Below are 56,546 nucleotides of genomic sequence, written 5' to 3' on the forward strand. Positions count from 1 at the left end.
ACCAGACTCTATCGAAGAACCGCGATGACCGCCCCGCTGTGGATAACCGGCCCGCCTACGCCAGCCATGGGAAGGCGCTGCGGCGGGCCGCTTCCCCACAGCTACACCACGCTTCGGGACACGACCAGGCACCGAGAAAACCCCCAGATCGGGCGCCGTCTCGAGGATCTTCTTCACCCACCCCTCGGCCCGGCCATAGAGGGCTTCGTAATCCGTGGCGACGGACAGGAAGGGGTTGTCGTTCGCGTTCTCCGACTGGCTGCCGTACGAGCTTTGCTTGAGCGCCCAATCGTTCAACACCGAATCGCTGGGTTTGGCGAAGCCGCCGCCGACGGTGTTCCGACGGCGCGACCTCCAATCGGTCGCTTTCGCCTTGTCGGCGAACCGATAGACAAGGACATGTCCGGGCTTGGCGGGGTCGAGCGTGTATCGCTCCCCGGTGGCGTTCGCGGTCGAGAAGGTCTTGGGGCTTGGCATGGGGCCGCTCCTGATCGGATTCCGTTGGACGGGCGCGATGCGCCTCGCCTTCTGGAGAACGACCCACCGTCCATCGCCGTGAATTCGGACGGCCCTGAGATAAGAGGGGCGCCGCACCCTGTGCCTTCCATCGGCCCGCCATATTTTGGACCCCGCCATATTTTGGACATGGCCCGATGTTTCGGTAACGAACCGGCATGCCGGACCGCGACAGACGGCGCGGCCGAGCCTATATCCTGACGATGTTCCGGCGGCGGTTTCTCCTCCCGCCCGGTGCCTGACCTGACGGGAGAGCGGCATGAGCGACAGCAAGGACGGGTTCCGGTTCCCCCTGCGCAAGGAGGCACCACCCGCGCCCGCGCCACGGGAACCCCGCCTCCGCATGGGGCAGGCCCGCGCCGCCCTGCTCTGGGAACGGCTGTGGCCGGCGCTCTGGGCGCCCATCACCATCGCCGGGGCCTTCCTCGCGCTGGCCCTGCTGAACGTCTTCCTGCTGTTGCCGGGCTGGCTGCACGCCCTGGTCCTGCTGCTCTTCGTCGCCGCCATCGGCTGGACGGGGTGGCGCGGGCTGCGCGCCTTCCGCCTGCCGGACGAGAATGCCGCCCGCCGCCGGCTGGAGCGCGACAGCGGCCTGCCCCACCGCCCCCTCCACGCACTGCGCGACACGCCCGCCGGCAACGACCCCGTCGCGGCGGAGCTGTGGCGCCTGCACCAGGAGCGGGTGCGCGCCGCCATGCGACGGCTGCGCGTCGCCATGCCGCTGTCCGACGGCCTTGCCGCCCAGGACCGCTACGCCCTGCGCGCGCTGGTGGCGCTGGTGCTGGTCGCCGCCGGCGGCGCGACCTGGGGTGACTGGAAGCCGCGTCTTGTCGCCGCCATCACCCCGCATTTCGGTGGACCGGCGACGGCGACGGTCGCGACGCTCGACCTCTGGGTGACGCCGCCGGAATACACCGGCCTGCCGCCGGTCTTCCTGAAATCGGCCAACCCCGCCCACACGCCGAGCCTCGCCGACCCCGTGCCGGTCCCCAAGGGCAGCCTCGTGCTGGCCCGCGTCAGCGGCGGTGGCGGCACCCCGTCGCTTGAAGCCGGCAGCAGGACCACCGCTTTCGAAGCGGTGGACTCCGCGACCTTCCAGATTCAGCAGCCGATCGAAGACGGCACCCGCATCGCCGTGACCCAGGGGTCCAGCGTGTTGGGCGGCTGGAACGTGCGGATCATCCCGGACAACCCGCCGACCATCGCCTACGCCAGTCCCCCGGCCAAGGGGGAGCGCGGCGCGCTGCGGCTGGACTACACCGCGCAGGACGACTACGGGCTCGCCGAGGCCAAGGCCGTCGTGCGGCTGGCCCTGCCGGAGGGCGAGGCCCCGGCGCTCGACCGCAGCCCGCTGGAGCTGCCGCTGGCCCTGCCCGGGGTCCGCCCGCGCGAGGCGCGCAACGCCGGCTTCCACGACCTGACCGCCCATCCCTGGGCCGGGCTGAACGTCACCCTCCGCCTGACCGCCCTCGACGGCGCCGGCCAGACCGGCAGCACGGAGGACGTGGCGATGGTCCTGCCGGAGCGCGTCTTCAACCACCCGGTCGCCCGCGCCATCGTGGAGGAGCGCAAGAAGCTGACCCTGCGACCCCAGCAGCTCCGCATCGAGGTGGCGCGCGCGCTCGCCGATATCTCGTCCAGACCCAGCCAGTTCGGCGGCGATCTGGTGGCCTTCCTGGCGATGCGCACCGCGGTGAACCGCCTGCTGCTCGACGAGGAAGCGGCCTCCGTCCCCGCCGTCCAGCAGCTTCTGTGGGAAACCGCGCTGCGCATCGAGGACGGCGGCCTGTCGCTGGCCGAGCGCGACCTGCGCGACGCCGAGAGCCGTCTTGCCGAGGCGCTGGAACGCGGCGCCGACGACCAGGAGCTGAAGAGGCTGATGGACGAGCTTCAGGCGGCGCTTGACAAGTTCCTCGACGCCATGGAGCAGCAGATGCGCGAGGCGCTGGAGCGCGGCGAGCAAATCCCTATGGTGCCGCCGGAAATGGCCGACCAGATGATGGACCGCCAGGACCTTCAGCGCATGATGGAGCAGATGCGGCAGATGGCCGAGACCGGCGCCCGCGACGCGGCGCGGCAGATGCTGTCCCAGCTCCAGCAGATGATGGAGAACATGCGCAGCGGCGCCATGGCCCAGATGCAGCAGCAGGGCCAGAACGAGACGGCGCAGATGATGCGCGAGCTTCAGGAGCTGACGCAGCGGCAGCAGCAGCTGCTCGACCAGACCTTCCGCCAGTCGCAGGAGCAGATGGGCCGGCAGGACGGGCAGCAGGGCCAGCAGCAGGGACCGCGCAACCGCCAGGGCCGGCCGCAACAGGGGCAGCAAGGGCAGCAGGGTCCGTCCGGCAGCCCGCTGATGCAGCAACAGGCCGAACAGCAGGAGGCGCTGCGCCGCCAGCTCGGCGAGCTGATGCGCCGCATGGGCGAACAGCAGGGCGGCGAGATTCCCCGCCCGCTGGGCCGCGCCGAACGGGCGATGCGCGATGCGGGCCAAGCGCTCCAGCAGGGGCAGCCCGGCTCCGCCGTGCCGCCGCAAACCCAGGCGATGGACGAGCTTCAGCAGGGCATGCAGGCGATGGCCGAGCAGATGATGCAGCAGATGATGGGCCAGCAGGGTCCGGCGATGAGCGGGCAGCAGCCCGGTCAGGCGCAGCAGCGCCAGGGCCAGGGGCGCAACCGCGACCCGCTGGGCCGCCGCCCCTCCGGCTTCGGCAACTACGACAACGAGGACGTGAAGATCCCCGAGGAAGCCGAACTCCAGCGCGCCCGCGAAATCCTCGACGAGCTGCGCCGCCGCTCCGGCCAGTACGGCCGCCCGCAGATGGAGCGCGAGTACATCGACCGGCTGCTGAAGCAGTTCTGACCGTCTGCTGAAGCAGTTTTAAGGCCGGGGGACCGGGCGGCTTTACCGGAGGGCGGCGCTGGTGCAGTATCCGCCGCGCAAGGCGCCGCCGCTTGCCCTTCCGGCACGGACGCCCCCGGACACAACGAACGTTTCCTCATGGTCGCGGTCCTTTCGAACCACGGGTCGGGCGGGCTTGCCCCGCAGCGCCCGGAACTGACGCTCGGCAGCAAGTTCCGCATGATCAACTGGGGGCTGGTGCTCCTGGTCTGCATCATCACGTCGGTCGGGGTGGCCCTTCTCTACTCGGCCGCCGGCGGCAACTGGAGACCCTGGGCGCAGCCGCAGCTCGTGCGCGCCATCCCCGGCCTCGTCCTGATGCTGATGATCGCGCTGGTCGACGTGCGGCATCTCATGAAGTCGGCCTACGCCATCTTCCTGATCGTGCTCTGCCTGCTGGTGGCCGTGGAACTGATGGGCCGCATCGGCATGGGCGCCCAGCGCTGGATCGACCTGGGATTCTTCCAGCTCCAACCGTCGGAGCTGATGAAGCCGGCGCTGACCCTGGCGCTGGCCCGCTACTTCCACGGCATCTCGCTGGACCAGATCGGCCGCCCGCTGCTGCTGATCCCGCCCTTGCTTCTGGTCTTCATCCCGGTGGCCCTGGTGCTGATGCAGCCGAATTTGGGCACCTCGCTCTTGCTGATCATGGGCAGCGGAGCCGTCTTCTTCGCCGCGGGTGTGCGGATCTGGAAGTTCCTGTTGGTCATCGGCGGGGGGCTGGCGGTGATTCCCGTCGCCTGGGAATTCCTGCACGATTACCAAAAGCAGCGCGTCTACACCTTCCTCGATCCGGAGACCGACCCGCTCGGCGCCGGCTACAACATCCTCCAGTCGAAGATCGCCCTGGGATCGGGCGGCCTGTTCGGCAAGGGCTTCATGTCCGGCTCGCAGAGCCAATTGATGTTCCTGCCGGAGAAGCACACCGACTTCATCTTCGTGGTGCTGGCGGAAGAGTTCGGCATGGTCGGCGCGCTGATCCTGCTGGCGCTGTACCTGATGCTGTTCATCTACGGCGTGGTCATCGCGCTGAGCTGCCGCAGCCAGTTCGCCCGGCTGGTGGCGGTCGGCATGACCGCGCAATTCTTCCTCTACGTGATGGTCAACGTGTCGATGGTCACCGGCCTGATTCCGGTGGTGGGCATCCCGCTGCCGCTGGTGTCCTACGGCGGGTCGGCGATGATGACGCTGATGATCGGCGTGGGTTTGCTGCTCAGCATGTCGGTCCACCGCGAGGTCCGTATCCCGAAGAGCGGCATCACCGAGTTGTGATACCGCTCTTCGGAGCGCTTCCTCAGCCCTCCGAAACCTCGCCGTTCTCCTGGATCATCACCTTGTCGATGCGCCGGCCGTCCATGTCGACGACCTCGAACCGCAGGCCGTTCCAGTGGAAATGCTCCGCGGCGGTGGGCACATGGCCCAACCGGTCGAGCATGAAGCCGGCGATGGTGTGATAGTCGCCCTCGCCCTTCAAGCCCTTCACGCCGACCAGCGACTCCACCTCCTCCACCGGGGTCATGCCATCCACCAGCCAGGAGCCGTCCTCGCGCTGGACCGCGAAGCCGTCGCCTTCCTGCCCCTGCTCGGGCATCTCGCCGGCGATGGCCTCCATGATGTCGGTGACGGTGGCGATGCCCTCGACGCTGCCATACTCGTCCACCACCACGGCCATATGGATGCTGGCCTGCTTGAACAGCTCCAGAAGCCGCAGGACGGGGGTGCCGTCATGGACGATCAGCGGCTCCACCATGGCCTCGCGCAGGTCGAAGCTGCGTCCCTGGAGCGCCTGGTTGAGCAGCGCCTTGCTGGACACGATGCCCTGCACCTCGTCCACGTCGCCGCGGCAGACCAGGAAGCGGGAATAGCCGCTGGCCTGGATCTCCTTGGCGATGGCGTCGGGCGGGTCGTCGAGGTCGATCCACACGAGATCCGGGCGCGGCGTCATGATCGACCGCGCGGTGCGGTCGGACAGCCGGAACACGCCCTCGATCATCTGCCGCTCGGCGGGCTCGAAGACGCCGGTCTGGGTGCCCTCCTTGATGAGGCTCTTGACCTCCTCCTCGGTGACGGTCTGCTCGCGCGCGGTGGGCAAGCGCAGCAGCTTCATCAAGCCCTCGGTCGAGACGCCAAGCAGCCAGACCAGTGGCATGGCGACGCGCGACAGGACGCTCATCGGGCCGGCCACGCCGGCGGCGATGCGCTCCGCGTTCACCAGCGCCATGCGCTTGGGCACCAGCTCGCCGACGATCAGCGACAGGTAGGTGATCGCGGCGACGACCAGCGCGAAGCCGACCTGCTGCCCGTAGGGGGCGATCCAGGCGACGTTGGCGTCGAGGACCGTGCCCAGCCGGTCGGCCAGGGTCGCACCGCCGTAGGCACCGGCGATGATGCCGATCAGCGTGATGCCGACCTGCACGGTGGAGAGGAAATTGCCGGGGTCCTCCGACAGTTTCAGCGCGGCGCGGGCGCCCTTGCTGCGTGTTTCCTCGGCCATCTGCTGAAGCCGCGCGCGTCGCGACGACACCAGCGCCATTTCCGACATCGCGAAAAAGGCGTTCAGCAGGATCAGCAATATGATGACCAGTACTTCCCAAATCATGGCGTCGAGCCCGCGGGCGCTCCCTTTTATGAAGACAGTTTGTCGAAGATCAGAATGCCGGCCTGCCCGAAACCGAACAGGATGGCGGCGACGATGAGGATGGCGATCAGCCCGGCGATCAGGCCGGCGACGACGAAGGCCCCATCCTTCTCGATCAGCCCCAGCGCGATCAGCGCGATGGCCAGCGCCGGGGGCTGGTTGCCGAAGACGATGGGGAGGGCCAGGATTCCGGCCAGGATCATCACGGCCACGCCGAGCAGCCGTTCCGCCGTGGGGGCGGTCATCGCCGGAAAGCGTGGGCGCAGATGCCGCTCCAGCCGGTCGACGTGCGGCTTCGCCTTCGCGATCACCCGCAAAAAGGCGTCCCGGTCGAGCGTGAGGGCGGCCAGCCGGCGCGGCAGCCAGGGGCGGTCGCGCCCGGCGGCGATCTGGGCGCCGATCAGCAGCATCGGCAGGCCCGTCGCCGTGGACAGGCCCGGCACCGGCAGGATGTTCGGAATGGACAGGATCAGAAGCAGGGCGCCGAAGGCGCGGTCGCCCAGAATTCCCACGAGGTCACCCAGCGCGATCCGCGCGCCATGGTCGTGGTTCAGGAAATCGTCCAGCACCGCCGAAGCGGGGTTCACCGGCGGGAAGCCGGTGGGCGCGGCATCGCCGCGGTCAACGCCCTCCGGAGCCTGACGGTCCGGGGACGTGTCGGGAGGTCGGCCGTCGCTCACGGCGCTCCCCACGGAGGCCGCCCGAAACGGCGGAAGGGTAAACCCATGGACCTTTCGCGTCGCAACATCGTAGGGGGTCCTTTTACAGCATCGACGGCCGACGCGCCAGCCCATCCGTGGAATGTGCCGTTTCTCAAGGGGATGATGCCACCAATGGCAGCTCCACGGTGAAGGTCGAGCCGCGCCCCGGCGCCGAATCGGCGGTGATGCGGCCGCCATGCCCCTCCGCGATGGACCGGCAGATGTACAGGCCGAGGCCGACCGTCCCTTCCCCTTCCGTGCCCAGCCGGCCGGTGCGGGTGAAGGGCTGGAACAGCTGCGCCAGCTCGGCCGGAGGAATGCCCCGCCCGTCGTCGGACACGCGGATGCGCGCCCAGCCGCCGCCTTCGCTCGGGGCCTCGCCCAGGGCGACGCCGACTCGCCCGCCACGGTCGGAGTATTTGATGGCGTTCGACAGAAGGTTGTTGAGAAGCTGGTCCAGCTTGGCCGGGTCGATGTCGGCCAAGGGCAACGGATGTTCGGGCACGGACAGCTCGATGGTGATGGATTTGCCCTCGGCCAACACGCGGTTCATCGAGACGTTCCGACTCACCAGCGCCGCCAGATCGGATGGTCGCCGCGCCAGCCGCAGCCGCCCCGCCTGAAGCGCCGCCAGGGACAGCGCATCCTCCACCATGTGGCGCATGGACAGGCTGGTTTCCCGGATGCGCTCCAGGCAGGCGCGCTCCGTCGCATCCAGCCGCCCGTCCAACCGCTGCACCAACAACTCCGCGAAGCCGGCGACGACCTGAAGCGGCGTGCGCAGATCGTGGGCCAGCATGCCCATCAGCCGGTTCTTCTGCTCGTTGCTGGCGGCCAGTTCGGCGTTGGCCTTGGCGAGCGCCCGCTGGGCGTTGGCGAGGTCGTTGTTGAGAAGGGTCATCTCGTCGAACAGCGCATCCGCGCTGGGAAGATCCGGCTTCGCAACCGCCGACCCGAGGGGGGCGAGGCGCCGGGCCAGCCGCGGATTGAGCGCGTCCAGCGCGTCCATCAAGGCCGGGAGCCCGCCGGGAGCCCGCGCCACGGCCAACACCATGCCCTCCGCGTCGCTGAGCCCGCTGACATGGAGCACCCCGCCGGGGTCGAGTCGGCTGGGCACGGGATGGTCGAGCGTCCGGCCCGACTTCCGCAGGCCGCTGAACAGATCCAGCGCGCCCGCCACCGCGTCCGGGCCGAACAAGGCCGGAAAGGGCGTGCCGGGCTTTCCCGTCAATCCCGGCAGTCCGGCGCCCAACCGGTGCAAGGCGCGCAGCCGCCCGTCGTGGTCGCAGGTCAGGACCAGCCCGTCCATGTCCCCTCCTTCACGCCACGCTCATCAGGCAACACCGGCGGCGCGGTCCGGGGCTGCGGGACCGATCAGCCGCTCCGCGATGGCGACGGCCTCCTGCGCGCCGGGGGCGAAGGCATCGGCGCCGACCGTCCGCCACAAATCCGGAACGAGGTTGAAGGGGTAGCCGCCGACCAGCACCTGCGGCGGCCGCTCCCATGGCGCGGCGCGCACCGCGGCGATGAGGGCGGCGACCCGCCCGACATGGGCAGTGATGGTGGCCGACACCGCCAGAACCTGGGCGTTCCGCTCCCGCAGCGCGTGGATGATGCTGGTCGCGGGCGTGTTGGCGCCGAGATAATGGCTGTCCCAGCCGGCCATCTCGAAGAAGTCGGCGACCATGCGGATGCCGATTTCGTGCTGCTCCCCGCTGACGCAGGTGGCGACCATGGACAGGCCGCGCCGCTCGGCGGCGAAGATCGTCGGGTAGAGCTGGCCCATGATCGCCTGGGTGGCGGCGGTGGCGAAATGCTCGTGCGCCACGGTGATCGCCCGGGTCTGCCACAGCCGCCCGATCTCGCGCAGGGCCGGTTGGAACACATGCAGGTAAAGGTCCGGCACCGTCGCCCCGATGGCCGTGGCCTCCGTCACCAGCGCCGCCGCCCGGCGCCGGTCACCGGCCAGCAGCGCGTCCATATAGGAGCGCGCGAGCGCGCCGAGCGGCGCGTCCGGCCGGACGAAGGGAGGCGCCTCCCGCGGCAGGCCGGGCAGCGCCGACAGCCCCTCCCCCACGCAGGCGTGCGTGCGCGTCGCCGTGGCGGGATCGACCCGGGCGGCCACCACGTCGCGGAGGATCTCCAGGCTTTCACCCAGCTCCTCGTCCGGAATGCCGATTCCGGCGAAGAGGATCTTGACCCAGGCCACATACTCGCGGAACAGCGCCGGGCTGTCGCTCGCCACCGCCTCCGCCAGATACAGAAGGTGGAAGCCGACATCCTCGACGCACCGCTCCCGGCCGGCCTCGCCGTAGCGGGCATAGAGCGCCGGCCAGCGCTCGAACTGGATGGCGACGACGGCGCGCGCCAACTCCTCGCGGCGGTCCACGATGGGATTCGAGGCGATCCGCAGCGGAGCTGGGATGGGCCGGACGGTCCCCGGCATGGCACGGCGTCTCCGCTCAGATGGGTCTTCGGAAGGAAGGTGTCCCCTCCCATCCGTTCCCGCAACGCCTGACTGCGCCAAATAATTACTGCGCCGAATAACTCGGTTTCCGTCCGACCACTCGTTATGATTGGGAAAGCTCTCTCAGCGGCCTTTCTGAAGGACGAAGGTCAGCCTCTTCACGAGGTCGGCCTTCGACACCGGCTTCACCAGATAGCCGGAGATGCCGTAGGCGATGGCCCGCTTGACGGTGTCCGCCTCGCGGTGGGCGGTCAGCACGATCACCGGAAGATCGGCCAGCGGATTGCCCGTGGCCGTCCGCAGGGCGTGCAGCAGGTCCAGCCCGCTCATCCGCGGCATTTCCAGGTCGCAGATGGCGAGGTCCACCTTTTCCGGGTGATCGCGCAGGATGGCCAGCGCCGACACGCCATCCGACGCTTCCCACACCTGGCGGACCTTCAAATCCTGCAGCAGGCGGCTCATCAGCCGGCGGGTGAAATCGTCGTCTTCGATCAGCAGGACGCGCAGATCATTGATGCTGCGGTTCAGCACCCCATCCTTCGCAGGTTCGTTCAGCATCGGCGCGGCCACCCTTATCCGTGTCGTTGCATTGGAAAAATGCAGGCATACGTTACATCCCCGCCGGCGACCGGAAAAGTCTGTAAATGATGCAAAATTCGTAATTCTTGCAACTTTAGGGACGGATGCGCGGCGGACCGTTGCGGTCGATGGTGGCCCTCCGCCGGGGTGCGTTGTCCGCACCATCCGCGATCTGCTAAACCCGTTCCGGCCAACGATCAGGCCACTGGGTGGGGTCGACGGCTGGGGCAAGCCCTTGGAAGCGGCCCCGCACCCGGCCCGCGGTTTTGGAACAGTCATCAAACCATGCAACTCGATCTTCTCAAAAGGCCGGACGGACGCACCGCCATCCTGATGCCGTCCGGCTTCGTCCTCGATCTGCTGACGCCGGACGCCACGGATATGCCCATCGAGGACATCGCCCAATGCCTGTCCTCCCAGCCGCGCTGGGGCGGCGCCGCCCGGCCCTGGTATTCGGTCGCCGAGCATTCGGTGATGGTGTCGCGTCTGGTGCCGCCGCCCCTGGCCTACTCGGCGCTGATGCACGACTGCGAGGAGTTCCTCGGCGACTGGCCGTCGCCGGTCAAGGTGATGCTGGACCGCGACTACGTCAAACAGCGGCTTCATCCGGTCAAGGACGCGCTCCGCCGCTGGTTCGGCTTCGATGACGAGGCGCCAGCCATCAAGCAGGCCGACCTCGTCTGCATGGCGACGGAACTGCGCGACCTCTTGCCCCCCGCCTGGCTGGATTGGGGGCATCTGCCGCCTCCCCACCCGGACAGGATCGTCCCGGTCGGTCCGGACCGGGCCTACGCGCTCTTTCTGAGCCGCTACGAGGAATTAAAACACCTTGCTCAGCCCCACATGGTCAAATCCCACAAGGCCAAACCCGCCAAAGCCGCGCGGAGCAAGCGCACGACGCCACAGCCTTAGCCTTCAAGCCGAAACCCGCGCCGATGGGATCGTACGCGTCCCCGTACGTCTCATCGATCTTCCGGTCATCAGTACGGGGCGTACGGGTACGGTTGCGCCGCCGGATCGCAACGGAGTCCGGCAAGTATCATACAGTAACCTACCTGCCCTGCGCTTCCGGACGCTCCAAACTGGAGCGGGACGCAATTTCGGGGACAGGCGCATGACGGCGATTGATCAGACGGCGATCCACCACGGTCCGGGAGAGGCGTAGCCATGGCCGTTCCCGCGATCCAGGCGGCGCTGGTCGGCGCCTATGTGCTGCGCCAGCGGTTCAAGGGCAACCGGCGCTTCCCGCTGGTGCTGATGATGGAGCCGCTGTTCCGCTGCAACCTCGCCTGCGCCGGCTGCGGCAAGATCGACTATCCCGACCCGATCCTGCGCCGTCGCCTGTCGGTGGAGGAAGCCCTGGAGGCGGTGGACGAATGCGGCGCCCCGGTGGTTTCCATCGCCGGGGGCGAGCCGCTGCTGCACCCCGAGATCCACACCATCGCCGCCGGCATCGTGGCGCGGCGCAAGTTCGTCTATCTCTGCACCAACGCCCTGCTGATGGAGAAGCGACTCGACCGCTTCACCCCCAGCCCCTTCTTCACCTGGTCGGTCCATCTCGACGGTGGGCGGGAGGAGCATGACAAGGCGGTCTGCCAGCCGGGCGTCTACGACCGCGCCGTCGCGGCGATCCGCGCCGCCAAGGCGCGCGGCTTCCGCGTCAACATCAACTGCACCCTGTTCGACGGGGCGGAGCCGGAGAAGGTCGCCGCCTTCTTCGACGAGGCCATGGCCGCCGGCATCGACGCCGTCACCGTGTCGCCCGGCTACGCCTACGAGCGCGCCCCGGACCAGGAGCATTTCCTGAACCGCCGCAAGACCAAGGAGCTGTTCCGCGACGTCTTCGCGCGGGGGCGGGGCCGCAAATGGCGCTTCTCGCAATCGTCCCTGTTCCTGGACTTCCTGGCTGGCAACCGCAGCTACCGCTGCTCGCCATGGGGCAACCCGACGCGCAACGTCTTCGGTTGGCAGCGCCCCTGCTACCTGCTGGGCGAGGGCTACGCCCCGACCTTCAAGGCGCTGATGGAGGAAACGGACTGGGACGCCTACGGCACCGGCAATTACGAGAAATGCGCCGACTGCATGGTCCACAGCGGCTATGAGCCGACCGCGGTGGAGGACACGCTGCGCAATCCCCTGTCGGCGCTGGCGGTCAGCCTGCGCGGGCCGCGCACGGAGGGACCGATGGCGCCGGAGATCCCGCTGGACCGTCAGCGCCCGGCGGAGGAGGTCTTCTCACGCCACGTCGCGGACACGCTCCGCCGGATCGAGGCCGAACGGACCGCCGCCGAGTGAATTCGCCGGAATGGCTTGGGTGGCCCCGCGCAGTGATGCCAGGGCGCGGCCCAGGTCCCAGGCCAGCCGGCCCAGCGCGACGACGTCGCGGGGGTCGGCGATCAGCCGTGCCAGCACGGCGCCGGGGGCGATGCGCCCGGATCCATCCAGCCCGGCCAACGCCGCCGCGGGCAGTGCCCGCCACGCCGGGTCGGCGACCGCGCGCAGCACGGCGAAGGGCCGCCCCCAGGCTTGACAGGCCCGCGCGACGGCAAGGCTCTCCAGATCGACCGCCGCGGCGCCGGTCAGCGCCCTCAGCCGCGCCTTGTCCCCGACCGTCGCCGCGGGCATGCGGGCGCCGGCCACCAACGCGGAGCGCGCCTGCGGCAAGGCGCCGTGCAGGCGATCCCACCAGGACTGGCAAACCTCGAAGACAGCGCCGTCCTCATCGACGACGGCTGTCGCCAGAACCAGTGAACCGGGCCTCAGGTCGGGCGCCAAGCCGCCCGCGATGCCGAAGCTGACGACCCCGCAAGCCCCGCTCTCCAGCAACCGATGCGCCGCCACCGCGGCGGCGGCGCCCCCCGTGGCGCAGGCGACGGGCAGCCCGCTGCGCCGGGCCAGACGGGCTTCAAGCGCCATGCCGGTGAGGATCGCGGCGGCCATCACGCCTCCCTAAGGCGAAATCCAGTAACGCAGAGTCAAAGCCGTTTCCACGCCATTCTCCCCCACCGTTACCGCGGCGTCGCGGAAGTTCGGCGGCGCCAGGGACACCGGGGCGTCATTGCCGAAGCCGAAGCCCTCCCACGGCAAGCCGAGAAGGTTGCGGTCCAACTGCCTGTTGCCGTTCTCGTCGTGGTAGACGCGCAACGCGTAGATCCCCGGCGGCACGTCGGGCACGGCGACGCGCACCGAACCCTCCGCCGCCGGGGCGGTGACCCGGAAGGCGCAACGCCCCGCCGGATAGGCCGCCTCCTCGCAGACGGCGAGGACGATCTGCCCGTCGCCGTTGCGCACGCCCTGAACGGTCACGGTCAGAACCGCGGCAAGAAGCGCCGCCACCCTCACACTCTCAAGGCCCGGTAGCGGGCCAGCGCCCACAGCGGGAAGCTCGCCGCGTAGCCGTGGTACTTCAGGTAAAAGACGCGCGGGAAGCCCACGGCGGTGAAGGGCTCCTCGCTCCACAGCCCTTCGGCGTCACGGGCCGACAGCAGATACTCGACGCCGCGGTCCACCGCCGGATGGTTGCCCTTGCCCGCCGCCATCAGCCCGAGCAGCGCCCAGGCGGTCTGCGACGCGGTGGAGACCGGCCCCTCGCCACGCGGGTTGCCGTCCCAGTAGCTGGCCCCGTCCTCGCCCCAGCCGCCGTCCGCGCGCTGGTGCGCCAGCAGCCACTGGGCGGCGCGCTGCACCGCCGGTGCGGCGTGCGGCACCCCGGCGGCGTTCAGCGCCTCCAGCGCCGACCAGGTGCCGTAGACGTAGTTGGTGCCCCAGCGCCCGAACCAGGCGCCGTCGCTCTCCTGTTCGCGCTCCAGGAACGTCAGGCCGCGGCGGGTCGGCACGGTGTCGCGTCCCTCGCCCAGCCGGGCCAGCATCATGACGCAGCGGGCCGTCACGTCGGAGGTCGGCGGGTCGAGCAAGGCACCGTGGTCGGCGAAGGGGATGTGGTTGAGGAAATCGTGCTGGTTCTCGGCGTCGAAAGCGCCCCAGCCGCCGTTGCGGCTCTGCATGCCGACGATCCAGTCCCGCGCGCGGCGGATCGGTTCGCCATAGCGTTCGGTGTCCAGCCGTTGCAGGGCCATCACCACCATGGCGGTGTCGTCGGTGTCGGGGTAATGGGCGTTGTTGTACTGAAAGGCCCAGCCGCCCGAGGCCAGCCCCGGCCGCTGCCACGCCCAATCGCCCTCGACATCGAGGATCTGGCGGTCGATCAGCCAGTCCGCCCCGCGCCGCGCCGCGGCGCGGGCCCGCGGACTTCCGGTCTCCAGCAGGGCGTTGCAGATGATCGCGGTGTCCCAGACCGGCGACAGGCAGGGCTGGCAATAGACCCGCCCCGGCTGGCGCACCACCAGCCCGCGCAGCGCGCGGCGCGCCGTCGCCGCGTCGGGATGGTCGGGCGGCATGCCCAGGCAGTGGAACATCAGCACGGCGTTGACCATCGCCGGGAAGATGGCGCCCAGCCCGTCCTCCCCGTTCAACCGCTCCGTCACGAAGCGCACGGCGCGGTCGATGGCCGTCTGGCGCCCGTTGGCGGGCAGGCGCGGCTCCACCGCGTGCAGCGCCGCGTCGAGCGCCCGGAACAGCGTGGCCCAGCCGCCGCGGCTGTTGTTGCTGTGCCAGTTGCGCACCTCTTCCGGCGGTTCGGTGAACAGCTCCGCGATGCCGATGCCGCGCGGGTTGCGGGCGCGCAGCCGGTGCGCCATGACGACCAGCAGCGGCACCACCACCGTCCGCGACCAGTAGGAGATGCGGGAGATGTGGAAGGGCGACCAGGGCGGCAGGTTCATCACCTCCACCGGCATCGCTGGCACCGCCCGCCAGGGAATTTGCCCGAACTGGGCCAGCAGGATGCGGGTGAAGACGTTGCAGCGCGCCGCCCCGCCGCGCGCCAGGATCGCCTCGCGGGCGCGGCGCATGTGCGGCGCGTCGGGGCTGTCGCCGGCGGCCTTCAGCGCGAAATAGGCCTTCACGCTGCAACTGATGTCCATGGCGCCGCCGAAGAACAGCGGCCAACCGCCGTCCTTGCCCTGCCGCCCGCGGATGAAGGCCGCAAGGCCGGCTTCCAGCTCCGGATCGATCTCGTCCAGGATGTGGTGCAGCAGCAGATATTCGGACGGGATGGTGGCGTCGGCCTCCAGTTCGAACACCCAATGGCCGTCGGCCTGCTGGCGGCGGATCAGGGCGTCCGTGGCCTCGGCCACGGCGTCGCTCACGGCCTTGGCCACGGCCTTGGCCGACGGCTCGGCCCGTTGGACCCGCAAGGTTGTGCTTGCGTTGTGGTCTTGCATCGGCGCTCCCGCTTTGCCCCGGTGTTCCCCATGGTGGAGGTATCAGGGTAATGAGGTGCCGCGCTTCGCTCCCTAGTTGGAAGTAACATACAGTAGCGTACGTTGGGTGCCAAAGGTTGTCCTGGCAGACTGCGTACACTTCCAAGGGAGACGTACAGCGTGACAGAAAGGCAAGGTGTCCTGGACCGGATGGCGGACCTCGGCCGCGCCATGATCGGGGGCCTGGGCGCCCTGTCCTGCCGAAGGCCGCGGGTGACGCTGGCGGTCGGGGTGCTGTTGTCCGTCCTGGCCGGCTGGTATTCCGCCGAAAACCTGACGATGAGCACCAGCACGTCGGACATGATCGCGCCGGACACCGCTTTCCGCCAGCACACGGAAGAGTACCGGCAGGCCTTCCCCTTCGCCGACGACCAGATCGTCGTGGTGGTGGACAGCCCGTCCCCCGACCAGTCGGACGCCGCCGCCGTACGTCTGGCGGAGCGCATGTCCACCCGCAGCGACGTGCTGTCGGCGGTGGAGGTGCCCTCCGCCGATCCGTACTTCCGCCGGTACGGCCTGCTTTTTCTCAACACGGAAAAATTGCAGGATCTCGCCACCCGGCTGGCCGGCGCGCAGGCGGCGCTGGGCGCGCTGAACGCCGCGCCGAACCTTCAGGGGCTGGCCGATCTGCTGGACCTGATCCTCACCCACGCGGACGAGGGCGCGCCGGCCACCCCCGCCGAATTGCTGAACCGGCTGGCGGTCAGCGCCGCGACGGTGGCGGACGGGCATCCGGTGCCGCTGTCCTGGACCGGGCTGGTGCAGGCCGCGGAGGAGGAGGACCGGGCGGCCAACCGCCGCTTCGTCCTGGCCCGGCCCATTCTGGACAACAGCTCCTTCGGGCGCGGGCGCCCCGCCGTTACCGCAGTGCACGATGCCATCGATGCGGTGACGGCGGAGCCGGTCGGCCAGGGGGTCGAGATGCGGGTCACCGGCGCCGTGCCGCTGCGCCAGACGGAACTGGACACCGTCGCCAACAGCGCCGGCCTCGCCACCATCCTGTCCTTCATCCTGGTCTCGGCGGTCCTGATCGCCGGGATGCGGTCGGGGCGGCTGATCGCCTGCATCATGGTGGTCCTGCTGCTCGGCCTGACGTTGAGCGCGGGTGCGGCGGCGTTGACCGTGGGGCGGCTGAACCTGATTTCCGTCACCTGCGCGGTGATGTTCTTCGGGCTGGGCGACGATTACGGCGGGCATCTCGGCCTGCGCTACCAGGAGGAGCTTCGCCGCGGCCTGCCGCCGCTGGCCGCCGCCATCGAGGCGGTGCGGGCGGTCGGGCCGGCGCTGGTGCTCAGCACCCTGTGCGCCATCATCGGCTTCCTGTCCTTCGTCCCGACCGCCTATCTGGGGCTGGCGGAGTTCGGCATCATCTCCGCCGTCGGCATGGTGGTGGCCCTGCTCATCAGCCTGACCCTTCTGCCCGCCCTGATCGTCCTGCTGCGTCCCGGCCCCGGCGTCCCCGCGCCGGAGCGCGAGGACCGCGGCTTCGCCGGCTGGGTCACCCGTCACCACCGTGCCATCCTCGCCCTGGCCGGAGCCAGCGTCATCCTGTCCATGGCGGCGCTGCCCCTGGTGCGGCTGGACGTCAACCCGCTGAACCTGCAGGACGAGCGGACGGAGGCCGTCGCCACCTACCGCGATCTGGCCGTCACCCCGCGCACCTCTCCCTATTCCGTCAACGTCCTGACACCGGACCTCGCGGCGGCGCAGGCTCTGGCCGACCGGCTGCGCCCCCTGCCGGAATCGGGCGGCGTGCGAACCTTCGCCAGCTTCATCCCCAAGGACCAGGAGGCCAAGCTGCCGATCCTGGCGGACATGTCGCTGCTGCTCGGCCCCAGCCTCACCGCGCCAGCCACCTCGGCCGCGCTGGACCAGGGCGGGCTGGAGCGCGCCTTCACCACGCTGAAGACGGTTCTGGAGGGTTATCGGACGGACAAGCGCGACGGACCGCCCGAGTTGCGCGCCGCCGTGCAGCGCCTCGACGGCGCGCTGGCCCGCATCCAGCCGGGGCAGCTCGCCACGCTCGACGCCGCGCTGACCGGGGGCGTGCCGCCGCTGCTCGACCGGCTGCGCGAGGGCATGGCGGTGGAGCAGCCGGTCACCGCCGACGACGTCCCGGACAGCTTGAAGGCCCGCTGGATCGCCGCGGACGGGCGCGCCCGCGTCGAGGTGCTGCCCACCCACGACATTTCCGACAGCCGCGAAATGGCCGATTTCGCCGACGCGGTGCTGGCCGTGGCACCCAACGCCACCGGCGCCCCGGTCACGGTGACGGAGGCGGCACGGGTCGTCGGCTCCTCCTTCCTGGAGGCGACAGCGCTGACGCTGGTGATGATGGTGCTGCTGCTGGTCGCCGTGCAGCGCTCGGTGACCGGGATGGTGCTGATCCTGGCGCCGCTGGTCCTGGCCGCCCTGTGGACGATGGCGACCGCCGGTCTGCTGGACATCCCCTTCAACTTCGCCAACGTGATCGTCATCCCGCTGCTGTTCGCGCTCGGCGTGTCGAGCAGCATCCACATGGTCTCGCGCGGGCAGGATCTGGTGCGGGAAGGGGCGTCGGACAGCGATTTCGGCATCGAGCTGCTGGTGACCAGCACGCCGCGCGCCGTCCTGGTCAGCACGCTGACCACCAGCACCGCCTTCGCCACGCTGGCGCTGTCCAGCCACCGCGGCCTGTCCAGCATGGGGGTGCTGCTGGCGGTGTCGATCACCTACACGATCATCTCGTCGCTGGTGGTCCTGCCGGCGCTGATGATCCTGTGGCACCGCTGGCGACTTCGCCGCAGACCAGCAGTCCCGGCGCGGTGACCGACCCGACGATCAGCCGCCCGTTCCAGGACAGGGCGACCGTGGCGGCGGAAAAGCGCCGCCCGTCCTCGTCCAGCAGGATCTCCGTTCCGGCAGGGCCGACCGCCGCGACGCGGGTCGGTGCCGCCGCCCCGCCCGGCCAGCCGTAACGGTGCAGCGCCAGCCGGACCGGCGAGGGATGCAGGGCCACCAGCAGGCGGCCGTCCGGGGCCATCGTCAGGTTGTCCGGCCCACCGGGCACGGCGATGCGCCGCGGCGGGGCCTGCGGGTCGGACAGGGGGTAGACGAGCAGCGCCTCCTCCCGCGTGGCGGCGACGGTCAGGCGGTCATGGCTGGGGTCGGGAAGCAGGCCGTTGGCGAAGCCGATCCCGTCGACCAGGACGCGGGCGTGGTCGTTTTCCACCAGACCGACGAAGCCGTGGCGCCCGCCGAGGACGTTGTCCTGGATCACCGCGCCCCAGCCGCAGCCGCCGTGGCTGCTGGTGAACAGGAAACGCTCACCATTGAGGAAAGCGACGTCGTTGGCCCGACAGAGCAATGGACCGGCGGTGGTGTCTTGGTGGGTTAGGGTGGCGCCGTCCAGGCGGTAGCGCTCGACCGTGGCCGATCCGTCCTCCTGGCGGCTGATGGCGAGCAGGGAGCGCGCGCCGTCCGGTTCCACGCGCAGATCGATGCCCGCCGGGCGCAGGCCGGTGGCGAGAGGGATGGCGGCGACGGCCGGTGCGTCGAGGGATCGCAAGTTCAGCAGATAGAGCCCGCCCATGGTTCCGGCCCGGCGGTCGTAGGCGGACAGCACCGCCTGATTGCGCGCGGCGTCGAGCGCCATGTCCTCAATGCCGGTGACGGGGAGGCCGTTCGCGGTGACGGAGACGGTGCGGCAGTCGGCGTGGGCGGGGTGGGTGAGGAGGGCGAGGAGAAGCAAGCTGGGGGCAAGACTTTGCAACGCCTCACGCCCCTCACGCCACACCGGCCCCCCAGCGCGCGACGAAGGGCGCCCATTCGCGGTCCACCCGCTCCCGCCCCTCGTCGGACAGGCGGTGGCGGTTCTTCGCGTAATTGCTCACCGCCCCCAGATACGCCTCGAACTTCGGCCGCGCCGCCGCGTAACCCGGCAACTCCAGCGTTTGGTACAGCCGCTCCACCTCCTCCAGCGGCGCGCGCTCAAAGCGCTCGAACGGCACCTCGGCGAAGCGGTTCGCCGGCAGGTCCGCCGTGTCGTCGAGCAGCGCCTGCATGATGCGTGGATAGTGGTCCAGCACAACCCGCTCGACGTCGATGTGCCCGTGCGGCTGGAGCGCCAGCCGCGCCAGCAGCGTCCGGTAGAAGCCCACCGTGGACACGAACACCGCCCGCGGGTCGCGGTGGATGTGGATGAAGCGCGCGTCGGGCCAGATCTCCCGCATCATGGCGACCCGCGCGCTGTAGACCGGGTTCTTCAGCAGGATGCAGCGCCCGCCCTGGGCGATCGACACCTTCTCCAGGAAATAGAGGAAGCGGCGCTTCCAGGCCTCCCGCTCCGCCGCCGTGCAACCGTCGAAATACAGGCCGCGCCGCAGGTTCTCGTCGAACCGTTCCGGAAAATAGAGGCCATGGTAGAAGGAGATCGGCGACATGTTCGCCAGCGCGATCTCGTCCTCCTGCGGGCTGTCGGCCTTGACCGGCACGTTGTCGATGTAGCGCCGCTCCGGCAGGGCGCGGGCGAGCAGCGGCCGCAGGACCGAGCCCAGCCCGAGCATGTCCCAGGGCAGGCCGACCGCGAAGGGGTCGATGATGCCGAATTGCGGGTCACGGCTCAGCACGTTGTAGAGGTGGGTGGTGCCGCTGCGCCAATGGCCGAGGATGAAAACCGGCGGCGGCAGTCCGGCGGTCTTCCGGCGCCGCGCCGCCACCCACCCGGCCTCCGCCAACGAGAAGGGCGCGCGCCCGAGGGCCGAGCCCAACGCCGCCAGCGCCGTCGGCCAGCCGCGCCCCCGCGGCCCGCCGTTGCGCGCCAGCACGGTCAGCAGGGTGATGGCGTCGCAGCCATACAGCGGATGGTCCGGGATCGGTGCCCAGCCGCTTGCCCTTTTCGCCGGTCCACCCATCCGGACACCTCCCTTCGACAGCATCGCGCAGGAGGATAGACCGGCCCGGACGCTGTTACATCCCACACGGACGGTTGAATCCGCCTGCCCCGAACGGGCAGATTTCCACGACCAATGCAGGAGCATGGGAACGCCGCGATGATTGGTTCTTTCTCACGCCGGACATGGATGCGCGCCGCGCTCGCGCTGGCCGTCCTGGCGGCCGGCCTGCTGCCGGTTCCCGCCGTGGCCCAGCAAGCCGGCACCACGCCGGGCGCCCGCGCCACGGTGGCCCGGCTGAACGAGGCCATCCTGTCCCTGATGCAAGGGGCGGCGGGACGGGAGCCGGCGCGGGCGCGGCTTCAGCGCTTCCTGCCGGTGATGCTGGACACCTTCGATCTGGAGGCCGCTCTGCGGGTCGCCGCCGCCCCCTATTTCGACCAGTCCGCCGAGCCGGAGAAGCGGCAGGCGCTGGACGCCTTCGCCCGGCGCAGCGCCGCCCAGTATGTCGACCGTTTCGACAGCTACGACGGCCAGCGGCTCGACATCGTCGGCGAGCGGCCGGCCCCGCGCGGGATGCTGCTGGTCGACACCGATCTGGTGCGCGCGGGCAAGGCGCCGGTGCGGCTGAGCTACCTGCTGCGTCCGGAAGGCGACCGCTGGCGCATCCTCGACGTGCTGGCGAAGGGCACGGTCAGCCAGCTCGCCACCCAGCGCTCGGAGTTCCAGAGCACGCTGCGCGGCGGCGGGCTGGCCGCCCTGACCCGTGACCTGAACAGCAACGCCGACCGCATCCTCGGCGGGGCGTAGGCGCATGGGCATCACCCTCGTCACCGGGGGCAGCGGCTTCATCGGCGGGCATCTGGTGGCGGCGCTGGCGGCGCGGGGCGAGCGGGTGCGCATCCTCGACCTTCAGGAGCCGCCGGACGGCCTGCCGCCGGGCGTGGAGTTCCGGCAAGGCTCCATCCTCGACGAGTCGGCGATGGCCGGCGCGCTGGAGGGGGTGGCGCGGGTCCATCACCTCGCCGCCGTCGCCACGCTGTGGGACCGTGACCCGACCGTCTTCGACCGGGTGAACCGGCAGGGCACGCGGGTGGTTCTTGACGCGGCGGCGCGGGCGCCGGGATTGCGGCGTTTCGTCCATTGCTCGACCGAGGCCGTGATGATCGGCCACCCGCCGCCCCGCCGGCTAGACGAGCGCGCCGATCCGGGGCTGGAGGCGCTGGCCGGCCCCTACTGCCGGTCCAAGTATCTGGCCGAGAAGGACGCGCTGGCCGCGGCGGCGCAAGGGCTGCCGGTGGTGGTGGTGAACCCGACGGCGCCCATCGGCCCCGGCGACCGGCTGCCCACCCCGCCGAACGCCATGCTGCGCCTGTTCCGGCGCGGCGGGCCGCGGCTGATCCTCGATTGCGTGCTGAACCTCGTGGACGTGCGCGACGTGGCGCAGGGGATGATCCTGGCGGCGGAGCGCGGGCGGTTGGGGGAGCGCTACATTCTGGGGGGAGAGGACATCGGGTTGGGCGATCTGGCGGGGCGGATCGACCGGCTGTGCGGCAGGGTGCCGCTTCGCCGCCATCCCGTGCCGCCGGCTTTGGCGTTGGCGGCCGCACGGGTGGAGGAATGGCTGTCGGACCATGTGACGCGCCGCCCACCCACCGCATCGGTGACGGGCGTCCGGCTGGCGCTGGGCGGTGCCGGCTTCGACAGCGGCAAGGCGATGCGGGAGCTGGGCTACACGGTCAGGCCGCTGGAGGCGAGTTTGAGGGCGGCGTTGGAATAGCGGCTTGCCCCCACCCTTCCCACGGCTTCGCCGCGGGCCCCTAACCCTCCCCCGCTGCGCAGGAGAGGGAGATTGTTCCCTCCCCTGCGCAGCGGGGGAGGGTTAGGGAGGGGGCTCGTGAGGTGGAATTACGGTCAGTCCTCGTGGCAACAACCCCCTCCACCCTCCTCCAGATCCCGCAGGATCGGGCAATCCGGCCGCTCGTCGCCGTGGCAGGCGTGCGCCAGATGCGTCAGCGTGTCGCTCATCGCGCGCAGCTCGGCGATCTTGGCCTCCAGCTCCGCCACATGGTCGAGCGCCACGCGCTTCACCTCGGCGCTGGAACGGCTGCGGTCCTGCCACAGCCCGACCAGGATCTGGATGCGCTCGATGCTGAAGCCCAGCGTCCGCGCCCGCTTGACGAAACGCAGGACATTCACGTCGCTGGACGAATAGACGCGGTAGCCCGCCGCCGTCCGCCCGGCCTCGGGGATCAGGCCGATGGACTCGTAGTAGCGGATCAGCTTGGCGTTGACGCCGGACGCCTTCGCCGCGTCGCCGATGGTCATGCCGCCGGCGTTCATGGCTTCCACCCCCGCAGCGACAGGGCGTTCAGGACGACGCTGACCGAACTCAGCGCCATCGCCGCCCCGGCCAGCACCGGGCTGAGCAGGCCCGACGCCGCCAGCGGGATGCCGACCAGATTGTAGATGAAGGCCCAGAACAGTCCCTGGCGGATCTTGGAATAGGTGCGGCGCGACACGTCGATGGAACCGGCGACCAGGGCCGGATCGCCTCGCATCAGCGTGACCCCGGCGGTGTGCATCGCCACGTCGGTGCCGGTCGCCATGGCGATGCCGACGTCGGCGGCGGCCAGCGCCGGGGCGTCGTTGATGCCGTCGCCGACCATGCCCACCACCTTGCCCTCCGCCTTCAGCGTCGCCACTACGTCGGCCTTGCCATCCGGCAGCACCTCGGCGAAGACGCGGTCGATGCCCAGGTCGGCGGCCACCGCGCGGGCGGCGCCGGCACCGTCGCCGGTGACCATCACCGTCTCCACCCCCTGCGCCTTCAGGGAGCGGACGGCGACGCGGGCGCTCTCCTTCACCGTGTCGCCGAAGGCGACGAGGCCCAGACCGCGCCGCTCCGGCGCCGTTTCGGCCAGCCAGGACACAGTGCGCCCCGCAGCTTCCAGCGCCGCCGCCCGCGACTCCAGGCCTGCGTCGGACAGGCCGCTTTCCGTGATCAGCCGCCTGCTGCCCAGCAGAAGGGCGCGGCCCTCCACCGTCGCCGACACGCCGCGCCCGGCCAGCGCCTTGAAGCCCTCCGGAGTCGTGGCCGCTATACCCTGTTCCGCCGCACGGTCGCGGACGGCGCGGGCCAGCGGGTGCTCGCTGCCGGACTGGAGCGCCGCGGCCAGCCGCAGCAACTCCGCGTCGTCGAAGCCATCCGCGGGCACCAGATCGGTGACACGGGGCTTGCCCTCGGTCAGCGTGCCGGTCTTGTCGAAGGCCACGGCGGTGATGGCGTGGGCGCGCTCCAGCGCCTCCGCGTCCTTGATCAGGATGCCGTGACGCGCCGCCGCCCCGGTGCCGACCATGATGGCGGTCGGCGTGGCGAGGCCCAGCGCGCAGGGGCAGGCGATGACCAGGACCGACACCGCCGTGATGATCGCCGTCTCCGCGTTCCCGGTGCCGATCCACCAGCCGGCCAGCGTCACCACGGCGATGCCCAGCACCACCGGCACGAAGACCGCCGCCACCCTGTCGACCAGCCGCTGGATCGGCGCCTTGGACGCCTGGGCGCCCTCGACCATGCGGACGATTTTGGCGAGCATCGTCTCGGCGCCCACCGCCACCGTCTCGACCAGCAGCAGCCCGTCCACGTTGATCGAGCCGCCGGTGACGCGGGAGCCCGGCGCCTTCTCCACCGGCAGGCTCTCGCCGGTCAGCATGGATTCGTCCACGCTGCCCGTCCCCTCCACCACGCGTCCGTCCACGGGGATGCGCTCACCGGGGCGGACCGCCACACGGTCGCCGACGCGCACCTGGGCGATGGGCAGTTCCGTCTCGACGCCGTCGCGGCGGACGCGGGCGGTGTCGGGGCGAAGCTGCATTAGCGCGCGGATCGCCGCCGCCGTCCGGCCCTTGGCGCGGGCCTCCAGCCACTTGCCGAGCAGCACGAAGGTGATCAGCACCGCCGACGCCTCGAAATAGAGGTGCGGCGTGTGGCCCGGATGCGCCGTCAGCATCATGTAGACGCTGAGCCCCCAGGCCGCCGAGGTGCCGAGCGCCACCAGCAGGTCCATGTTGCCGGACCCGGCGCGCGCCGCCATGAAACCGGCCCGGTAGAAGCGCCAGCCCAGCCAGAACTGCACCGGCGTCGCCAGCAGGAACTGCGCCCAGGGCGGCAGCATCAGATTCAACCCCAGCAGGTCCCCCGCCATGCCGAGAACCAGCGGCGCCGACAGGGCGGCGGCGATCAGCACATGGTGGAGGTCCCGGCGGTCGCGCTCCCGCGCCGGGTCCTCAGCCGCCGCTACGGACTCGGCCTCGGCGACGGGGGCGGCGGTGAAGCCGGTCATCTCGACGGCCTCGGCCAGCCGGCCAGCGTCCACCGTCCCGGCATAGGCGGTGACGTGTGCCCGCTCCGTCGCCAAGTTGACGGCGGCGGATTCCACCCCCGGCACGCGCAGCAGCGCCTTTTCGACGCGGGCGACGCAGGAGGCGCAGGTCATTCCTCCAACCGTCAGGTCGAACGCCTGCCTCTGCGGTTCGAAGCCGACGTTTTCGATGGCCTCCGCCACCGCCCGCGGATCGGGATCGCCCGCGAAGGCGACCCGCGCCCGCTCGGTGGCGAGGTTGACCGACACATTGGTGACGCCCGGCAGACGCGACAGCGCCTTTTCCACCCGCCCCACGCAGGAGGCGCAGGTCATGCCGGAAATGCCGATGTCGAGGTCGGTGGTGGCGGACATGATCGTCCTTTCTTCGTCGTCAACCGGCACCCTCCGATAAGGCTTCCAATGACTGGAAGATCAAGGGCGCCTATTGCACCAGCCTTGGCTGTCATCCCCTCTCCCGCCCCGGGAGAGGGTGCCCGCGAAGCGGGCTCTCGCGCTGGCTGAAAGCCAGCGCTGACGCGGCAGGCGGACCTTCGGTCCGCCGAGAGCGGGGTGAGGGTCGTTCGAGGATCGAGGCGCTGGCCCTTTGCCGATACCCTCATCCTTCCCACGCCTTCCCTCTCCCGGGACGGGAGAGGGGAATTGGAGCTTCCATCACGCGGCCGGAAGCCCTTCGGCTTCAAAACCAGCCTTGTCCAGGGCCGTCCGCAAGGCGTCGGCGCTGGGAGTCCCGCTGACGCGGACGTCCTTCGAGTCCAAGTCGATCTGCACATCCTCGACCCCGGCGACGGCGCCGAGCGCGCGGCGGACGGAGGTGGCACAACCGCCGCAGGTCATGCCGGGAACCTTGAACGCAACCATGACGAACTCCTTCCCAGAAGGTGGTGTTGCCGTCAGCTTCGGCCTTCCAACGATTGGAAGGTCAAGAGGAAATTCGCTGCTTCCCATCACTGCCCCATCACTGCCCCATCACTGCCCCCATCACTGCCGTGGTACCGCCGGAACCAACCGCTCCGCTCGCGCATTCATGGGCCATGGACATCACCCGCCAGCGCAGCTTTCTCCATGACGAAGCTCAATTCGCCCGCGCTTTGGCCCGCGCGTCGGCGGGGGCGATCATCTTCGCCCTGCCCTTGCTGATGACCATGGAGATGTGGGAGTTGGGCTTCTACATGGACCGCCTCCGGCTGGCCCTGTTCATTCTGGTGACCCTGCCGGTGCTGTTCGGCCTGTCCTATTTCGCCGGGTTCGAGGAAACCTTCTGCTGGCAGGACGACCTGATCGACGCGCTGTCGGCCTTCGCCGTCGGCTTCCTGATGTCGGCGGTGCTGCTGACCGTCTTCGCCATCGTGCGTCTGGACCAGCCGTTGCCGGAGATCATCGGCAAGATCGCGCTCCAGTCCGTGCCGGCCAGCATCGGCGCCATGCTGGCGCGCAAGCAGCTCGGCCAGCGGGACGACGCCGACAAAGAGCGGCGCATCCGCTCCAGCTATCCGGGGGAACTGTTCCTGATGGGGGCGGGCGCGCTGTTCGTCGGCTTCAACGTCGCCCCGACCGAGGAGATGATCCTGATCTCCTACAAGATGTCGCCCTGGCACGCGGTGGCGCTGGCGGTGCTGTCGCTGGGGCTGCTGCACATCTTCGTCTACACGGTCGGCTTCGCCGGGCAGGAGAGCGCCGGGGACGACGGGTTCCTGTCCGTCTTCCTGCGCTTCTCGGTCGCCGGCTACGGCATCGCCCTGCTCATCAGCCTCTATCTGCTGTGGACCTTCGAGCGGATCGCCGGGCTGTCGATGATGGAGCTGGTGACCGCCACGGTGGTTCTGGGCTTCCCCAGCGCGCTGGGCGCCGCCACCGCCCGCCTGATCGTGTGACGGGAGGGACACCGATGGCCGACATCCGGGAAAACGACATCGAATCCAGGGACGAGGACGGCAGCGCGTCGGTGTCGCGGCTGGCCTGGATCTCGTCGGGGCTGGGGCTCTTGCTGTTCCTGGGGTCGGTCGGGGTGCTGGGTTATGAGGGCATCACCCGCGGCAACGGCCCCCCGGTGATCACTGCCATGGTGGAGGAGGTGGTTCCCGCCGGCCCGCGCTGGCTCGCCCACATCCGGGTCACCAACGACGGCGGCAAGACCGGCGCGAAGGTCCAGGTGGAGGGTCAGTTGATGGCAGGCGACGAGGCGCTCGAAACCGTGGCGGCCGAGTTCGACTATGTGCCCGCCGGCTCCGAACAGAAGGGCGGGCTGTTCTTCGACCGCGACCCGCGGGCGCACGCGCTGCGGCTGCGCGTGCTGGGCTACGTGGAGCCCTGAACCAAGCGGGCCCCGGCCTGTTGTCCTGGAACCGGAAACAGAGGACACCGACCCCGCGATGACCCGCCTGACCATCGACGAGGCGCAGCAGCGCATCCGCCTTTTCCTGACCGGCGACATGGTGGAAGCGCTGCGCGCCGTGGACTATGAATCGCCGCCGCTGGCCGACCGGCCGTCCGGCCTGACGCTGGAGGCGGCACGGCGGGCCGCGGTGCGCTTCAGCCACGTCGAGGGGGCGTCCGACTGCCTGTACCGCGTGGACGCCTTCGAGGAATCGCTGGTGATGCGGCTGCAATTGAACGTCCGCCGCTTCGTGGCGATCTATCAGGTGCCGGTCGCTGATCCGGTGGCCAGCGCCACCATCTCCCCGCATTTCGAGCGTTGGGCCATCGGCGCCGGCCACGCCGGCTGGACCATCGGCTGGCGCGACGGCGCCGACCCCTGGCAGCCCGACCGCCGCGTGGTGGAGACCTACTGCTACGCCATGCTGCCGGAGGACTTCCTCGACAACCCGCTGGAGCAGCTCTACTGGCGGACGGATCTCGTGCAGATGACCCGCGCCTTCATGCTGGAGGCCCGCCGCATGGGCATCCGCCTCGCTGCACCGCAGGGGATGTGAAGATTCCCGAGATACCCTCTCCCGCCCCGGGAGAGGGAGGGACCCGCCGCGCGAGCGGCGGGAGGGGGAGGGTACCGCCGAGAATTAGTGCATCAATCCTCGCACGACCCTCACCCGGCTCTCAGCGGATGCCATTGGCATCCGCCTGACGCCGTCAGCGCTGGCCTTCGGCCAGTGCGAGAGGCCCTCCGGGCCACCCTCTCCCGGGGCGGGAGAGGGGTTCATGCCTCACGCCAGATCGAACAGCAGGACCTCGGCGCTGACCACGCCATCCAGCGTCAGGGATTCCTCCTTGCTGATCGCGGCGCCGTCACCTTCCTTCAGGACCGTGCCGTTCAGCCGGACCTGACCGCGGGCGACCTGCACCCAGGCGTGGCGGCCCGGACGCAGCTCGTGGGTCACGCTGTCGCCCTCGTCCAGAAGCGTGACGTAGAGGTCCACGTCCTGGTGGATGGTCACGCTGCCGTCGCGCCCGTCCTGGGAGCCGACGAGCCGCAGGCGGCCCTGCTTCTCTTCCCGCTCGAAGGCCTTCTGCTCATAGCCGGGGACCATCCCCTCCTCGTTGGGCAGGATCCAGATCTGCAGGAAGTGCGCCGGGTCCTTCTTCGACGCGTTGTACTCGCTGTGCCGGATGCCCGACCCCGCGCTCATCCGCTGCACCTCGCCGGGGCGGATGACCGAGCTGGTGCCCAGCGTGTCCTTGTGCTCCAGCGCGCCGTCCAGGACGTAGGACACGATCTCCATGTCGGCGTGCCCATGGGTGGGAAAGCCGGCGCCGGGGATCACGCGGTCGTCGTTGATGACGCGCAGCGCGCGGAAGCCCATATGGGCCGGGTCGTAGTAATGGCCGAACGAGAAGCTGTGCTTGCTGTTCAGCCAGCCCATGTTGACGGCACCCCGTTCGTCGCGGTTGCGGATCGTGATCATCTCTGCTCCTCCTCGTCTTGTGCGAGGCCCTGTGGCCCCTCGTCTGGAGAGGAATGTGCTCCCGTTTCCGCGAAACAACAATTGCCGGAGTTGCGGCTTATCTGTTCCATGAGACGCAACAAACAGCTATGATGCCGGCTCCCCTCAACCAGCGTCGCCGACCGCCATCATGCCCGCCATCATACCCGATGTTTCGCCCCTCCTCCTCGCCATGGACCTGACCGGGATCTTCATCTTCGGTCTGACGGGAGGGACGCTGGCCGTGCGGCACCGTCTGGACATCTTCGGCGTGATGGTGCTGGCGCTGGTGACGGCGCTGGCCGGCGGCGTGCTGCGCGACCTGCTGATCGGGGCGATCCCGCCGGCCACCATGCAGGACGAACGGTACCTGATCACGGCGCTGGCCTCGGGCCTGTTCGCCTTCTTCTTCCACCCCTTCATCAACCGGCTGGTCAAGCCGGTGATGGTGCTGGACGCGGCCGGACTGGGCATCTTCGCGGTGGCCGGCTGCGGCAAGGCGCTGGCCTATGGGCTGGGCCCGCTGCCCGCGGTCCTGCTGGGCGTGCTGACCGCCTGCGGCGGCGGGCTGGTGCGCGACGTGCTGGTGGCCGAGGTGCCGCGCGTGCTGCGCGAGGAGATCTACGCGGTGGCCGCCCTGCTGGGTGCGGCGATCGTCATCGCCGGGGCCATGCTGGACCTGCCGAAGGCGCCGGTCGCCATCGCCGGGGCGGCGGCGGCCTTCCTGCTGCGGGTGGTCAGCGTGCTGCGCGGCTGGAGCGCGCCGCGCGCGCCCGGTTCGTAATATTCGCGGTGAACAACCTCAGGCTTCGGCTGTTGAAACGCGCATGAGCACATCCGTGACCGACAACCCGGCCATGAGCCGGTTCGAACTGGACGTGAACGGCCAGACGGTCTTCGCGACCTACCGCCGCCGCGGCTCCATCCTGCACATCCCCTATGTGGAGGCGCCGCCGTCCCTGCGCGGCACCGGGGCCGCCGGGCGGCTGCTGGAGGGGGTGATGGCCATCGCCCGCGCCGAGGGGCTGACCATCGTCCCGATCTGCGGCTACGCCGCCAACTGGATGCACCGCCACCGCGAGCATCACGACCTGCTGGCGCGTTGACCCCCGTCAGAGTCCCAAATAAGCCTGCTTCACCGCGGGGTCTGCCAGCAATTCCTCGCCCGTGCCGGCCAGCACGACGCGCCCGTTCTCCAGCACATAGGCGCGTTGTGCCAACTTCAGCGAGGCGGCGACGTTCTGCTCCACCAGGATGATCGTCATGCCCTCGGCGGCCAGCGCGCGGATGGTGCGGAACAGCTCCTGCACCATGGTCGGGGACAGGCCGAGCGACGGCTCGTCGAACATGATCAGGTCGGGCTTGCCCATCAGGCAGCGCCCGATGGCCAGCATCTGCTGCTCGCCGCCCGACAGGGTGCCGGCGGCCTGCTCCAGCCGCTCGTTCAGGCGGGGGAAGAGGGTCAGCACGCGTTCGAACGTGTCCTTCGCCCCGGCGCGGGCGCGCGGGATGACGGCGCCCATCTCCAGATTCTCGCGGATGCTGAGCGTCGGGAAGATCTGCCGCCCTTCCGCCACCTGCCCGATGCCAAGGTCGCAGACGACGTGGCTGGGCAGTCCGGCGATGTCCTTGCCGCGGAAGCGGATGATGCCGCGGGCCGGCTTCAGGATGCCGGAGATGGTGCGGATCAGCGAGGTCTTGCCGGCCCCGTTGGCGCCGACGATGGCGGTCGTCGTGCCCTCCGCCACCGCGATGGACACGCCGTCGAGCGCCTGGGCGTCGCCGTAGAAGAGGTCGAGGTCGGATACGGTCAGCATGGCGTCTTGCGTCGTGGCGGCCTGGGGAGAAGGGCCGCCACCTTAGCGCAGGCGCCGCCGGAACCGAACGGCTTTTACTTCAGGAAGAACAGGACGCTCATCGCCAAGCCCACGGCGATGATCCCCGCGCGCAGGATGCGCGAGGGGACCTTGCGCCCGACCCGCGCCCCGACATAGCCGCCGGCCACCGCCGCCACGGTCATCAGCGCGGCGTAGGACCACTCCACCGCCCCGCCGACCGCGTAGGCGGCGACCGCGATGGCCGTCAGCACGGCGGAGAACAGGTTCTTCAGCGCGTTCATGGCGTTCAGGTTGGTCATCCCGAACAGGCTCAGCTGGGCCAGCAGCAGGATGCCGAGGCCGCCGTTGAAATAGCCGCCATAGACCGACACAACGAACAGCGTGGCGAGCATCGCCCCCGTTCCGTGCAGCCCCACCGCCCGCAGCTGGGCCGCCAGCATGCCGCCGAAGGCGAACAGCGCGGTGGCGACCAGCAGCAGCCAGGGCACGATGCTGCGGAACACCGAATCCGGGGTCACCAGCAGCAGTGCCGCCCCGATCAGCCCGCCGGTCAGGCTGACCACCGACAGCGTGACCAGCCCGACCCCGCCCACCGGCTCCAGGTCGTGGCGGTAGCCGTAGACGCCGCTGGCGTAGCCGGGCAGCAGCGCCACCGTGCCGGTGGCGTTCGCCGCCACCGGCGGAACCCCGGCGTAGATCAGAGCGGGAAGAGTGAGGAAGCTGCCGCCACCGGCGACCGCGTTCATCGCCCCGGCCAGGAAGGCCGCGGCGAGCAGGAGCAGGGATGTCGTCACCATCGTTCGGGTCGTTGTCTTTTCTTGTTGTTTTTCGTCCCTCTCCCGCCTCGGGAGAGGGTGGCGCCGAAGGCGCCTTTCGCGCTGGCTGAAAGCCAGCGCTGACGGCGACAGGCGGATGCCCATGGCATCCGCTGAGAGCCGGGTGAGGGTCACACGAGGATCAATACCGTATTCTCGGCCGTACCCTCACCCTCCCGCCGCTGTGCGGCGGGTCCCTCCCTCTCCCGGGACGGGAGAGGGGTTTGGAACGTTACCCCCGCCCCCTCAACTCACGGCGAATGATCTTGCCCGTGGTCGTCATCGGCAGGCTGTCCACGAACTCCACGGCACGCGGGTATTCGTGGGCGGCCAGCCGCGTCTTCACATGGGCCTGGATCTCCGCCGCCAGTGCGTCGCTGGGGCGCACGCCGTCCTGGAGGACGATGAAGGCTTTCACGATCTCGGTGCGCAAGGGGTCGGGCACGCCGACCACGGCGGCCATGCGGACGGCGGGGTGGCCGATCAGGCAGTCCTCGATCTCGCCGGGACCGATGCGGTAGCCCGCCGAGGTGATGACGTCGTCGTCCCGCCCGACGAAGCGGATGTAGCCGTCCGCGTCCAGCTCGCCCTGGTCGCCGGTGACCAACCAGTCGCCGATGAACTTCGCGGCGGTGGCCTCCGGGTTGTTCCAGTATTGCAGGAACATCACCGGGTCCGGGCGGTGCACAGCGATCAGGCCGATCTCACCGGGAGGAAGGCGGTCGCCCCGACCGTCGATCACCGCCACGTCGTGGCCGGGCGCCGGGCGGCCCATAACGCCGGGCTTGGGCGGCATGACCATGGCGCAGGAGGACACGATCATGTTGCACTCGGTCTGGCCATAGAACTCGTTGATGGTCAGCCCGAAGGTCTGGCGGCCCCAGTCGAGAAGCTCCGCCCCCAAGGTCTCGCCGCCGCTGGCGACGGAGCGCATGCTGTAGGTCCAGCGCGTCTGCGGGTCCTTGACCGCGCGCATCATCTTCAGCGCGGTCGGCGGCAGGAAGGCGTTGCGCACCTGGAAATCGGCGATCAGGCGGAAGGCCTCCTCGGCGTCGAACTTCTCGAAGCGGTGGGAGACCACGGTCACGCCATGGTGCCAGGCGGGCATCAGCACGTCGAGCAGGCCGCCGATCCACGCCCAGTCCGCCGGGGTCCAGATGCGGTCGCCCGGCTGGGGGAACAGGTCGTGGGAAATCTCCACCCCCGGCAGATGGCCGAGCAGCACCCGGTGCGCGTGCAGCGCGCCCTTGGGCTGGCCGGTGGTGCCGGACGTGTAGATGATCACCGCCGGGTCGTCCGCCGCCGTGTCCACCGGGGTGAAGTCCTCCGACGCCGCATCGACCAGCGCGTGCCAGTCCAACTCGCCCTCCCCGGCCTCGTCGATGCGCAGAACGAGTTTCAGTTCGGGCAGGCGGTCGCGGATTTGGGCGATCTTGGCCGCGCCCACGGCGTCGGTCACCACCGCCCGCGCCCCGCAGTTGCCGAGCCGGTATTCCAGCGCCTCCACCCCGAACAGCGAGAAGAGGGGGACGGCGACACCGCCCATCTTGTAGACGGCGACGTGGCTGACCGCGGTCTCCGGCGCCTGGGGCAGCAGGATGCCCACCCGGTCGCCGCGCGCCACCCCATGGGCGGCCAGCGCGTTGGCGAGGCGGTTCGACAGGCGGCGGATGTCGGCGAAGCTGTAGGTCTCCACCGCGCCGTCGCGGCGCTTGTGGATGAGGGCGGTGCGCTCAGGATCGCACGCCGCCCACTTGTCGCAGACGTCCACGCCGATGTTGTAACGCTCCGGCACCGACCAGACGAAACGGTCGCGCAGGCCCTCGTAGCTGTCCGCTTCCGGCAGCATGCTTTTCCTCCCGACAGGTTCTTGCCGGCCGCTTGACCGCGGCCATTTGGTTTCATCATAGGGGCAACGGCGGCGGTCCGTCACGCGGACGGAATAGTTTGCGGGGCTGCCATGTTCATCGACACAGGGTTCATGAACACAGGTTCCGTTCCGTGGGGTTCGAGATGAAGGCCAAGGGGATCGTTGCGGTTGTTCTGTCCGTGGGCCTGCTGGCCGGCTGCGCCAGCCCCTATGGCTATGGCCCCGGTTACGGCGCCTATGGGAGCGGCTACGCCCCCGGCTATGGCAACAAGGCGACGGCGGGGACGCTGCTCGGCGGCGTGGCCGGCGGCCTCGCCGGGTCGCGCTTCGGCGGCGGCACGGGCAAGCTGGTGGCGGTCGGCATCGGCACGCTGCTCGGCGCCGCGCTTGGCAACGCCGCGGGCCAGTCGATGGACCGCGCCGACCTGATGTACGCGCAGCAGGCGGCGGGACAGGCCTACATGGCGCCGACCGGTGCGACCGTGCAGTGGAACAACCCGCAGACCGGCAACTGGGGGAGCTACACCCCGACCCGCGACGGCACCGGCCCTTATGGCGAGTTGTGCCGGGAGTTCCAGACCAGCATCGTGGTCGGCGGGCAGCTTCAGCAGGGCTACGGCACCGCCTGCCGCCAAGCGGACGGAAGCTGGCGCATGGTGAGCTGAGGCGGCCCCTTCGACCATGCGCCTTCAACCAAGCGGGGAAATGCTCTAGACAGTCGGGCATGGCGACGATCAAGGACGTGCTGGCCGCGGCGCTGGCCCACCATCAGGCCGGCCGGCTGGCGCAGGCCGCCGCCGGCTATCAGGCCGTCCTCGACACGCTGCCCGACCATCCCGACGCGCTGCACCTGCTGGGCGTCGTCTACCTCCAGGCCGGACAACCGGCGGAGGCCGAGCCGCGCATCCGCGCCGCCATCCGCGCCGATGCGACCGTCGCCGACTATCACGACAACCTCGGCAGCGCCCTGCGCGCCCTGGACCGGGCCGCGGAGGCGGCGGAAGCCCACCGCGCGGCAATCCACCGGCGCCCGGCCTTCGCGCAGGCCCACTACAACCTCGGCAACGCACTCGACACGCTGGGCCGGCTGGAGGAGGCCGCGGACGCCTACCGGCAGGCCGCCGCGCTGCGCCCCGGCTACGCGCGGGCGCGCTTCAACCTCGGCAACACGCTGACGGCGCTCGGCCGGCCGGACGAAGCGGACGATGCCTTCCGCGCCGCCCTGGCCGACGATCCCGGATTTGGGGAGGCGCACGCCAACCGCGCCTCGCTGATGTTGCAACGCGGCCGGGCGGTGGAAGCGCAGGGAGCCTTGCACCGCGCCCTGGCGCTGCGCCCCGACCACGCCACGGCGCTCGCCAACCTGTCCGCCGCCTTGCTGGCCATCGACGCCCCCGCCGACGCCGAGCGGGCGGCCCGCCGCGCCGAATCCGCGCGCCCGGACTTCGCGGCGGCCGCGCTGCGCCGGGGCGACGCGCTGCAAAAGCGCAACCGTCTGGCCGGGGCCGGCCGCGCCTACGCCCGTGCCGCCGCCCTGTGCCCCGACTTGGCGGAGGCCTACGCGAACCTCGCGCTGGTGCGCCAGACGCAGGGCGACCTGGACGGCGCGGCGGCCGGCTACCGCCGCGCGCTGGCATTGCGGCCTGATCTTGCGGAGGTACGCTCCAACCTCGCCTATCTGGAGCTGTTCCGGCCCGGCGTGACGCTGGCCCGCGTGCTGGAGGCGCACCGCGGCTGGGACGCCGTGCACGGCGCGCCGTTGCGGTCCGAGTGGGCGCCGCACGCGCCAATGGTACGAGACGACGCCCGTCCGCTGCGCGTCGGCATCCTGTCCGGCGACTTCCGCCGCCACCCGGCGGGCCAGTTCGCCGTACGGGCGGTGGAGGCACTGCCGGAGTTCGGCGTCGAGCTGACCCTTTACGCCAACCAGATGGAGGCGGACGACCTCACCGACCGCTTCCGCGCCGCCACGGCGCGCTGGGTGCCGGTCGCCGACCGGACCGACGCTGAACTTGCAACATTGATCCGGAACGACCGGTTGGACGCGCTGATCGACCTCGCCGGGCACAACGCCCGTGGGCGGTTGGGCGTCTTCGCGCGCAAGCCGGCACCGGTGCAGGTCGCTTGGTCCGGCTACATGGCGACCACCGGGCTCGCCGCCATGGACGCGCTGGTCGCTGACGCCCATCACGTGCCGGAGGGGGCGGAGCGCTTCTACAGCGAGCGCATCCTGCGCATGCCCGGCGCCTTCATCGCCTACGACCCGCCGCCGGACGCGCCGGAGCCCGGCCCGCCGCCCTGCCTGACCGGCCAACCGGTCACCTTCGGCGTCTTCAACATCCTGACCAAGCTGACCGACGAGGTCCTCGCCACCTGGGCCGCCCTGCTCGCCCGTATCCCCGAGTCGCGCCTGCTGCTGAAGACCAAGGCGCTGTCCTGCCCCGAAACCGCCGCCCAATGGCGCGGACGGCTGGCCGCGGCGGGCATCGCGCCGGAGCGGCTGATCCTGGCCGGGGCGACCGCCAGCCGCGAGCATATGGGCTGGTGCGCCCGCGTCGACGTGGCGCTGGACCCCTTCCCCTTCGCCGGCAGCACGACGACGCTGGAGACGCTGTGGATGGGCGTACCGGTCGTCACCCTGCCCGGCGAGACCTTCTCCAGCCGCCACTCCCTGGCTTTCCTGAGCGTGGCGGGAGTCGAAGGCTGCGTCGCCCGCGACCCGGCGGACTATGTGGACCTCGCCGCCGGCTGGGCGGCCAACACGGATCGGTTGGCGACGCTGCGCCGGACCCTGCGCACGCGCATGACGGCCGGGCCGCTTTGCGACGGGCGGAGCCTGGCCGAGGCGTTGGCGACGTCACTGCGGGATTTGACGAGAGGCGGCTAGCCTTTCCGGATAGGACAGCCCCAAATCCAAAATTAGGGGTTGTTTGGACACTAATTTTTCGTCACATGTTGTATATCAGATTCATCAAGGGTCGTGACGCCCAGGGGGTCCTGGATGCTGAACCTTTCGGCTGTCCGCACGGCCATCGAGGACGTGGAGCAAGCCATCGCCGCGATGCTGGCACCGGAAGCGCTGACCGCCAAGACGGTCGCCGCCAACCGGCGGGCTCTGGCGCGCCTCTACACCGCCTATGCCCAGGGCGTTCTCAAGCGGCACGGCATCGCCGTGGATCTTGACGACATCTGCGGGCAATGCTGCCGGGACTGCCCGGATGGACGCTGCGCCCGGCTTCCCTGTTGACTCACTTTTCCCCGATGAAGCGGACCCAGGGGAAGTCCAGAACGTCGAACCAGCGCACCCGCAGGCTTTCCTCCTGCCGCTGCAGTGCATCGAGCACCGCGAAGGGCGCTGCCTGATCCAGCATCCAGAAGCCGCGCCTCTCCCGCAAAAAGGCCCCGATGTAGGCCGCGGTCAGCGCCAGAAACGCCCGCCCCCGCGGGGTCGGCTGGAACGCCGCGAAGCAGACGGTGATCTCGCGTGTCGGGCCGCGCCAGCGGGCATCGCGCAGCAGCCCGGTGTCGGCCCTCTCCAGCGATGCCGCCAGCGTATCCAGGCTCCCGGCCAGCGTGCAATCGGCGTCCAGATGCAGCAGGGGCCGCCCCCAGCGCGTCATGAGCTGGTGCCAGCGCAGGAAGCGGATGCAGGCGTAGTAGGTGGTGCGGCGATGGTCGTCCCAGCCCGTGAAGTCCACCTCTTCCCGGCTGGTGCCCAGCGGCAGGCGCTCCCGCCGCCGGGCGAGGTCGGCCAGGGTCTCCGGCGAGGGGTTCACCACATGGACATGGACCGCCACGCTCCCTGCTTGCGCCTCCACCGAGTCGAGCAGACCCGTGGCGAAGCGCCGGTAATAGCCGTCGTCGCAGGACACCGCCAGCAGCGGTCCGCTCCCCGCCGGCGGCTCGGCCAGCAGTTCCAGCGGGGGGAAGGCGCCGAGCAGGGTATCGGCGTCGGGGAGGCCGTCCAGCGCCCACCGCCCGGCCCGCACCATCGACCACAGGCGCAGCTCGAAATCCGCCGTCACCTCCGCCGCCGTGAAGCGCCGGGCGATGCGCCGCATGAAGCGACTGGCGAGATCCGTCCGCCCCCGACGGTAGAAGCGGTAGGCGACCACGGCCGCCGCCCGCGTGTCGCGTGGGTTCCGGCGCAGGACCGTCAGGGCGGTGCGGGCGGCGCGGTCCAGCAGCCATGGCGGCGCCTGCCCGGCCTGGACGAGCGCCAGCGCCGCCCCGAGCAGCGCGTCCGCCGCCGCCCCGTGCTGCGGGTCGGCGGCCAGGGCGTAAGCCAGGGCGCCGACGGCGCGCTCCACCAATTCCGGGTCGAGGCGCCGGGCGTGCGACAGCGGACGGTCCAGCCCGGCGTCGGCCAGCGCGCTCACCGCGGCGTTGTGCAGCGCGTCGGGATGGGCGGGCGCCAGGGCCACCGCCTGCCGGCGCAGCCGTGCCGCGTCCTTCGGCCGGCCCAGCGCGGACAGGGCGTTGGCACAGTTGATGCGGGCCTCAGCGAAGTCCGGGCGCCGGGCCAGCGCCTGGGCGAAGGCCGCCGCGGCACCCGCCGCGTCCCCGCGCTCCAGCCGCAAGGAGCCCAGCGTGAAGGCGGCCTGGACATCCGTGGGGTCGAGCGCCGCCGTGCGGGCGAAGGCGCGCGCCGCTTCGTCGGGCTGCCCCGCCGCGCGCAGGGTCCGCGCCAGATTGCCGAGGAAATCGGCGTCGCCGGGCAGCAGCGCCACGGCGCGGCGCAGCAGCGGCAGGGCCGCGCCCGGGCGACCGCTCTGGCTTTCCAGGACGCCCAGCAGGTGAAGCGCGTCGGGATGGCCCGGCTGGCTGCGCAGGATGCTATGATAAAGGGGCCGGGCCGCGTCCAGCCGGCCCGCCTGATGGTGGCCGACCGCGGCGGCCAGGGCATCCCGAAGTGTCACCATGACGCCTGTCTACACGCGCCGCCGGGCTGGAGTCCATGCGGTGCAGCGGTTCGGGGGCGTCGCCCGTTGTTTAAGGAGAGACCATGGCCGACCGGCCGCTCGTCAGCGTCATCACACCAAGCTGGGGACGGGAGGACGTCCTGCCGCTGTGCCATGCCCGCGTCCTGTCGCAGACCGTCCCCGACATCGAATGGCTGGTGTTCGACGACAGCCCGCGCCCGTCCGCCTATCTCCAGCCGCTCGCCGGACCGCGGCTGAAGTATTTCTATGCGCCGCGCCGCCACGCCATCGGGGAGAAGCGCAACATCCTGGCCGAGCACGCGCGCGGCGAGATCATCGTCCATTTCGACGACGACGACTTCTACGCGCCCCACTATGTGGAGCGGCTGCTCGGCTGGTTGGAGGCGGGCCACGACGCGGTCACCCTGTCCGGCTGGTTCCTGCATAGCGCGGTGCACGGCACCTTCGGCTATTGGGACACGGCGCGCGGCGGCTCTCATCACCGTTGGGGCCGGACGACCCGCAGCTATGTGGAAGCGCCGGAGACACCGCCCTCCGACGACAACCGGCTGGGCTACGGCTTCTCCTACGCCTACCGGCGGTCGGTGTGGGAGGCGGTGCGCTTCCCGCCGGTCAACGCCTGCGAGGACGCACCCTTCATGAAGAGCGCGCAGGAGCGCTTTCGCGTCGCCGCTCTCCCGGACACCGAGGGGCTGGTGCTGCACACCCTGCACGCCCGCAGCACCAGCCTGTGCCTGCCGCAGTACGAATTGCCGCCCCTGCTGCTGGAGCGCCTGTTCGGACCGGAAATCGCGGCTTACACGGCGGGTGGCGTGGGTCAGACTTGAACGTCGAGATACATGCCGCGGCGGTAATTGCGCGGCAGTGTCAGAATGCCGTTAACCAGCAGGCTGGCCAGTTCGCGGACGCTGGGGATGCGCTGGCGCCCGCCGCCGACCTGCTCCGCCCGGTTGCGGACGCCGACCGCGCCGGGCGACGCGACTCGCCCGCCCCCGACCTCGGAGCGGATCGGTTCGTTGGAGCGGTCACCGGTGCGTCGCGTTTCAACCATGCTGAATGTCTACAGCAAATGCCGCCCCATCGACAAGGTGGCGCCGGAACGGTCCAATCATTGTCGCGCGGCGTTCCATACACCCTCTCCCGCCTCGGGAGAGGGAAGGGGCCCGCGCGAAGCGTGGGAAGGGTGAGGGTACCGCCAAGGATCGGTGGTTTGATCCTAGCACGACCCTCACCCGGCGCCTTCGGCGCCACCCTCTCCCGGGACGGGAGAGGGAATGAGCGCTGGACGCCCTGCTGTTCCCCCCACCCCATCGCTTGACAAACTGTTATATCAGCGGTAACCGATACGTCTCTAAACCTTACGGTTTGGATGGGATTAGGTGGTTCGGGGCGTCGGAGGGAAGTCCATAACAATAAGCGCCCCGACCCGCCTTCTCCCCTTCACCTCAACCACGCGGTCAGCGCCGTCAGCGCACTCAGCACCAGCACGTAGAGCGCCAGATCGAACAGCGGCGGGTGCCAGACCCAGCCGTAGAATCCCACCGCGCGCAAGCCCCGCCGCAGCAGGCCCGAGACGAACCAGGCCGCGATGGCCAGGATCAGCAGCGGGGGGATGAACAGCCCGTAGATGTCGATTTCGCCGATCATGCGGTCACCGGCTCGCGGAGCGATTCGCTGGAGGGGTCGGGGGCGGCGAAGGTCAGGTGCGGGAACAGCGCGCGGCGCAGGCCGGCCAGCGCGATCACCGCCCGGTCGCGCTCCGCCGACCGCGGCTCGGCCGACAGGTTGGACAGGGCCGCGTCCATCATCGGCAGGACCTCCGCCGGGGGCGTGCCGAGCCGGCGGCTGGACAGGCCGCGGAAATGCTGCCCCACGGCGCCCAGCAGCCGCGCCACATGGGGCGCCGCCGGGCCGCCCAGCGCGCGGCGGGCGCGCTGCAGTTCCGCCACGTTCAGCCCGACGCGCAGGTCGTTCACCGCGTCCGCCGCCGCCAGATCCTGCTGCGGACCGGCCAGCGCCAGACGGGAGGACAGCAGCCCGACGCGGTCGAGCATCCGGTTCTCGAAGCTGCCCACCGGAATGCCGGAACGGGCGGCGGTCATCGCCGCGATCTCGCTCCAGCCGGCGCGAAGCAGGCGCCGGGCGCTCCACGCCGCGCCGACCGAGCGGCAAAGCTGGGTGACCAGAAGCGCCGTGGCGATGCCCACCACCTGCGCGACGGTGCTGTTCAGGAAGGAGGCGAAATCCCCCGTCCCGAGGTCGAGCAGGCTGAGCGAGCCGACCACCCCCATCAGCAGCGCCATCGCCTTGCCCATGGTCGCCGGCCGCGCCACGAAGACGCCCAGCGTCAGGAAGGTCGGGGCGAGGCCCAGCACCAGCATGGGGAAGCTGTCGAAGGACGGCAGGATGACCAGCAGGTAGAAGGCGGCCAGCGGCACCGACAGCAGGGTGAAGACCAGGAACAGCCGGATGCCCGGTGCCGGATCGTCCAGCGAAGCGAAGAAGCAGCAGAAGACCGCCGTCATCATCGCCGCCGCCGATCCCGACGACCAGCCGGTGCCGATCCAGAAGGCGCAGACCACCGCGATCCCGAGCAGCGCCGCGAAGCCCGACCACAGCGCCATGCCGGCATCGAGATGAAAGACGTCGCGCGAGCGGCGGCGGGTCAGCGGGTCGAGACGCTCCGGCAGGCTGCTCTTACCGTCGCGGATGTGCGCCCGCAGGTCGCGGCAGTCCTGATGGATGTCCACCAGCGAGCGCAGCCGGGTCAGCAGGTTGAGAAGCGTCGCCTCCTTCCAGCCGGTGCCCTCGCCGATGGCCGGGGACAGCCGGGCGATCTCCGCGCGCAGACGGTCGGCCCCACCCTCAACCGATTCGCCGGCCACCCAGCGATCCAGATCGGCCAGCAGCGTCGAAACCTCGGCGGGCAGCTCGCCGCGCAGAACGTCCAGCCGATCCTCGATGCCGGCGGTCAGCGGCAGCAGATAGGCCATGCGGTCCTGCATCGCCCGCACCGCCCGCGTCATCCAGCGCACCTCCGACGTGTCGTAGGGCAGATGGGTCGCCATGACGCGCAGCTCGGTGATGTCGCGGGCCAGCTTCTGCCGGTCTCCGCCGGATTCGGCTTTGCCGGACAGGGCCTCGCGTGTCCAGCGCTCCGCGTCGCGCAGCGTGGCGTCCAGACGGCCGAGCAGCGCCGGCCCGACGCTCTGCGGGAAGACCACGCTGTGCACCACGGTGGCGCAGAGGATGCCGATCAGGATCTCCTCGACGCGGGCCAGACCGGTGTCGAAGATGGTCGAGGGGTCGGTCACCGCGGGAAAGCCGATCAGGCCGATGGTGTAGCCGGCCAGCATGAACAGATAGCTGCGCGGCGTGCGGTCGAGCAGCGAGATGAACAGGCAGACCGCCACCCACAGCCCCAGCGCCAGGGTCAGCAGCTCCGGCGAGTCGGCGAGCGCCGGCACCAGGGCGATGGCCCCGGCGCAGCCCAGCACCGTCCCGGCGACGCGGAAGACCGCCTTCGACCGCACCGCGCCCGACAGCGGGCCGGAGACGATGTAGGCGGTCGCCATCGCCCAGAAGGGCCGCGGCAACCCCATGGAGAAGGCGATGTAGAGCGCCGCCATGGCCGCCGCGAAGGCCTTGACCGAGAACAGCGCCTCGCTCAGCGAGAACAGCTTGAAAGCAGGAGTCTTCATTGCCCGGCCACCCGCTTGGCGGGCGCTCCCTGCTCCGTCTCCGGCACCACCTCGACGGTCACGGTGCGCCCGGCGACGAGGTCGCGGGGGTCGGGGATCTGCTCCAGCGCGACGCGCACGGGGATGCGCTGGGCCAGACGGACCCAGTTGAAGGTCGGGTTGACGTTGGGCAGCAGGCCGGTGCCTTCGGTGCGGTCACGGTCGACGATGGCGTGGGTCACGCTGTCCACCCGGCCGGTCAGCCGCTCCGACTCGCCCATGATGGTGACGCGGACCGGATCGCCGACGCGGATGCGCGGCAGCTTGGTCTCTTCGAAATAGCCGACGACGTAGAAGGAATGGCGGTCGATCACCGCGACCACCGGCTGGCCCGCCGTCACATAGTTGCCAGCCTTGAGCTGGAGGTTGGTGACGAAGCCGTCCACCGTCGCCCGGACCTCCGTCCGCTCCAGGTTGAAGCGGGCGAGGTCGAGCGCCGCCTCCATCTGGCGGGCGGCGGCGGCGGCCTTCGCCTGGGCGGCAGCGACCTCCTGCCGCTGGGCGGTGGAGACGACGTTGTTGCCGAGCTGCGCGTAGCGGTCGGCCTCGGCCTTGCGGAAGGACAGCTCGGCACGGGCGCTTTCCAGGTTGGCGTCGGCCTGATCGACGGCGAGGCGGTAGCGGCTGGGGTCCACGACGAACAGGACGTCGCCCTTGCGGACCACCTGGTTGTCGGTGACCCGCACCTCGGTCACCAGCCCGGCAACGTCGGAGGACACCTGTACCACGTCGGCCCGCACCCGCCCATCGCGGGTCCAGGGCTGGTTCATGTAGTAATCCCACAGCCACCAGCCGCCGCCGACGGCGCCCAGCGTGACGGCGAGCGTGACCGTGATCCGAATGAGGAGGGAGAAGAGTTTCACCGTGGTTCGTCCTTGCGCTCCACCGGCGCGGCCGGGAGCGATCGTTCGGTGTCCAACCCTCTCCCGCCCCGGGAGAGGGTGCCCGCGCAGCGGGCTCTCGCGCTGGCTGAAAGCCAGCGCTGACGCGGCAGGCGGACCTTCGGTCCGCCGAGAGCGGGTGAGGGTCGCACAAGGATCGTGGCGCTGATCCTTGGCGGCACCCTCACCCTTCCCACGCCTGTGGCGCGGGCCCCTTCCCTCTCCCGGGGCGGGAGAGGGGATTCCATTGCCATAAACCGCCGTCAGCCCTTCATGGCTCGGGCGTTCGACTCGATCGCCGCCATGACGCGCACCGCGCCGGCGATCTCCGGACCGGAGGCGCCCTGGAGCAGGCGGCGGCGCACGTCGTTCAGCGCGGCGTTCACGCGGGCCAGCAGGTCGCGGCCCTGGTCCGTCAGGTGCAGCGTCTTGGCCCGCCGGTCGTCCGGGGCCTCCCGGCGTTCGACCAGCTTCGCGGCCTCCAGGCTGTCGAGCAGCCGGACCAGCGACGGCCCCTCCACCCCCATCTCCTCGGCCAGCTCGCGCTGGCGCATCCCGTCGCCGAGTTCGTTCAGAAGCATCAGCGGCGAGATGACGGAGGAGGAAAAGCCGCTCTCCGCCAGCACCTTGTTCGCTTCCCGCCGCCACAGATGGGCGGCGCGGAACAGGTGGATGCCGAAGTTGGACGGAAAGTCCGGGGCGGGGGTGGGAGCGGGGATGGACGGGTCATTCGATTGCATGCCTATTTAATAGTTTTGCTATCTATCTTTGGCAAGACGCCCCACGCCGCTGCTCGGTCATTGCAGGCATGCGCGCATCCGCGGCGTCATGTGATCAAGGAAGGCGCGGACCCGGTGCGGCACCCGTTCCCGCCCGGTGTAGACGGCGTGGATCTCCTCGCGGTCGACCAGCACGTCGTCGAGCACGCTGACCAGCCGCCCGGCGGCGAGGTCGGTACGGATGTGATACTCGGCCAGCCGGGCCAGCCCGAGGCCGAGCAGGGCCATGTGGCGCACCGTCTCGCCGTTGTTGGCGACGATGCGCGTGTCGATCTCACGGTCGACCAGCCGCCCGCCGGACTTCAGCGGCCAGACCGCGGCGGCGCGGCGGAAGTTGAAGCCCAGGCAGTCGTGGCGCTCCAGGTCGGCGGCGCTCAGCGGCGTGCCCTTGCGCTCCAGATAGTCCGGCGAGGCCACGATGCGCCGCCGCACGTCGCCCAGCCGCACCGCCAGCAGCGCCGAGTCGGACAGCCGCCCGGCGCGGAAGGCCACGTCGGTCCGCGCCGCGTAAAGGTCCACCACCTCGTCGGTCAGGGTCAGGTCCAGACGGATGCCGGGATAGGCCCGCGTGAAGTCGGGCAGCAGCGGCAGCAGGCAGTGCCGCCCGAAGGGCACCGACACGCTGATGCGGATCAGGCCGGTGGGCGAGCGGGCGCCGCCCGCCACCTCCGCCTCCATGGCGTCGAGGTCGCCCAGCAGGCTTTCCGCCCGCTCGCGGTACAGCTCCCCCTCCGCGGTCAGGCGCAGCCGGCGGGTGGAGCGTTCGACCAGCCGCACACCGAGCCGCTCCTCCAGCCGGGTCACCAGCTTGGCGGTGGAGGACGAGGTCATGCCGACCTCCCGCCCGGCGGCGCTGAAGCTGCCGAGCGCGGCGACGCGCAGGAAGACCCTCATGTCCCAGGCGCGGCTGTCGCTCATCGGGTGTGCCCTTTCGCCCATCTTGTCATTGAATGACACGATCATGCGAAAACGGACGGCATTCCGCATCCCGGATTTTTGGCTCATCTGATGCGTCCTGCACAGCTCGCATGGATGGAGCCTTCAGTCATGCCACTCGCACTGCTGGCGCTGGCGATCAGCGCCTACGCCATCGGGACGACGGAATTCGTCATCGTCGGCCTGCTGCCGACCGTCGCCACCGACCTCAACGTCAGCCTGCCGATGGCCGGCATGGTGGTCAGCGTCTACGCCCTGGGGGTCACCGTCGGCGCCCCGGTCCTGACCGCGCTGACCGGCCGGCTGCGGCGCAAGCCGCTGCTGCTCGGCCTGATGGGCCTCTTCATCGCCGGCAACCTGCTGGCCGGGGTCAGCCCCAATTACGAGACGCTGCTGGCCGCCCGCGTGCTCAGCGCCTTCGCGCACGGCGTGTTCTTCTCGGTCGGCGCGACCATCGCCGCCGACCTCGTGCCCGAGGACAAGCGCGCCTCGGCCATCGCCATGATGTTCTCCGGCCTGACCATCGCCATCGTTACCGGCGTGCCGATGGGCACCTGGATCGGCCAGAATTTCGGCTGGCGCGCCACCTTCCTGGCGGTCTCGGCGCTGGGCGTGATCGGCGCGCTGGGCGTCACGGCTCTGGTCCCGGCGAAGCTCAGCCAGCCGCCCGCCGCCGGCCTCGGCACCCAGGTCCGCGTGCTGGCCAAGCCGCGCCTGCTGCTGGCCTTCGCGATCACGGCGCTCGGCTATGGCGGGACCTTCGTCGCCTTCACCTATCTGGCGCCGATCCTGGAGACGATCACCGGCTTCTCCAGCGGCACGGTCAGCCTCGTCCTGGTGCTCTACGGCGCCGCCATCGCGGTCGGCAACATGGTGGGCGGCAAGCTCGCCAACCGCAATCCGGTCCGCGCGCTGGCGTGGCTGTTCGCCCTTCAGGCCGCCGTGCTGATCGTCTTCACCTTCACCGCCTCCAGCCCGGTCCCGGCGCTGGTCACCCTGGCCGGCATGGGCGCGCTGGCCTTCGCCAACGTGCCGGGGCTCCAGCTCTACGTCGTGCAGCTGGCGCAACGCCACGCGCCGGGCGCGGTGGACGTCGCCTCGGCCCTGAACATCGCCGCCTTCAACCTGGGCATCGCCGCCGGCGCCTTCTTCGGCGGGCGGGTGGTGGACAGCGCGCTCGGCCTCGCGGCAACGCCGTGGGTGGGTGGGCTGTTCGTGCTGGGTGGGCTGGCGCTGACCCTGCTCAGCGGCGCGCTCGACCGCAAGGACGGGCGCCACGGCGCCGCCATCGCGCAATCTGCCTGATACACTGAGAAAAACTCGGCATTCGAGAGGATCGAGACCGATGCACAACGTCACCGCCAACGGCGCCTCCATCCCCGCCCTCGGCTTCGGCACCTTCCGCATGAGCGGCCCCGACGTGCTGCGCATGGTGCCGGAGGTCCTGAAACTCGGCTTCCGCCACATCGACACCGCGCAGATCTACGGCAACGAGAGCGAGGTCGGCGAGGCCATCAAGGCGTCCGGCCTGCCGCGCGGCGAGGTCTTCCTGACCACCAAGGTCTGGGTCAGCAACTACAAGGCCGACGACTTCCGCCGCTCGGTGGACGAGAGCCTGGCGAAGCTGCGGACCGACTACGTGGACCTGCTGCTGCTCCACTGGCCGAACGAGGCCGTTCCGCTTGCCGAGCAGATCGAGGCGCTGAACGCCGTCCAGGCCGCCGGCAAGACCCGCCACATCGGCGTCAGCAACTTCAACCGGACGCTGCTGGACGAGTCCGTGCGCCTCAGCACGGCGCCCATCGTGACCAACCAGATCGAATACCACCCCTATCTCGACCAGTCGGTGATGCTGGAGGCGGCGCGCCGCCACGGCCAGTCGGTCACCGCCTATTACGCCATGGCCGACGGCAAGGTGTTCAAGGACCCGGTGCTGACCGAGATCGCCGCCCGGCTGGGCAGGAGTGCCGCCCAAGTGGTCCTGCGCTGGCTGGTTCAGCAGGAGGGTGTGATCGCCCTGTCGAAGACGGTCGGCGAAAAGCGCGCCGCCGAGAATCTCGCCGTCTTCGACTTCGCGCTGTCGGAGGCGGACATGGCGGCCATCCATGGCCTCGCCCGCCCCGACGGACGGATCGTCAGCCCGGACGGTCTGGCGCCCGCCTGGGATTGACGTTTGGGGTTACTGACGCCCGGGGCTATCGCGGCATCAGGGGCCAGAACAGCGCGATCGCCGTCGTGCCCAGCACGATGACGATCAACGACAGCGGCAGGCCGAGGCGCGCGTAGTCGCTGAAGCGGTAGCCGCCCGGCCCCATGACCAGCGTGTTGCACTGGTGCCCGATGGGGGTGAGGAAGTCACAGCCCGCCCCCACGGCCACCGCCATCAGGAAGGCGTCGGGCCGCAGGCCCAGATGGTTGGCGAGGCTGGCGGCGATGGGGGCCATCACCAGCACGGTAGCGGCATTGTTCAGGAAGGGCGTCACCGCCATCGCCGCGACCAGCATCATGGCCAGCGCGCCAATGGGCGGCAATCCCTGGGCGGCGACGGACAGCCAGCCGGCGATCAGCTCCGTCCCGCCGGTGGTGCGCAGCGCCTCGCTGACCGGGATCAGGGCGCCCAGCAGCACCAGGATCGGCCACTCGATCGACTCGTAGGCCTCTTTCAGCGTGATCACCCGCAGCGCCGTCATGGCGACCGCCGCACCGAAGAAGGCCAGCGCCACCGGGACGAGGCTGGTCGCCACCAGCCCGATGGTCACCGCCATCACGGCCAGCGCGATGCGCCGCTTGCGCCGCCGCCCGATGGACAGGTTGCGCTCCGCCAGTGGCAGGCAGCCGAGTTCGTTCAGCGTGTCCGACAGCCCCGCCGCCCGCGCCTGGAGCACCACCAGATCGCCCGGCTGGAAGCGGACGCGGCGCAGCCGCTGGCGGATCGGCCGGCCGCGCCGGCTGAGCGCCAGCAGGTTGGCGCCGTAGCGCTCGCGCAGCTCGACATCCTCCACGTTGCTGCCGATCAGGGGGGAGCGCGGCTCCACCACCGCTTCGAGAACCGCCAGATCCTCGTCGCTCTGTACCCCTTCCAGCTCCTTCTCGTGCATCAGTTCCAGGCCGGCGTGCTTCACGAGGTCGCCCAGCGCCTGGGTGTCGGCCTCCAGCACCAGCACGTCGCCCGCCAGCAGCACCCAGTGGCCGGACGGGATGTGGCGGCGGTGCCGCCCGCGGATGATCGCGGCGACGGTCACGTCGCCCTCGCCGTAGGCCTCCAGGTCGGCCACCGTCTTGCCGACGAAGGGCGACTTCTCCGGCAGCAGCGCCTCCGCCGTGTAGTCGTCGATGGAGAAGCCCCCGGCGCTGCCCGAGGCCGCCTGGCGACCGGTGGGCAGCAGGCGGTAGCCGACCGTCAGGAAGGCCACCCCCGCCACCGCGATGGTCAGCCCGACCGGCGTGAAATCGAACATGCCGAAGGGTTCGCCGACCATCTCGTTGCGCAGGCGGCTGACGATGATGTTGGGGGAGGTGCCGACCAGCGTCATCAGCCCGCCCAGCAGCGAGCCGAAGGCCATGGGCATCAGCAGCAACGACACCTTCGTCCCGTTGCGCCGCGCCACCTGCATGGCGATGGGCATGAAGATGGCGAGCGCCCCGATGTTCTTGACCACCGCGGACAGCAGCGTCACCGCCCCGGTCAGCACGATGATCTGCGCCGGCACGGTCTTCATGCGGGCGCCGAGGGGGCGCATCACCTCCTCGATGATCCCGGAGCGGCCGACCGCCGCGCTGACCACCAGCGCGGAGCCGACGATGATGACGATGTCGTCGGAAAAGCCGGCGAAAGCGTCCTTTGGCTTGACGATCCCGACGGCCACCGCCGCCAGCAGCGCCAGCATGGCGACGAGATCGTAGCGCAGCTTGTCCCAGATCAGCAGCGCGATCACCGCGCCGATGATGCCGAAGGCGAGTCCCTGGTCGAGCGTCATGCAGCCCTATTTTGGGGATTGTTGATGCGTCGTTACTGCGATTTGCCGGATTGGGAGCCCGAGGGAGCCGCGTCGCGCCCTTTGCCGGTCCCGCTGGAGCCGGTGTTGGCGTTCGACGGCGACCGGGCGTTCCGGACGAGTTCGCCGCAGTGTGGCTGTTCGTCACTGCCTGGGTCAAGAAAAGGCAGAACGCTGGCCAGCGGCGTCAACAGGACGCCCAGGGCCACCGCCGCGGCACCGCGCGCCGCCGACTCCGTCGCGTTCACCCCGATGTCCGGCGCGCCCAGCGTGCCGCGGACATGGACCGGGACGTGGGTGGCGAAGATCTGGGGGCTCTTCGCCCGCCCCAGAACGGTCATGTCCATCGCCTCGCTGCGCAGGTTGATCGTGCCGTCCGCCGTCACCAGCGTTTCCGGCGTGTCGAGCACCAGCGCGCGGCTTTCCACCAGCCCGTCCTTCACCGTCACGTCGGCGACCAGACAGTTGAAGGGCAAGGGCTTGTCACCGGACAGGACGACGCCCAGCGTTTCCAGGATGTTGGTCTTCAGCCCCTTGACCGCGTAGCTGGTGATCCGCCCGCCGTCCACCGCCACGCCCAGCTTGCCGTCGGAGGCGCCCAGAATGTTGGCGACCGTGGTCCCCTGCCCCTTCAACTGGATGCGCCCGCTGGCCGTGCCGCCCATCTCCTGCGCGAAGGCCGTCTCGCGGAACAGGCGGGCCAGCTTGATCTGCCGGACGTCCAGGTTGACGTCCAGCGCCGGGGTCTTGCGGCTTCCGTCCAGAACCGCCGTTCCGGCCACGCGCCCGCCGCCGACGCCGAGCGACAGCGGGTCGAGCACCAGCCGCCCGTTCTCCAGCTTCGCCCGCGCGTCGAGGGCATCCAGAGTCGAGAAGGGAGCCTCCACATGCTCGCCGCGGAACTTCACATCCATGTCGGCGGTGCGCAGCTTTTCCAGGGGAACCTCGGTGGCCGGGATGATCCGCTCCCGCCCCTTGGTCGGGTAGTCGCCGCGCCCCTCCGGGGAGGCGCCGATAAAGCCCGCCAGATCCACCGCCGCCAACTTGCGCGAGGTGAGGTCGCCGGTGATCCGCGGGCGCTCGCCGCCCAGATCGACCGCCACCTGTCCGGACAGGTCGCTTTCGCCGACCTTGCCGTTCATCCCCTCGAACCGCCAGACGTCGCCCTCGCGACCGAGATGGCCGGAGATGGCGTAGGGCCGCGTCGTCGGCACCGGAATGCCCAGGATCGGGAAGACGTCGGCCAGATCGTCGCCGCGCAGCTCCACCGACAGGTCGACGCCCTGGAGCAGCACCGGCTCGGCGATGGAGCCCTCGATCTTGCCGCGGGTCTTGCCGATGGCGGTCTCGACCCGCAGGGGATAGGGCTTGGGATCGTCGCGCAGATATTCCAGCGAGCCGCCGGCCGCCGTCAGGGTGAAGGGCTTGCCGGCGAAGTCCCCCTTGCCGTCCAGCCGGACCTCCTGGTCACCGTTGCCGCCGACCGCGGTGTTGATGCCGCTGTCGATGTCGATCTTGCGGATGGGGTCGCGGAAGCGCAGGCGCCCCTCCTCGACCACGAGCGTCTCGATGATCGGCAGGTCGGTGCGGTCTTCCGGCTTGACCGTCTCCTTCGCCGCCTCCTTGCGCGGGTCCGGCCCGCCGAAGGCCCAGTTGGCGGCACCCTCCCGGTTCTTCTCCAGAAGCAGCTTGGGACCGGTAAGCCGGATCTCCGGAAACTCGAAGTCGCCGCGCAGCAGCGGCCAGGGGCGGAGTTGAAGGTCCAGCACCCGCAGCTCCGCCATCGTCTTGTCGTCGCTCCAGTCCGCGTTGGCGACCCGCAGGCCCTCGACGCGGATGCGCAGCGGATCGCCCAACCGGACGTTGAGATCGCCGTCGATGGCGACCTCGCGGTTCAGCGCCTTGGACGCCTGCCGGGCGATGAAGCCGCGGGCGTCGTTCCAGTCGAAGACAGCCAAGGCGATGCCGACGCCCGCCGCCACGGTCACCACCAGCCCCAACAGGCCGTAGCCGATCCATTTCATCACGGCCATCCGCCGCGTCCCCCTTTGCCTGCCTGCGCCGCACCCTGTGGCTGAATAACGGGCAAATGACCGGCGGTGTGACGCCTTACCTCCAAAGGGCAGAGAAGAGGACGATCTTGTGCGGATTTAACGAAAAATTGAGCGAATCAGGCTATGGGTGGGTACCGCGCGGACGTCCACTTCCCTCCCAACCCGAGAACCATGCGTTCACTTACGAATTTTGCCCCCTCCACCTTCGAGGAGCGCGGCGCCGCCGTGGCCTTCACCACCCCGGTTCTGGCGCAGACACGGGTGCGCAAGGATGACCGGGACAAGCTGGAGGTTCTGATCCCCAACCTGTCGGAAGGGCACGGCGTCTATGTGGTGCCGTGGAAGGGCCTGCCGCTCGCCTTCCCGATGACCGTCCACGACCGCATGTTGCAGGACCTGATCCGCAAGGCGGACGGCTGCTCGCCGGACGACATCCGCAAGGCGGTGCTCCAGGCGGCGCGCTGCGGCCTCGCCGGGCCACTGGCCGTGGAGGCGGCGGAGGCGGCGCTGCGCGACGAGGACGAGCAGCGGCTGCTCATCAACTACCAGCTCATCGTCGAAGTGCTGAAGGCGGTCGGTCTGGAATCGACGGACATCCTGCGCGCCGGGCTCGGCTCCGAAAAAGGCGAGCAGCTGACCCGCAGCTACATGACCAAGGCGGCCCAGAGCCTCGCTTTGGAGCCGACCGAGCTGTACGCGCGGGTGGCCGAGCTGGCGACCTTCATGGAGCCGGTGGGCATCGCCACCTCGCCGAGGCCGGCCCGGCTGCGCCGTCTGGCGCGCGACCTGCTGCAGTTCCGCGACAGCATGACGGAATGGTCGACCGGCAACGTATCGGAGGCCGCCCCCATCGGCACCTTCTGCGCGGAGGTGGCGGAGCACACGCTCAACCAGGTCCGCAACGTGGTGAACCAGCTCGACCAGTCGGTCGCGGCCTTCGAACTGCTGCTGCGCCAGTGGGACACCAAGCGCACGCTGGTGCGGAGGTCGACCACCCGGCTGTCCTGGCTGCTCGACGGCTGGGACTTCATCATCACGAGCTGGGCGGAGGCCCAGACCCGGAGCAAGCATGAGCAGGACATGGCCGTGCACGAGCTGTTCCGCGTCCTGCCCCTGCTGCCCAGGGACGAGGAGAAGTCCGACCACGCGCTTCTGGCCGATGGGCTGCTGGCCGCGAACCGCCGCACGGTGCGGGCCTATGTGGACTGGCGCAGCGGCCAGCTCGACACGGACCTCGTGATGCGGATCGAGGCGATCAAGGGGAAGGCGGCCTGACCATGACCACGGACCCCAAGGCCCTTCTCAGCCTCGGCACCAAGCTGCTGGACATCGACGAGGCCCGGTTCCGGCAGGTGGTCGACCTGTTGCAGCAGATCGGCGACCATCCGGAGGTCCGGCACACCTTCTCACTGATCCGCCCGCGCCTGGCGGAGGTGCGGCCCAAGCGGCGCCCGACCTTCAAGCGGCTGTTCTGCGAACCGTTCGAGGACCTGTTCCAGCTTCCCACCGGCAACCAGCCGGCTCCGCTGAACAAGGTGGACCGCGACGCCGTCAACGCCCTCTGGCCGCTGGTGGAAAGCCGGATCGGCAAGGAGCGGCTGCGCGGCGTCGCCGGCGCGCTGGGCGACGGCGCATCGCGGGCGGAGCCGGCCCGCGCCTTCTGGTCCATGGCCTCCGCCGCCGTGGCCGACATTCTGGAGCAGACGGAAACGGGGCGCTTCGCGGACGAACTGGGGCTGCGGCTGAATCCCGACCGCCTCCGCACCATCGAGGACATCGCCCGCATCCTGACCATCGCCCAGCCGGTGGCCGAACTGAAGGCCGTCCTGTCGCCCAAGCCGATCCAGAAGCTGCACAAGGACCATCTGGACGGCATCCAGGCCATCGGGCGGCAGGTCGCGCGCGGGCGGCCGGAGGCGCTGAAGCTGTTCATCCTGCTGGCCGCGGCCCGCCTGTCCGACCCGTCGATCCTGCTGGGCAACCTGTGGGACATGGATCTGGGCCAGAAGTCCAGCGACCGCGCCGCCCTGTTCCTGGACCTCAGCGGCACGGTGGTGGCGCAGATCGAGGAACGGTCGCGCGGCGCCTCCGCCGCGGCCGGCGGCACGGTGGACCGCATGGCCGCCGCCACCCTCGCGGTCGATCTGGTGGCCAGCCTGGAGGCCACGCGCAACGCCATGGAGCACAGCCGCAACAAGGACTTCGACCAGCGGCTGAAGATCATCCGGAACTCCGTGCACGAGCTGGTGCGCACCCAGGTGCTCGACGGGGCGGAGACCGAGATCCTCTCCACGGTGGAGACCCTGGTTCCCGGCACCGACACCGCGCGGATGGTGCAGGCGGAGAACCAAGCCCGCGCCCTGCGCAAATGCTCGACCATCGCCGACACGCTGGGCCTGCGCGGCGAGCTGAAGAGCGTGACCCAGCAGGCCACCGCCTCGCTGACCGGCACGGCGCGGCAGTCGCTGGCGGACGGGATCGGCGACGCGCGGACCGGGTACACCGCCATCCGCATGATTGAACTGATTGCCGGACCGGCGGAGGCCAACCAGATCATGGACGACATCCTGAGAGGTGGACGCCGCTGAGGGTTACCGGGGAGATCGCATGACGCGTCGCGGAGGCTATGTCGGCTGGGCGCTGCCCGGGGCCGAACGTGCCCGCCTGCTGGCGCTGTTCCCGGCGCGCTACGCCCGCACGGTCGCCCATCACGTCACGCTGGCCCACGGCGTCGGAGCGGGCCATCCGCTTCCCACAGAGCGTGAAGGAACGGTCCTCGGGCTGGCCGACGATGGCGAGGGCGTGCAGGCGCTCGTCGTCGCCATCGCCGGAACGACCGACCGGCCCGGCGGCGGCACCTACCACGTCACATGGTCGCTGGGACCGGGCCGCCGTGCGGTGGAGTCGAACGCGGTGATCGCCCGCCTCGGCTGGAGCCCGGTGGAAGCCGTCGGCGTCCGGCTGGAGCCGCGCTTCTTCCCTTTTTAGGCGCCCTTTTCCTAAGCGCCGGGACCGCCGCTGGCGTTGGCCTCCGCCGCCGCACCGCGGTTCAGCGCCTGCTCGCGGTGGAAGACGAACAGGCCGCTGCCGATGATGAGCAGCGCCCCCACGATGATGCGCAGGGTCGGGGCCGTGCCCCAGACCAGCAAGTCAAGCACCACCGCCCAGATGATCGAGACATACTGGAACGGCACGACGACCGCCGCCGGGCTGAGCTGGAGCGAGCGGTTCATCGCCGCGTGCCCGGCCAGCGCCGTGACGCCGAGCGCGCCCAGCAGCAGGAAATCCAGCCCCGGCGGCGGCACCCAGACCAGCGGCAGCGCCGCACTGCCGAGCAGGCCGGTGCCGAAGGTCTGGAAGCTGACCAGCGACAGGTTGCTCGAATCGCGCAGCAACCGGGTGGAGATCAGGCCGGTGGAGAAGACCAGCGTGCCGAACAGGGCGACCAGCGACGGCACCGCGTCGAACTGGCCCGTCGGGTTCAGCACGATCACCACGCCGGCGAAGCCGACCACCACCGCGGCCCAGCGGCGCCAGCCCACCTTCTCGCCGAGCAGCGGCACCGACAGGGCGGTGACGATCAGCGGGGCGGCCATGTAGATGGTCATGACGTTGGCGAGCGGCAGCGACCGCACCGCCCAGTAGAAGCAGGCGACCTCGCCCGCCACGCAGCCGACGCGCAGAAGATGCAACGGCAGCCGCCTCACCGCGAAGACCGACCGCACCCCCTCGCGCAGGATCAGCGGGGCCAGCAGCATCGCGCCGAACAGGCTGCGGATGGCCAGCAGCATCGCCACCGGATAGTCGGCGACCAGCCATTTGCCGAGCGCGTCGTTGACGGTGAACAGCGACATGCCCAGCAGCATCAGCAGGATGCCCAGGCGGGTGTCGGTGGCGGCGGAGGACGGGGTGCTGGAGGCGATCATCTCGGTTCACGCAAAAAATCCCTCCCCCCGCGCACGGCGGGGGAAGGGATGGGATAGGGGCGGCAAAATGACGGGTGCGCGCGGTTCAGACCACGCCCTTCTCCCGCAGGGCCGCGATGTCCGCCGCGCATAGGCCCAGCGCCTCCTCCAGCACGGCGTCGGTGTGCTGGCCGAGCGTCGGCGGGGCGACCGTGTGCTCGATGGGGGTCGCGGAGTAGCGGATCGGGCTCGCCACCGTCGGCACCGTCCCGGCGGTCGGGTGCGGCAGGTCCTGGTGGATGTGGCGGGCCTGGACGTGGGGGTCGGCGAAGACCTGCGACACGTCGTTGATCGGCCCGCAAGGCACGCCCACCGCCTCCAGAGCCGACAGCCAGTCGCGGCTGGTCCGCTGCTCAAGAAGCAGTTCCAGGATCGGCACCAGCTCCTTGCGGTTGGCGACGCGGGCCGGGTTGGTGGCGTAGCGCGGGTCCTGCGCCAGTTCCGGACGGCCGGCGACCTGACAGAACTTGGCGAACTGCCCGTCGTTGCCGACGGCCAGGATGATGTGGCCGTCCCGCGTGGCGAAGGCCTGGTAGGGCACGATGTTCGGGTGAGCGTTGCCCAGCCGCTGCGGCGCCTTGCCGCCGACCAGATAGTTCATGGCCTGGTTCGCCAGCACCGCCACCTGCACGTCGAGCAGGGCGAGGTTCACCCACTGCCCCTCCCCCGTCCGGTCGCGGTGGGCCAGCGCGCCGAGCACGCCGATGGTCGCGTAGAGGCCGGTGAAGACGTCGGTGACCGCGACGCCGACCTTGACCGGACCACCGCCCGCCTCGGCGTCGGGCTGGCCGGTGATGCTCATCAGCCCGCCCATGCCCTGGATCATGAAATCGTAGCCGGCCCGCTTGGCGTAGGGGCCGTCCTGCCCGAATCCGGTGATCGAGCAGTAGACGAGGCCCGGGTTGATCGCCTTCAGGCTGTCATAGTCCAGCCCGTACTTGACCAGCCCGCCGACCTTGAAGTTCTCGATGACGACGTCGGCCTGGGCGGCCAGCTTGCGCACCAGCTCCTGGCCTTCCGGACGTTCGAAGTCGATGGTGATCGACCGCTTGCCGCGGTTGGTGGAGAGGAAATAGGCCGACTCCTCCCCAGCCCAGGGGGGACCCCAGGCGCGGGTGTCGTCCCCGGCGCCGGGCCGTTCGACCTTGATGACGTCGGCGCCGAGATCGGCCAGCGTCTGCGCCGCCCACGGCCCGGCAAGCACGCGGGAGAGTTCCAGGACACGGACATGGGAAAGCGGGCCGGGCATGGTGGGGTCCTTATGGAAAAGCGCCTTGTTCCCTCTCCCGCCCCGGGAGAGGGTGCCCGCGTCAGCGGGCGGGTGAGGGTCGTACGAGGATCAAGGCGCTGATTCTCGGGCGACCCTCACCCTTCCCACGCCGGGGGCGTGGGCCCCTTCCCTCTCCCGGAACGGGAGAGGGACAACAAGCATCACCTCACGCGAAGGCCTGGATGCCGGTGATGGCGCGGCCCAGGATCAGGGCGTGGATGTCGTGCGTGCCCTCATAGGTGTTCACCGCCTCCAGGTTCATCACGTGGCGGATGACGTGGAACTCGTCGGCGATGCCGTTGCCGCCGTGCATGTCACGGGCGACGCGGGCGATGTCCAGGGCCTTGCCGCAGTTGTTGCGCTTGATGAGCGAGATCATCTCCGGCGCCGCCTTGCCCTCGTCGAGCAGGCGGCCGACCTGCAGCGCAGCCTGCAGGCCGAGCGCGATCTCCGTCTGCATGTTGGCGAGCTTGAGCTGCGGGATCTGGTTCGCGGCCAGCGGACGGCCGAACTGCTTGCGGTCGATCTGGTACTGGCGGGCGGCGTGGAAACAGAACTCCGCCGCACCCATGGCGCCCCAGGCGATGCCGTAGCGGGCGCGGTTCAGGCAGCCGAACGGGCCGACGATGCCCTCGATGTTCGGCAAGCGGTTCTCCTCCGGCACGAAGACCTCGTCCATGACGATCTCGCCGGTGGCCGAGGCGCGCAGCGAGAACTTGCCCTCGATCTTCGGCGCCGACAGGCCCTTCATGCCCTTTTCGAGCACGAAGCCGTTGATCTTGCCCTCGTCGTTCTTCGCCCAGACGACGAAGACGTCGGCAACCGGCGAGTTGGTGATCCACATCTTCGCGCCGCTGACGATGTAGCCGTCCGCGACCTTCCGCGCGCGGGTCTTCATGCCCGCGGGGTCGGAGCCGGCGTCCGGCTCGGTCAGGCCGAAGCAGCCGATCCACTCGCCGGTGGCGAGCTTGGGCAGGTACTTCTCGCGCTGGGCATCGCTGCCGTAGGCGTAGATCGGGTGCATGACCAGCGAGGACTGCACCGACATGGCGGAGCGGTAGCCGCTGTCCACCCGCTCGACCTCGCGGGCGACCAGACCGTAGGAGACGTAGTTGACGCCGGCGCAGCCGTAACCGTCGATCGTCGAGCCGAGGAAGCCCAGCTCGCCCATCTCGTTCATGATCTCGCGGTGGAAGATCTCGTGC

General features: G+C 70.1%; 51 protein-coding genes (1 of these 51 running past the window's edge). 21 read left to right on the top strand and 30 right to left on the bottom strand.

Translation table 11 applies throughout. The annotated features are described in order from the left end of the window. On the bottom strand, positions 1-477 hold a 477-nt coding region (locus DS837_RS23050), incomplete at its 3' end, for a hypothetical protein (RefSeq protein ID WP_211102394.1). Between the two features lie 298 nt (positions 478-775). Here DS837_RS23050 and DS837_RS23055 point away from each other — a divergent pair. Further along, positions 776-3,379, top strand: a complete 2,604-nt coding sequence (locus DS837_RS23055) for a TIGR02302 family protein (RefSeq protein WP_149166876.1) — start codon at positions 776-778, stop codon at positions 3,377-3,379. A gap of 138 nt (positions 3,380-3,517) precedes the next feature. Further along, on the top strand, positions 3,518-4,690 hold the full coding sequence (gene rodA, locus DS837_RS23060; RefSeq protein ID WP_149166877.1) for a rod shape-determining protein RodA: 1,173 nt from the start codon (positions 3,518-3,520) through the stop codon (positions 4,688-4,690). Between the two features lie 22 nt (positions 4,691-4,712). On the opposite strand, the gene DS837_RS23065 is transcribed toward rodA, so the two are convergent. The 5 genes from DS837_RS23065 to DS837_RS23085 all read right to left on the bottom strand — a co-directional run bounded on the left by DS837_RS23065 (position 4,713) and on the right by DS837_RS23085 (position 9,782). Next, a complete protein-coding gene (locus tag DS837_RS23065; RefSeq protein WP_149166878.1) occupies positions 4,713-6,017 on the bottom strand; it encodes a hemolysin family protein in 1,305 nt (434 codons plus the stop codon). Between the two features lie 26 nt (positions 6,018-6,043). After that, on the bottom strand, positions 6,044-6,736 hold the full coding sequence (locus DS837_RS23070) for an exopolysaccharide biosynthesis protein (protein ID WP_149166879.1): 693 nt from the start codon (positions 6,734-6,736) through the stop codon (positions 6,044-6,046). A gap of 133 nt (positions 6,737-6,869) precedes the next feature. Continuing rightward, positions 6,870-8,066: a sensor histidine kinase gene (locus DS837_RS23075; protein ID WP_149166880.1), complete on the bottom strand. Its 1,197-nt coding sequence runs from the start codon at positions 8,064-8,066 to the stop codon at positions 6,870-6,872. 24 nt (positions 8,067-8,090) lie between these two features. After that, on the bottom strand, positions 8,091-9,203 hold the full coding sequence (locus DS837_RS23080) for a cobalamin B12-binding domain-containing protein (RefSeq protein WP_149166881.1): 1,113 nt from the start codon (positions 9,201-9,203) through the stop codon (positions 8,091-8,093). Between the two features lie 144 nt (positions 9,204-9,347). Next, positions 9,348-9,782, bottom strand: a complete 435-nt coding sequence (locus tag DS837_RS23085; protein ID WP_149166882.1) for a response regulator — start codon at positions 9,780-9,782, stop codon at positions 9,348-9,350. A gap of 306 nt (positions 9,783-10,088) precedes the next feature. Between DS837_RS23085 and DS837_RS23090 the strand changes: the two genes are divergently transcribed. Both DS837_RS23090 and hpnH read left to right on the top strand, forming a co-directional pair. Next, positions 10,089-10,715: a hydrolase gene (locus DS837_RS23090; protein WP_149166883.1), complete on the top strand. Its 627-nt coding sequence runs from the start codon at positions 10,089-10,091 to the stop codon at positions 10,713-10,715. Between the two features lie 255 nt (positions 10,716-10,970). Beyond that, positions 10,971-12,098: an adenosyl-hopene transferase HpnH gene (gene hpnH, locus DS837_RS23095; protein WP_149166884.1), complete on the top strand. Its 1,128-nt coding sequence runs from the start codon at positions 10,971-10,973 to the stop codon at positions 12,096-12,098. Here the strand turns inward: hpnH and DS837_RS23100 are convergent. From DS837_RS23100 to shc, 3 genes are read right to left on the bottom strand one after another with little or no spacing between them, the layout of a single operon-like run. Further along, positions 12,039-12,743, bottom strand: a complete 705-nt coding sequence (locus DS837_RS23100) for a phosphorylase family protein (protein WP_149166885.1) — start codon at positions 12,741-12,743, stop codon at positions 12,039-12,041. The two genes, hpnH and DS837_RS23100, sit on opposite strands and share 60 nt — an antisense overlap. 9 nt (positions 12,744-12,752) lie before the next feature. Beyond that, positions 12,753-13,139 (bottom strand): DUF2141 domain-containing protein, encoded by a 387-nt coding sequence (locus tag DS837_RS23105; RefSeq protein ID WP_149166886.1) that lies wholly within the window; start codon positions 13,137-13,139, stop codon positions 12,753-12,755. A gap of 2 nt (positions 13,140-13,141) precedes the next feature. Next, positions 13,142-15,085, bottom strand: coding sequence for a squalene--hopene cyclase (shc, locus tag DS837_RS23110; protein WP_149166887.1), 1,944 nt, complete (start codon positions 15,083-15,085; stop codon positions 13,142-13,144). Positions 15,086-15,244: 159 nt separating this feature from the next. Here shc and DS837_RS23115 point away from each other — a divergent pair, with 159 nt between their 5' ends. Continuing rightward, positions 15,245-17,932, top strand: a complete 2,688-nt coding sequence (locus tag DS837_RS23115) for an MMPL family transporter (protein WP_149166888.1) — start codon at positions 15,245-15,247, stop codon at positions 17,930-17,932. Here DS837_RS23115 and DS837_RS23120 read toward each other — a convergent pair. Further along, positions 17,844-18,875: an SMP-30/gluconolactonase/LRE family protein gene (locus DS837_RS23120; RefSeq protein WP_247890089.1), complete on the bottom strand. Its 1,032-nt coding sequence runs from the start codon at positions 18,873-18,875 to the stop codon at positions 17,844-17,846. The genes DS837_RS23115 and DS837_RS23120 overlap by 89 nt on opposite strands. A gap of 13 nt (positions 18,876-18,888) precedes the next feature. Beyond that, positions 18,889-20,016, bottom strand: coding sequence for a sulfotransferase family protein (locus DS837_RS23125; protein WP_149166889.1), 1,128 nt, complete (start codon positions 20,014-20,016; stop codon positions 18,889-18,891). 168 nt (positions 20,017-20,184) lie between these two features. Here DS837_RS23125 and DS837_RS23130 point away from each other — a divergent pair, with 168 nt between their 5' ends. Further along, positions 20,185-20,805: an ABC transporter substrate-binding protein gene (locus tag DS837_RS23130; protein ID WP_149166890.1), complete on the top strand. Its 621-nt coding sequence runs from the start codon at positions 20,185-20,187 to the stop codon at positions 20,803-20,805. Positions 20,806-20,809: 4 nt separating this feature from the next. Then, positions 20,810-21,775: an NAD-dependent epimerase/dehydratase family protein gene (locus DS837_RS23135; protein WP_149166891.1), complete on the top strand. Its 966-nt coding sequence runs from the start codon at positions 20,810-20,812 to the stop codon at positions 21,773-21,775. A 134-nt stretch (positions 21,776-21,909) separates the two neighbouring features. Here DS837_RS23135 and cueR read toward each other — a convergent pair whose 3' ends face one another. The 3 genes from cueR to DS837_RS23150 form a co-directional block, all read right to left on the bottom strand. After that, positions 21,910-22,338 carry a Cu(I)-responsive transcriptional regulator gene (gene cueR, locus DS837_RS23140; protein WP_149166892.1) on the bottom strand — a complete coding sequence of 143 codons (429 nt, stop codon included), beginning with the start codon at positions 22,336-22,338 and terminating at the stop codon, positions 21,910-21,912. After that, positions 22,335-24,731 carry a heavy metal translocating P-type ATPase gene (locus DS837_RS23145; RefSeq protein ID WP_149166893.1) on the bottom strand — a complete coding sequence of 799 codons (2,397 nt, stop codon included), beginning with the start codon at positions 24,729-24,731 and terminating at the stop codon, positions 22,335-22,337. Before DS837_RS23145 ends, cueR begins: the two co-directional genes overlap by 4 nt. A 300-nt stretch (positions 24,732-25,031) precedes the next feature. After that, positions 25,032-25,238: a heavy-metal-associated domain-containing protein gene (locus tag DS837_RS23150; protein WP_149166894.1), complete on the bottom strand. Its 207-nt coding sequence runs from the start codon at positions 25,236-25,238 to the stop codon at positions 25,032-25,034. A 173-nt stretch (positions 25,239-25,411) separates the two neighbouring features. Between DS837_RS23150 and DS837_RS23155 the strand changes: the two genes are divergently transcribed. From DS837_RS23155 to DS837_RS23165, 3 genes are read left to right on the top strand one after another with little or no spacing between them, the layout of a single operon-like run. After that, on the top strand, positions 25,412-26,251 hold the full coding sequence (locus tag DS837_RS23155; RefSeq protein ID WP_149166895.1) for a TIGR02587 family membrane protein: 840 nt from the start codon (positions 25,412-25,414) through the stop codon (positions 26,249-26,251). Between the two features lie 14 nt (positions 26,252-26,265). Then, positions 26,266-26,691 carry a hypothetical protein gene (locus DS837_RS23160; RefSeq protein ID WP_149166896.1) on the top strand — a complete coding sequence of 142 codons (426 nt, stop codon included), beginning with the start codon at positions 26,266-26,268 and terminating at the stop codon, positions 26,689-26,691. Between the two features lie 58 nt (positions 26,692-26,749). Beyond that, a complete protein-coding gene (locus DS837_RS23165; protein ID WP_149166897.1) occupies positions 26,750-27,310 on the top strand; it encodes a hypothetical protein in 561 nt (186 codons plus the stop codon). Between the two features lie 228 nt (positions 27,311-27,538). Here the strand turns inward: DS837_RS23165 and DS837_RS23170 are convergent, their stop codons facing one another. Beyond that, positions 27,539-28,237, bottom strand: a complete 699-nt coding sequence (locus DS837_RS23170; RefSeq protein WP_149166898.1) for a pirin family protein — start codon at positions 28,235-28,237, stop codon at positions 27,539-27,541. 169 nt (positions 28,238-28,406) lie between these two features. Between DS837_RS23170 and DS837_RS23175 the strand changes: the two genes are divergently transcribed. Together DS837_RS23175 and DS837_RS23180 are read left to right on the top strand one after the other, a co-directional pair. After that, positions 28,407-29,039, top strand: coding sequence for a trimeric intracellular cation channel family protein (locus DS837_RS23175; RefSeq protein WP_035678407.1), 633 nt, complete (start codon positions 28,407-28,409; stop codon positions 29,037-29,039). Between the two features lie 43 nt (positions 29,040-29,082). After that, positions 29,083-29,361 carry a GNAT family N-acetyltransferase gene (locus tag DS837_RS23180; RefSeq protein WP_149166899.1) on the top strand — a complete coding sequence of 93 codons (279 nt, stop codon included), beginning with the start codon at positions 29,083-29,085 and terminating at the stop codon, positions 29,359-29,361. Positions 29,362-29,367: 6 nt separating this feature from the next. On the opposite strand, the gene DS837_RS23185 is transcribed toward DS837_RS23180, so the two are convergent. The 3 genes from DS837_RS23185 to DS837_RS23195 form a co-directional block, all read right to left on the bottom strand. Beyond that, on the bottom strand, positions 29,368-30,072 hold the full coding sequence (locus DS837_RS23185; RefSeq protein WP_145629512.1) for an ABC transporter ATP-binding protein: 705 nt from the start codon (positions 30,070-30,072) through the stop codon (positions 29,368-29,370). A gap of 74 nt (positions 30,073-30,146) precedes the next feature. Next, entirely contained in the window at positions 30,147-30,890 is a 744-nt protein-coding gene (locus tag DS837_RS23190) for a sulfite exporter TauE/SafE family protein (RefSeq protein WP_149166900.1), read from the bottom strand. A 250-nt stretch (positions 30,891-31,140) separates the two neighbouring features. Then, positions 31,141-32,757 (bottom strand): acyl-CoA synthetase, encoded by a 1,617-nt coding sequence (locus tag DS837_RS23195; RefSeq protein ID WP_149166901.1) that lies wholly within the window; start codon positions 32,755-32,757, stop codon positions 31,141-31,143. A gap of 152 nt (positions 32,758-32,909) precedes the next feature. Here DS837_RS23195 and DS837_RS23200 point away from each other — a divergent pair, with 152 nt between their 5' ends. The 3 genes from DS837_RS23200 to DS837_RS23210 all read left to right on the top strand — a co-directional run bounded on the left by DS837_RS23200 (position 32,910) and on the right by DS837_RS23210 (position 36,025). Beyond that, positions 32,910-33,443 carry an RT0821/Lpp0805 family surface protein gene (locus DS837_RS23200; protein ID WP_149166902.1) on the top strand — a complete coding sequence of 178 codons (534 nt, stop codon included), beginning with the start codon at positions 32,910-32,912 and terminating at the stop codon, positions 33,441-33,443. 59 nt (positions 33,444-33,502) lie between these two features. Beyond that, a complete protein-coding gene (locus DS837_RS23205) occupies positions 33,503-35,665 on the top strand; it encodes an O-linked N-acetylglucosamine transferase family protein (RefSeq protein ID WP_149166903.1) in 2,163 nt (720 codons plus the stop codon). A gap of 114 nt (positions 35,666-35,779) precedes the next feature. Beyond that, positions 35,780-36,025 (top strand): hypothetical protein, encoded by a 246-nt coding sequence (locus DS837_RS23210; RefSeq protein ID WP_149166904.1) that lies wholly within the window; start codon positions 35,780-35,782, stop codon positions 36,023-36,025. A gap of 1 nt (position 36,026) precedes the next feature. Here the strand turns inward: DS837_RS23210 and DS837_RS23215 are convergent, their stop codons facing one another. Continuing rightward, positions 36,027-37,700, bottom strand: coding sequence for a tetratricopeptide repeat protein (locus tag DS837_RS23215; RefSeq protein ID WP_149166905.1), 1,674 nt, complete (start codon positions 37,698-37,700; stop codon positions 36,027-36,029). A gap of 83 nt (positions 37,701-37,783) precedes the next feature. Here DS837_RS23215 and DS837_RS23220 point away from each other — a divergent pair, with 83 nt between their 5' ends. Continuing rightward, entirely contained in the window at positions 37,784-38,548 is a 765-nt protein-coding gene (locus tag DS837_RS23220; protein ID WP_149166906.1) for a glycosyltransferase family 2 protein, read from the top strand. Here DS837_RS23220 and DS837_RS23225 read toward each other — a convergent pair. The 6 genes from DS837_RS23225 to DS837_RS23255 all read right to left on the bottom strand — a co-directional run bounded on the left by DS837_RS23225 (position 38,539) and on the right by DS837_RS23255 (position 44,039). After that, positions 38,539-38,772 (bottom strand): hypothetical protein, encoded by a 234-nt coding sequence (locus DS837_RS23225; protein ID WP_035678364.1) that lies wholly within the window; start codon positions 38,770-38,772, stop codon positions 38,539-38,541. The genes DS837_RS23220 and DS837_RS23225 overlap by 10 nt on opposite strands. Before the next feature lie 389 nt (positions 38,773-39,161). Beyond that, complete coding sequence (locus DS837_RS23235; RefSeq protein WP_014198238.1) at positions 39,162-39,368, bottom strand: DUF1656 domain-containing protein; 207 nt, start codon at positions 39,366-39,368, stop codon at positions 39,162-39,164. After that, positions 39,365-41,422: an FUSC family protein gene (locus tag DS837_RS23240; RefSeq protein WP_149166908.1), complete on the bottom strand. Its 2,058-nt coding sequence runs from the start codon at positions 41,420-41,422 to the stop codon at positions 39,365-39,367. The genes DS837_RS23235 and DS837_RS23240 overlap by 4 nt, the downstream gene beginning before the upstream one ends. Beyond that, positions 41,419-42,324: an efflux RND transporter periplasmic adaptor subunit gene (locus DS837_RS23245; protein ID WP_149166909.1), complete on the bottom strand. Its 906-nt coding sequence runs from the start codon at positions 42,322-42,324 to the stop codon at positions 41,419-41,421. Before DS837_RS23245 ends, DS837_RS23240 begins: the two co-directional genes overlap by 4 nt. A gap of 281 nt (positions 42,325-42,605) precedes the next feature. Continuing rightward, complete coding sequence (locus tag DS837_RS23250; RefSeq protein ID WP_149166910.1) at positions 42,606-43,082, bottom strand: MarR family winged helix-turn-helix transcriptional regulator; 477 nt, start codon at positions 43,080-43,082, stop codon at positions 42,606-42,608. A 57-nt stretch (positions 43,083-43,139) separates the two neighbouring features. Further along, complete coding sequence (locus DS837_RS23255; protein ID WP_149166911.1) at positions 43,140-44,039, bottom strand: LysR substrate-binding domain-containing protein; 900 nt, start codon at positions 44,037-44,039, stop codon at positions 43,140-43,142. 129 nt (positions 44,040-44,168) lie between these two features. Here DS837_RS23255 and DS837_RS23260 point away from each other — a divergent pair, with 129 nt between their 5' ends. Together DS837_RS23260 and DS837_RS23265 are read left to right on the top strand one after the other, a co-directional pair. Beyond that, positions 44,169-45,362, top strand: a complete 1,194-nt coding sequence (locus DS837_RS23260; protein WP_149166912.1) for an MFS transporter — start codon at positions 44,169-44,171, stop codon at positions 45,360-45,362. Between the two features lie 40 nt (positions 45,363-45,402). Beyond that, positions 45,403-46,227 (top strand): aldo/keto reductase, encoded by an 825-nt coding sequence (locus DS837_RS23265; RefSeq protein WP_149166913.1) that lies wholly within the window; start codon positions 45,403-45,405, stop codon positions 46,225-46,227. A gap of 25 nt (positions 46,228-46,252) precedes the next feature. Here the strand turns inward: DS837_RS23265 and DS837_RS23270 are convergent, their stop codons facing one another. Together DS837_RS23270 and DS837_RS23275 are read right to left on the bottom strand one after the other, a co-directional pair. Then, a complete protein-coding gene (locus tag DS837_RS23270; RefSeq protein ID WP_149166914.1) occupies positions 46,253-48,034 on the bottom strand; it encodes an SLC13 family permease in 1,782 nt (593 codons plus the stop codon). A 32-nt stretch (positions 48,035-48,066) separates the two neighbouring features. Further along, positions 48,067-50,085 carry an AsmA family protein gene (locus tag DS837_RS23275; protein ID WP_149166915.1) on the bottom strand — a complete coding sequence of 673 codons (2,019 nt, stop codon included), beginning with the start codon at positions 50,083-50,085 and terminating at the stop codon, positions 48,067-48,069. A gap of 192 nt (positions 50,086-50,277) precedes the next feature. Here DS837_RS23275 and DS837_RS23280 point away from each other — a divergent pair, with 192 nt between their 5' ends. Genes DS837_RS23280 through DS837_RS23290 form a run of 3 tightly spaced genes read left to right on the top strand, consistent with a single transcriptional unit; the run spans position 50,278 to position 53,094 of the window. Continuing rightward, positions 50,278-51,381: a hypothetical protein gene (locus DS837_RS23280; protein WP_145628414.1), complete on the top strand. Its 1,104-nt coding sequence runs from the start codon at positions 50,278-50,280 to the stop codon at positions 51,379-51,381. A 2-nt stretch (positions 51,382-51,383) separates the two neighbouring features. Beyond that, the gene (locus tag DS837_RS23285) at positions 51,384-52,694 is read left to right on the top strand and encodes a hypothetical protein (protein WP_149166916.1); all 1,311 of its coding nucleotides are present in this window, start codon (positions 51,384-51,386) and stop codon (positions 52,692-52,694) included. A gap of 19 nt (positions 52,695-52,713) precedes the next feature. Next, positions 52,714-53,094, top strand: coding sequence for a hypothetical protein (locus tag DS837_RS23290; protein ID WP_149166917.1), 381 nt, complete (start codon positions 52,714-52,716; stop codon positions 53,092-53,094). Between the two features lie 11 nt (positions 53,095-53,105). Here DS837_RS23290 and DS837_RS23295 read toward each other — a convergent pair whose 3' ends face one another. The 3 genes from DS837_RS23295 to DS837_RS23305 all read right to left on the bottom strand — a co-directional run. Next, entirely contained in the window at positions 53,106-54,032 is a 927-nt protein-coding gene (locus DS837_RS23295) for a DMT family transporter (RefSeq protein ID WP_149166918.1), read from the bottom strand. Positions 54,033-54,117: 85 nt separating this feature from the next. Next, positions 54,118-55,320 carry a CaiB/BaiF CoA transferase family protein gene (locus DS837_RS23300; RefSeq protein WP_149166919.1) on the bottom strand — a complete coding sequence of 401 codons (1,203 nt, stop codon included), beginning with the start codon at positions 55,318-55,320 and terminating at the stop codon, positions 54,118-54,120. 187 nt (positions 55,321-55,507) lie between these two features. Beyond that, positions 55,508-56,546 carry the 3' portion of an acyl-CoA dehydrogenase gene (locus DS837_RS23305; protein WP_149166920.1) on the bottom strand. Its footprint extends 164 nt past the window's final position, so only the last 1,039 of its 1,203 coding nucleotides appear in the window; its start codon lies beyond the right edge, outside the window — the gene reads right to left on this strand; it ends in the stop codon at positions 55,508-55,510.

Source organism: Azospirillum brasilense, assembly GCF_008365405.1.
In the GTDB taxonomy this organism is placed as follows: domain Bacteria; phylum Pseudomonadota; class Alphaproteobacteria; order Azospirillales; family Azospirillaceae; genus Azospirillum; species Azospirillum brasilense_D.

Bases quoted from the DNA above. Each gene is read 5' to 3' on its own strand.
- DS837_RS23300 (WP_149166919.1), bottom strand. From the start codon at position 55,320: ATGCCCGGCCCGCTTTCCCATGTCCGTGTCCTGGAACTCTCCCGCGTG.
- DS837_RS23150 (WP_149166894.1), bottom strand. From the start codon at position 25,238: ATGGTTGCGTTCAAGGTTCCCGGCATGACCTGCGGCGGTTGTGCCACC.
- DS837_RS23135 (WP_149166891.1), top strand. From the start codon at position 20,810: ATGGGCATCACCCTCGTCACCGGGGGCAGCGGCTTCATCGGCGGGCAT.
- DS837_RS23275 (WP_149166915.1), bottom strand. From the start codon at position 50,085: ATGGCCGTGATGAAATGGATCGGCTACGGCCTGTTGGGGCTGGTGGTG.
- DS837_RS23290 (WP_149166917.1), top strand. From the start codon at position 52,714: ATGACGCGTCGCGGAGGCTATGTCGGCTGGGCGCTGCCCGGGGCCGAA.
- DS837_RS23180 (WP_149166899.1), top strand. From the start codon at position 29,083: ATGAGCACATCCGTGACCGACAACCCGGCCATGAGCCGGTTCGAACTG.
- DS837_RS23205 (WP_149166903.1), top strand. From the start codon at position 33,503: ATGGCGACGATCAAGGACGTGCTGGCCGCGGCGCTGGCCCACCATCAG.
- DS837_RS23165 (WP_149166897.1), top strand. From the start codon at position 26,750: ATGACCCGCCTGACCATCGACGAGGCGCAGCAGCGCATCCGCCTTTTC.
- DS837_RS23160 (WP_149166896.1), top strand. From the start codon at position 26,266: ATGGCCGACATCCGGGAAAACGACATCGAATCCAGGGACGAGGACGGC.
- DS837_RS23235 (WP_014198238.1), bottom strand. From the start codon at position 39,368: ATGATCGGCGAAATCGACATCTACGGGCTGTTCATCCCCCCGCTGCTG.
- DS837_RS23090 (WP_149166883.1), top strand. From the start codon at position 10,089: ATGCAACTCGATCTTCTCAAAAGGCCGGACGGACGCACCGCCATCCTG.
- DS837_RS23065 (WP_149166878.1), bottom strand. From the start codon at position 6,017: ATGATTTGGGAAGTACTGGTCATCATATTGCTGATCCTGCTGAACGCC.
- hpnH (WP_149166884.1), top strand. From the start codon at position 10,971: ATGGCCGTTCCCGCGATCCAGGCGGCGCTGGTCGGCGCCTATGTGCTG.
- shc (WP_149166887.1), bottom strand. From the start codon at position 15,085: ATGCAAGACCACAACGCAAGCACAACCTTGCGGGTCCAACGGGCCGAG.
- DS837_RS23210 (WP_149166904.1), top strand. From the start codon at position 35,780: ATGCTGAACCTTTCGGCTGTCCGCACGGCCATCGAGGACGTGGAGCAA.
- DS837_RS23155 (WP_149166895.1), top strand. From the start codon at position 25,412: ATGGACATCACCCGCCAGCGCAGCTTTCTCCATGACGAAGCTCAATTC.
- DS837_RS23255 (WP_149166911.1), bottom strand. From the start codon at position 44,039: ATGAGCGACAGCCGCGCCTGGGACATGAGGGTCTTCCTGCGCGTCGCC.
- DS837_RS23215 (WP_149166905.1), bottom strand. From the start codon at position 37,700: ATGGTGACACTTCGGGATGCCCTGGCCGCCGCGGTCGGCCACCATCAG.
- DS837_RS23075 (WP_149166880.1), bottom strand. From the start codon at position 8,066: ATGGACGGGCTGGTCCTGACCTGCGACCACGACGGGCGGCTGCGCGCC.
- DS837_RS23195 (WP_149166901.1), bottom strand. From the start codon at position 32,757: ATGCTGCCGGAAGCGGACAGCTACGAGGGCCTGCGCGACCGTTTCGTC.
- DS837_RS23085 (WP_149166882.1), bottom strand. From the start codon at position 9,782: ATGCTGAACGAACCTGCGAAGGATGGGGTGCTGAACCGCAGCATCAAT.
- DS837_RS23145 (WP_149166893.1), bottom strand. From the start codon at position 24,731: ATGTCCGCCACCACCGACCTCGACATCGGCATTTCCGGCATGACCTGC.
- DS837_RS23170 (WP_149166898.1), bottom strand. From the start codon at position 28,237: ATGATCACGATCCGCAACCGCGACGAACGGGGTGCCGTCAACATGGGC.
- DS837_RS23225 (WP_035678364.1), bottom strand. From the start codon at position 38,772: ATGGTTGAAACGCGACGCACCGGTGACCGCTCCAACGAACCGATCCGC.
- DS837_RS23055 (WP_149166876.1), top strand. From the start codon at position 776: ATGAGCGACAGCAAGGACGGGTTCCGGTTCCCCCTGCGCAAGGAGGCA.
- DS837_RS23220 (WP_149166906.1), top strand. From the start codon at position 37,784: ATGGCCGACCGGCCGCTCGTCAGCGTCATCACACCAAGCTGGGGACGG.
- DS837_RS23130 (WP_149166890.1), top strand. From the start codon at position 20,185: ATGCGCGCCGCGCTCGCGCTGGCCGTCCTGGCGGCCGGCCTGCTGCCG.
- DS837_RS23280 (WP_145628414.1), top strand. From the start codon at position 50,278: ATGCGTTCACTTACGAATTTTGCCCCCTCCACCTTCGAGGAGCGCGGC.
- DS837_RS23185 (WP_145629512.1), bottom strand. From the start codon at position 30,072: ATGCTGACCGTATCCGACCTCGACCTCTTCTACGGCGACGCCCAGGCG.
- DS837_RS23125 (WP_149166889.1), bottom strand. From the start codon at position 20,016: ATGGGTGGACCGGCGAAAAGGGCAAGCGGCTGGGCACCGATCCCGGAC.
- DS837_RS23240 (WP_149166908.1), bottom strand. From the start codon at position 41,422: ATGAAGACTCCTGCTTTCAAGCTGTTCTCGCTGAGCGAGGCGCTGTTC.
- DS837_RS23260 (WP_149166912.1), top strand. From the start codon at position 44,169: ATGCCACTCGCACTGCTGGCGCTGGCGATCAGCGCCTACGCCATCGGG.
- DS837_RS23270 (WP_149166914.1), bottom strand. From the start codon at position 48,034: ATGACGCTCGACCAGGGACTCGCCTTCGGCATCATCGGCGCGGTGATC.
- DS837_RS23295 (WP_149166918.1), bottom strand. From the start codon at position 54,032: ATGATCGCCTCCAGCACCCCGTCCTCCGCCGCCACCGACACCCGCCTG.
- rodA (WP_149166877.1), top strand. From the start codon at position 3,518: ATGGTCGCGGTCCTTTCGAACCACGGGTCGGGCGGGCTTGCCCCGCAG.
- DS837_RS23175 (WP_035678407.1), top strand. From the start codon at position 28,407: ATGCCCGCCATCATACCCGATGTTTCGCCCCTCCTCCTCGCCATGGAC.
- DS837_RS23190 (WP_149166900.1), bottom strand. From the start codon at position 30,890: ATGGTGACGACATCCCTGCTCCTGCTCGCCGCGGCCTTCCTGGCCGGG.
- DS837_RS23265 (WP_149166913.1), top strand. From the start codon at position 45,403: ATGCACAACGTCACCGCCAACGGCGCCTCCATCCCCGCCCTCGGCTTC.
- DS837_RS23100 (WP_149166885.1), bottom strand. From the start codon at position 12,743: ATGGCCGCCGCGATCCTCACCGGCATGGCGCTTGAAGCCCGTCTGGCC.
- DS837_RS23080 (WP_149166881.1), bottom strand. From the start codon at position 9,203: ATGCCGGGGACCGTCCGGCCCATCCCAGCTCCGCTGCGGATCGCCTCG.
- cueR (WP_149166892.1), bottom strand. From the start codon at position 22,338: ATGAACGCCGGCGGCATGACCATCGGCGACGCGGCGAAGGCGTCCGGC.
- DS837_RS23285 (WP_149166916.1), top strand. From the start codon at position 51,384: ATGACCACGGACCCCAAGGCCCTTCTCAGCCTCGGCACCAAGCTGCTG.
- DS837_RS23250 (WP_149166910.1), bottom strand. From the start codon at position 43,082: ATGCAATCGAATGACCCGTCCATCCCCGCTCCCACCCCCGCCCCGGAC.